At 61.4% G+C, this 54,798-nt stretch carries 56 protein-coding genes and 10 tRNA genes (2 of these 66 running past the window's edge); 53 read left to right on the forward strand and 13 right to left on the reverse strand.

Features of this window, described 5'->3' with window-relative positions; translation table 11 throughout:
- From gltX to GDH07_RS08595, 11 genes are all read left to right on the forward strand, one after another.
- Positions 1-533 carry the final stretch of a glutamate--tRNA ligase gene (gene gltX, locus GDH07_RS08545; protein WP_152897133.1) on the forward strand. The gene continues 949 nt to the left of window position 1, outside the view, so 533 of the gene's 1,482 nt are visible here — the last part of the coding sequence; its start codon lies beyond the left edge, outside the window; the stop codon is at positions 531-533.
- Positions 534-813: 280 nt separating this feature from the next.
- Positions 814-889, forward strand: a tRNA-Ala gene (locus GDH07_RS08550).
- Between the two features lie 79 nt (positions 890-968).
- A tRNA-Glu gene (locus GDH07_RS08555) sits at positions 969-1,044 on the forward strand.
- Positions 1,045-1,097: 53 nt separating this feature from the next.
- Positions 1,098-1,173: transfer RNA gene (locus GDH07_RS08560), tRNA-Ala, on the forward strand.
- A gap of 79 nt (positions 1,174-1,252) precedes the next feature.
- Positions 1,253-1,328, forward strand: a tRNA-Glu gene (locus GDH07_RS08565).
- Between the two features lie 53 nt (positions 1,329-1,381).
- Positions 1,382-1,457, forward strand: a tRNA-Ala gene (locus GDH07_RS08570).
- 78 nt (positions 1,458-1,535) lie between these two features.
- A tRNA-Glu gene (locus GDH07_RS08575) sits at positions 1,536-1,611 on the forward strand.
- A gap of 183 nt (positions 1,612-1,794) precedes the next feature.
- The gene (locus tag GDH07_RS08580) at positions 1,795-2,334 is read left to right on the forward strand and encodes a TetR/AcrR family transcriptional regulator (RefSeq protein ID WP_022643430.1); all 540 of its coding nucleotides are present in this window, start codon (positions 1,795-1,797) and stop codon (positions 2,332-2,334) included.
- A 212-nt stretch (positions 2,335-2,546) separates the two neighbouring features.
- Complete coding sequence (locus GDH07_RS08585; RefSeq protein ID WP_022643431.1) at positions 2,547-2,981, forward strand: acyl-CoA thioesterase; 435 nt, start codon at positions 2,547-2,549, stop codon at positions 2,979-2,981.
- Between the two features lie 126 nt (positions 2,982-3,107).
- Positions 3,108-4,067 carry a tRNA dihydrouridine synthase gene (locus GDH07_RS08590; RefSeq protein WP_022643432.1) on the forward strand — a complete coding sequence of 320 codons (960 nt, stop codon included), beginning with the start codon at positions 3,108-3,110 and terminating at the stop codon, positions 4,065-4,067.
- 114 nt (positions 4,068-4,181) lie between these two features.
- A complete protein-coding gene (locus GDH07_RS08595; protein WP_022643433.1) occupies positions 4,182-4,628 on the forward strand; it encodes an Hsp20 family protein in 447 nt (148 codons plus the stop codon).
- Positions 4,629-4,676: 48 nt separating this feature from the next.
- Here GDH07_RS08595 and GDH07_RS08600 read toward each other — a convergent pair whose 3' ends face one another.
- The gene (locus GDH07_RS08600; RefSeq protein WP_022643436.1) at positions 4,677-7,955 is read right to left on the reverse strand and encodes an EAL domain-containing protein; all 3,279 of its coding nucleotides are present in this window, start codon (positions 7,953-7,955) and stop codon (positions 4,677-4,679) included.
- An 85-nt stretch (positions 7,956-8,040) separates the two neighbouring features.
- Positions 8,041-8,931, reverse strand: a complete 891-nt coding sequence (locus tag GDH07_RS08605; protein ID WP_022643434.1) for a LysR family transcriptional regulator — start codon at positions 8,929-8,931, stop codon at positions 8,041-8,043.
- A gap of 152 nt (positions 8,932-9,083) precedes the next feature.
- Between GDH07_RS08605 and leuC the strand changes: the two genes are divergently transcribed.
- The 7 genes from leuC to GDH07_RS08640 all read left to right on the forward strand — a co-directional run bounded on the left by leuC (position 9,084) and on the right by GDH07_RS08640 (position 18,280).
- Complete coding sequence (gene leuC, locus GDH07_RS08610) at positions 9,084-10,511, forward strand: 3-isopropylmalate dehydratase large subunit (RefSeq protein WP_053138894.1); 1,428 nt, start codon at positions 9,084-9,086, stop codon at positions 10,509-10,511.
- Positions 10,512-10,522: 11 nt separating this feature from the next.
- On the forward strand, positions 10,523-11,167 hold the full coding sequence (leuD, locus tag GDH07_RS08615) for a 3-isopropylmalate dehydratase small subunit (RefSeq protein ID WP_022643438.1): 645 nt from the start codon (positions 10,523-10,525) through the stop codon (positions 11,165-11,167).
- A gap of 78 nt (positions 11,168-11,245) precedes the next feature.
- A complete protein-coding gene (locus tag GDH07_RS08620; RefSeq protein WP_053138891.1) occupies positions 11,246-12,010 on the forward strand; it encodes a class I SAM-dependent methyltransferase in 765 nt (254 codons plus the stop codon).
- 51 nt (positions 12,011-12,061) lie between these two features.
- Complete coding sequence (leuB, locus tag GDH07_RS08625; RefSeq protein WP_022643440.1) at positions 12,062-13,144, forward strand: 3-isopropylmalate dehydrogenase; 1,083 nt, start codon at positions 12,062-12,064, stop codon at positions 13,142-13,144.
- Between the two features lie 54 nt (positions 13,145-13,198).
- Entirely contained in the window at positions 13,199-14,311 is a 1,113-nt protein-coding gene (gene asd / locus GDH07_RS08630; RefSeq protein WP_053138885.1) for an aspartate-semialdehyde dehydrogenase, read from the forward strand.
- 147 nt (positions 14,312-14,458) lie between these two features.
- Entirely contained in the window at positions 14,459-15,469 is a 1,011-nt protein-coding gene (locus GDH07_RS08635) for an aspartate-semialdehyde dehydrogenase (protein ID WP_152897134.1), read from the forward strand.
- A gap of 204 nt (positions 15,470-15,673) precedes the next feature.
- A complete protein-coding gene (locus GDH07_RS08640) occupies positions 15,674-18,280 on the forward strand; it encodes a FimV/HubP family polar landmark protein (protein WP_152897135.1) in 2,607 nt (868 codons plus the stop codon).
- 67 nt (positions 18,281-18,347) lie between these two features.
- Here the strand turns inward: GDH07_RS08640 and GDH07_RS08645 are convergent, their stop codons facing one another.
- The gene (locus tag GDH07_RS08645) at positions 18,348-19,007 is read right to left on the reverse strand and encodes a M24 family metallopeptidase (RefSeq protein WP_152897136.1); all 660 of its coding nucleotides are present in this window, start codon (positions 19,005-19,007) and stop codon (positions 18,348-18,350) included.
- 196 nt (positions 19,008-19,203) lie between these two features.
- Between GDH07_RS08645 and truA the strand changes: the two genes are divergently transcribed.
- From truA to GDH07_RS08705, 12 genes are all read left to right on the forward strand, one after another.
- A complete protein-coding gene (gene truA, locus GDH07_RS08650) occupies positions 19,204-20,028 on the forward strand; it encodes a tRNA pseudouridine(38-40) synthase TruA (protein ID WP_178124033.1) in 825 nt (274 codons plus the stop codon).
- 63 nt (positions 20,029-20,091) lie between these two features.
- Entirely contained in the window at positions 20,092-20,724 is a 633-nt protein-coding gene (locus tag GDH07_RS08655) for a phosphoribosylanthranilate isomerase (protein ID WP_152897138.1), read from the forward strand.
- Between the two features lie 259 nt (positions 20,725-20,983).
- A complete protein-coding gene (accD, locus tag GDH07_RS08660; RefSeq protein WP_022643446.1) occupies positions 20,984-21,904 on the forward strand; it encodes an acetyl-CoA carboxylase, carboxyltransferase subunit beta in 921 nt (306 codons plus the stop codon).
- Entirely contained in the window at positions 21,901-23,208 is a 1,308-nt protein-coding gene (gene folC, locus GDH07_RS08665; protein WP_152897139.1) for a bifunctional tetrahydrofolate synthase/dihydrofolate synthase, read from the forward strand. Before accD ends, folC begins: the two co-directional genes overlap by 4 nt.
- A complete protein-coding gene (locus GDH07_RS08670; protein WP_031321372.1) occupies positions 23,192-23,842 on the forward strand; it encodes an SPOR domain-containing protein in 651 nt (216 codons plus the stop codon). Before folC ends, GDH07_RS08670 begins: the two co-directional genes overlap by 17 nt.
- 84 nt (positions 23,843-23,926) lie before the next feature.
- Positions 23,927-24,484 carry a CvpA family protein gene (locus GDH07_RS08675; protein ID WP_022643449.1) on the forward strand — a complete coding sequence of 186 codons (558 nt, stop codon included), beginning with the start codon at positions 23,927-23,929 and terminating at the stop codon, positions 24,482-24,484.
- 41 nt (positions 24,485-24,525) lie between these two features.
- Entirely contained in the window at positions 24,526-26,031 is a 1,506-nt protein-coding gene (purF, locus tag GDH07_RS08680; RefSeq protein WP_031321374.1) for an amidophosphoribosyltransferase, read from the forward strand.
- A gap of 36 nt (positions 26,032-26,067) precedes the next feature.
- On the forward strand, positions 26,068-27,279 hold the full coding sequence (locus tag GDH07_RS08685) for an O-succinylhomoserine sulfhydrylase (protein ID WP_022643451.1): 1,212 nt from the start codon (positions 26,068-26,070) through the stop codon (positions 27,277-27,279).
- A 5-nt stretch (positions 27,280-27,284) separates the two neighbouring features.
- The gene (locus GDH07_RS08690; protein WP_053138390.1) at positions 27,285-28,052 is read left to right on the forward strand and encodes an SDR family oxidoreductase; all 768 of its coding nucleotides are present in this window, start codon (positions 27,285-27,287) and stop codon (positions 28,050-28,052) included.
- Between the two features lie 157 nt (positions 28,053-28,209).
- Positions 28,210-28,285 (forward strand) — tRNA-Val (locus GDH07_RS08695).
- Between the two features lie 59 nt (positions 28,286-28,344).
- A tRNA-Asp gene (locus tag GDH07_RS08700) sits at positions 28,345-28,421 on the forward strand.
- Between the two features lie 98 nt (positions 28,422-28,519).
- Positions 28,520-28,596, forward strand: a tRNA-Asp gene (locus tag GDH07_RS08705).
- 165 nt (positions 28,597-28,761) lie between these two features.
- Here the strand turns inward: GDH07_RS08705 and GDH07_RS08710 are convergent.
- Complete coding sequence (locus tag GDH07_RS08710; protein WP_152897140.1) at positions 28,762-30,045, reverse strand: NAD(P)/FAD-dependent oxidoreductase; 1,284 nt, start codon at positions 30,043-30,045, stop codon at positions 28,762-28,764.
- Between the two features lie 188 nt (positions 30,046-30,233).
- Between GDH07_RS08710 and GDH07_RS08715 the strand changes: the two genes are divergently transcribed.
- Positions 30,234-30,310, forward strand: a tRNA-Val gene (locus GDH07_RS08715).
- A 121-nt stretch (positions 30,311-30,431) separates the two neighbouring features.
- Positions 30,432-30,716 (forward strand): hypothetical protein, encoded by a 285-nt coding sequence (locus tag GDH07_RS08720; protein ID WP_152897141.1) that lies wholly within the window; start codon positions 30,432-30,434, stop codon positions 30,714-30,716.
- 806 nt (positions 30,717-31,522) lie between these two features.
- On the opposite strand, the gene prfH is transcribed toward GDH07_RS08720, so the two are convergent.
- On the reverse strand, positions 31,523-32,140 hold the full coding sequence (gene prfH, locus GDH07_RS08725; protein WP_152897142.1) for a peptide chain release factor H: 618 nt from the start codon (positions 32,138-32,140) through the stop codon (positions 31,523-31,525).
- A complete protein-coding gene (locus tag GDH07_RS08730; RefSeq protein WP_152897143.1) occupies positions 32,140-33,273 on the reverse strand; it encodes an RNA ligase RtcB family protein in 1,134 nt (377 codons plus the stop codon). Before GDH07_RS08730 ends, prfH begins: the two co-directional genes overlap by 1 nt.
- A 275-nt stretch (positions 33,274-33,548) precedes the next feature.
- On the opposite strand from GDH07_RS08730, the gene GDH07_RS08735 reads away from it, so the two are divergent.
- The 6 genes from GDH07_RS08735 (at position 33,549) to GDH07_RS08760 (ending at position 37,945) form a co-directional block, all read left to right on the forward strand.
- Entirely contained in the window at positions 33,549-33,869 is a 321-nt protein-coding gene (locus tag GDH07_RS08735) for a helix-turn-helix domain-containing protein (RefSeq protein ID WP_152897144.1), read from the forward strand.
- An 88-nt stretch (positions 33,870-33,957) separates the two neighbouring features.
- Positions 33,958-34,308 (forward strand): hypothetical protein, encoded by a 351-nt coding sequence (locus tag GDH07_RS08740; RefSeq protein WP_053138143.1) that lies wholly within the window; start codon positions 33,958-33,960, stop codon positions 34,306-34,308.
- A gap of 334 nt (positions 34,309-34,642) precedes the next feature.
- Complete coding sequence (locus GDH07_RS08745) at positions 34,643-35,272, forward strand: lytic polysaccharide monooxygenase auxiliary activity family 9 protein (RefSeq protein WP_031321399.1); 630 nt, start codon at positions 34,643-34,645, stop codon at positions 35,270-35,272.
- A gap of 45 nt (positions 35,273-35,317) precedes the next feature.
- Positions 35,318-36,784 carry a carbohydrate-binding protein gene (locus GDH07_RS08750; RefSeq protein ID WP_152897145.1) on the forward strand — a complete coding sequence of 489 codons (1,467 nt, stop codon included), beginning with the start codon at positions 35,318-35,320 and terminating at the stop codon, positions 36,782-36,784.
- A gap of 175 nt (positions 36,785-36,959) precedes the next feature.
- Positions 36,960-37,421 carry a DUF2214 family protein gene (locus GDH07_RS08755; protein ID WP_152897374.1) on the forward strand — a complete coding sequence of 154 codons (462 nt, stop codon included), beginning with the start codon at positions 36,960-36,962 and terminating at the stop codon, positions 37,419-37,421.
- A 92-nt stretch (positions 37,422-37,513) separates the two neighbouring features.
- A complete protein-coding gene (locus GDH07_RS08760; RefSeq protein WP_152897146.1) occupies positions 37,514-37,945 on the forward strand; it encodes a bleomycin resistance protein in 432 nt (143 codons plus the stop codon).
- Between the two features lie 234 nt (positions 37,946-38,179).
- Here the strand turns inward: GDH07_RS08760 and csrA are convergent, their stop codons facing one another.
- Positions 38,180-38,374, reverse strand: coding sequence for a carbon storage regulator CsrA (gene csrA / locus GDH07_RS08765; RefSeq protein WP_007920550.1), 195 nt, complete (start codon positions 38,372-38,374; stop codon positions 38,180-38,182).
- 267 nt (positions 38,375-38,641) lie between these two features.
- Between csrA and GDH07_RS08770 the strand changes: the two genes are divergently transcribed.
- Complete coding sequence (locus GDH07_RS08770) at positions 38,642-39,004, forward strand: SPOR domain-containing protein (protein ID WP_425502100.1); 363 nt, start codon at positions 38,642-38,644, stop codon at positions 39,002-39,004.
- Between the two features lie 50 nt (positions 39,005-39,054).
- Here the strand turns inward: GDH07_RS08770 and GDH07_RS08775 are convergent, their stop codons facing one another.
- The 3 genes from GDH07_RS08775 to GDH07_RS08785 form a co-directional block, all read right to left on the reverse strand.
- A complete protein-coding gene (locus GDH07_RS08775; RefSeq protein WP_152897148.1) occupies positions 39,055-39,744 on the reverse strand; it encodes an endonuclease in 690 nt (229 codons plus the stop codon).
- 4 nt (positions 39,745-39,748) lie between these two features.
- A complete protein-coding gene (locus GDH07_RS08780; RefSeq protein ID WP_053138153.1) occupies positions 39,749-40,018 on the reverse strand; it encodes a DUF1654 domain-containing protein in 270 nt (89 codons plus the stop codon).
- 201 nt (positions 40,019-40,219) lie between these two features.
- Positions 40,220-41,308, reverse strand: coding sequence for an asparaginase (locus GDH07_RS08785; protein ID WP_053138156.1), 1,089 nt, complete (start codon positions 41,306-41,308; stop codon positions 40,220-40,222).
- Between the two features lie 339 nt (positions 41,309-41,647).
- Between GDH07_RS08785 and GDH07_RS08790 the strand changes: the two genes are divergently transcribed.
- From GDH07_RS08790 to GDH07_RS08825, 8 genes are all read left to right on the forward strand, one after another.
- On the forward strand, positions 41,648-42,106 hold the full coding sequence (locus GDH07_RS08790) for a hypothetical protein (RefSeq protein ID WP_152897149.1): 459 nt from the start codon (positions 41,648-41,650) through the stop codon (positions 42,104-42,106).
- 270 nt (positions 42,107-42,376) lie between these two features.
- A complete protein-coding gene (locus tag GDH07_RS08795; RefSeq protein ID WP_022643528.1) occupies positions 42,377-43,333 on the forward strand; it encodes a sugar ABC transporter substrate-binding protein in 957 nt (318 codons plus the stop codon).
- Between the two features lie 55 nt (positions 43,334-43,388).
- Entirely contained in the window at positions 43,389-44,942 is a 1,554-nt protein-coding gene (locus tag GDH07_RS08800; RefSeq protein WP_103326118.1) for a sugar ABC transporter ATP-binding protein, read from the forward strand.
- Positions 44,939-45,916 (forward strand): ABC transporter permease, encoded by a 978-nt coding sequence (locus GDH07_RS08805; RefSeq protein ID WP_022643530.1) that lies wholly within the window; start codon positions 44,939-44,941, stop codon positions 45,914-45,916. The genes GDH07_RS08800 and GDH07_RS08805 overlap by 4 nt, the downstream gene beginning before the upstream one ends.
- A gap of 3 nt (positions 45,917-45,919) precedes the next feature.
- The gene (locus GDH07_RS08810) at positions 45,920-46,939 is read left to right on the forward strand and encodes a LacI family DNA-binding transcriptional regulator (RefSeq protein WP_152897150.1); all 1,020 of its coding nucleotides are present in this window, start codon (positions 45,920-45,922) and stop codon (positions 46,937-46,939) included.
- A 24-nt stretch (positions 46,940-46,963) separates the two neighbouring features.
- On the forward strand, positions 46,964-47,881 hold the full coding sequence (rbsK, locus tag GDH07_RS08815) for a ribokinase (RefSeq protein ID WP_053138166.1): 918 nt from the start codon (positions 46,964-46,966) through the stop codon (positions 47,879-47,881).
- Positions 47,878-48,282, forward strand: coding sequence for a D-ribose pyranase (gene rbsD, locus GDH07_RS08820; RefSeq protein WP_022643533.1), 405 nt, complete (start codon positions 47,878-47,880; stop codon positions 48,280-48,282). The genes rbsK and rbsD overlap by 4 nt, the downstream gene beginning before the upstream one ends.
- 41 nt (positions 48,283-48,323) lie before the next feature.
- Entirely contained in the window at positions 48,324-49,352 is a 1,029-nt protein-coding gene (locus GDH07_RS08825) for a nucleoside hydrolase (protein ID WP_022643534.1), read from the forward strand.
- Positions 49,353-49,385: 33 nt separating this feature from the next.
- Here the strand turns inward: GDH07_RS08825 and GDH07_RS08830 are convergent, their stop codons facing one another.
- Entirely contained in the window at positions 49,386-49,577 is a 192-nt protein-coding gene (locus GDH07_RS08830; protein WP_031321411.1) for a hypothetical protein, read from the reverse strand.
- Between the two features lie 138 nt (positions 49,578-49,715).
- On the opposite strand from GDH07_RS08830, the gene GDH07_RS08835 reads away from it, so the two are divergent.
- A complete protein-coding gene (locus tag GDH07_RS08835) occupies positions 49,716-50,021 on the forward strand; it encodes a hypothetical protein (RefSeq protein WP_343038198.1) in 306 nt (101 codons plus the stop codon).
- Between the two features lie 161 nt (positions 50,022-50,182).
- Complete coding sequence (locus GDH07_RS08840) at positions 50,183-50,497, forward strand: I78 family peptidase inhibitor (protein ID WP_022643537.1); 315 nt, start codon at positions 50,183-50,185, stop codon at positions 50,495-50,497.
- A 68-nt stretch (positions 50,498-50,565) separates the two neighbouring features.
- Here GDH07_RS08840 and GDH07_RS08845 read toward each other — a convergent pair whose 3' ends face one another.
- Both GDH07_RS08845 and GDH07_RS08850 read right to left on the reverse strand, forming a co-directional pair.
- Complete coding sequence (locus GDH07_RS08845; RefSeq protein WP_003179963.1) at positions 50,566-50,778, reverse strand: cold-shock protein; 213 nt, start codon at positions 50,776-50,778, stop codon at positions 50,566-50,568.
- Positions 50,779-51,075: 297 nt separating this feature from the next.
- The gene (locus GDH07_RS08850; protein WP_085599449.1) at positions 51,076-51,375 is read right to left on the reverse strand and encodes a hypothetical protein; all 300 of its coding nucleotides are present in this window, start codon (positions 51,373-51,375) and stop codon (positions 51,076-51,078) included.
- A 378-nt stretch (positions 51,376-51,753) separates the two neighbouring features.
- On the opposite strand from GDH07_RS08850, the gene thrS reads away from it, so the two are divergent.
- The 4 genes in view from thrS to rplT are tightly spaced (at most 60 nt apart) and all read left to right on the forward strand, a layout consistent with a single transcriptional unit that may run on beyond the window.
- Positions 51,754-53,676 (forward strand): threonine--tRNA ligase, encoded by a 1,923-nt coding sequence (gene thrS / locus GDH07_RS08855; protein WP_022643539.1) that lies wholly within the window; start codon positions 51,754-51,756, stop codon positions 53,674-53,676.
- Positions 53,676-54,227 (forward strand): translation initiation factor IF-3, encoded by a 552-nt coding sequence (infC, locus tag GDH07_RS08860; protein WP_172681693.1) that lies wholly within the window; start codon positions 53,676-53,678, stop codon positions 54,225-54,227. The genes thrS and infC overlap by 1 nt, the downstream gene beginning before the upstream one ends.
- Before the next feature lie 60 nt (positions 54,228-54,287).
- The gene (gene rpmI, locus GDH07_RS08865; protein WP_002553160.1) at positions 54,288-54,482 is read left to right on the forward strand and encodes a 50S ribosomal protein L35; all 195 of its coding nucleotides are present in this window, start codon (positions 54,288-54,290) and stop codon (positions 54,480-54,482) included.
- Between the two features lie 30 nt (positions 54,483-54,512).
- Positions 54,513-54,798, forward strand: partial view of a 50S ribosomal protein L20 gene (rplT, locus tag GDH07_RS08870; protein ID WP_016963673.1) — the 5' portion only. The gene runs 71 nt beyond the window's last position; the window shows 286 of its 357 coding nt (coding positions 1-286); its start codon is at positions 54,513-54,515; its stop codon lies off the right edge, out of view.

Raw genomic sequence — 54,798 nt, forward strand, 5'->3', positions numbered from 1 at the left:
AACTGTCCTGGCTCAACGGTCAGTGGCTGCGTGACCTGCCGGTGGAGGAGTTCGCCACTCGCGTGCAGAAGTGGGCGTTCAACAGCGACTACATGATGAAGATCGCCCCCCATGTCCAGGGTCGGGTCGAAACCTTCAGCCAGATCGCGCCGCTGGCCGGTTTCTTCTTCGCTGGTGGAGTCACTCCGGATGCCAAGCTGTTCGAATCCAAGAAGCTGTCGGGCGATCAGGTGCGCCAGCTGATGCAGCTGATCCTGTGGAAGCTCGAAAGCCTGCGCCAGTGGGAAAAGGACAGCATCACCGCGACTATCCAGGCCGTGGTCGAATCCCTGGAGCTGAAGCTGCGCGATGCCATGCCGCTGATGTTCGCCGCCATCACCGGCCAGGCCAGTTCGGTGTCGGTGCTCGATGCCATGGAAATCCTTGGTCCGGACCTGACTCGCTTCCGTCTGCGCCAGGCTATCGACCTGCTCGGTGGCGTGTCGAAGAAAGAGAACAAGGAGTGGGAAAAACTGCTGGGCGCCATCGCCTGAGACGGCGTGGTGCCGCAGTAGTGCTGCCAGGAGCGGCGAGCTTTTCGACTACGCTTGAATCTCTGGCGTCAGGCGAATTGGTTGCCGCGACCGGCAATTCTCCAGGCTTGGCTCGACTCTTTTGCGGGAGTCGGCACAAGTCGGGAAGGGCGCAAAAGCCCGGTTTTTCAGGGCGGGCCGGTAAGTGATTGTTATCCCGGCAAATTTTTTTGCAAAAAGCTGAAAAAAAATTGACAGCTTTGCGAACGCCCCTTAAGATTCGCCCCGTCCTCACCGACGAGGGGCTATAGCTCAGCTGGGAGAGCGCTTGCATGGCATGCAAGAGGTCGACGGTTCGATCCCGTCTAGCTCCACCAATTTACAGTTCAAGGTCTGGCCACACCGGCCTTGAATCGATCGGTACTCAGCGCCGGTCAGTTGTATAGAAGGGTTTGCGTCCCCTTCGTCTAGTGGCCTAGGACACCGCCCTTTCACGGCGGTAACAGGGGTTCGAGTCCCCTAGGGGACGCCAGTTTTACACAAGCGATGCTGCAAGATGTCGCTGCGCCGCGAGGCGAAAAATCCGGGGCTATAGCTCAGCTGGGAGAGCGCTTGCATGGCATGCAAGAGGTCGACGGTTCGATCCCGTCTAGCTCCACCAATTTACAGTTCAAGGTCTGGCCACGCCGGCCTTGAATCGATCGGTACTCAGCACCGATCAGTTGTATAGAAGGGTTTGCGTCCCCTTCGTCTAGTGGCCTAGGACACCGCCCTTTCACGGCGGTAACAGGGGTTCGAGTCCCCTAGGGGACGCCAGTTTTACACAAGCGATGTTGCAAGATGTCGCTGCGCCGCGAGGCGAAAAATCCGGGGCTATAGCTCAGCTGGGAGAGCGCTTGCATGGCATGCAAGAGGTCGACGGTTCGATCCCGTCTAGCTCCACCAATTTACAGTTCAAGGTCTGGCCACACCGGCCTTGAATCGATCGGTACTCAGCGCCGGTCAGTTGTATAGAAGGTTTGTGTCCCCTTCGTCTAGTGGCCTAGGACACCGCCCTTTCACGGCGGTAACAGGGGTTCGAGTCCCCTAGGGGACGCCAGGTTTGCCCGCTTTGCGGGATTTCAAGGGTCATTCGATTATTGAATGACCCTTTTGTTTTTCTGGCGTCCGGCAATTTCTCTCTCTTCTTTTCCCAGCTTGCCCCTCTGACCGACGGTCACGCTAGCGACTTGCGGAAAATTATTATGGGAATAATATTTTTTCGTGATATTCGGAGGCAACGATGAACGATAAAAAAGCTCAGACCCGGGAGCGCATTCTCCAGGCCGCCAGTTCCGCGTTGATCCAGCGTGGTCCGGCCGAGCCGAGCGTGGGTGAGGTGATGGGGGCGGCCGGGCTCACGGTCGGTGGTTTCTACGCGCACTTCGAGAGCAAGGACGCGCTGATGCTGGAGGCCTTCACCCAGTTGCTCGCGCACCGGCGTGGCCTGCTCGATGAAATGGACAGCAACCTGAGCGGTGTGGAGCGTCGGGCGTTGACCGCCGCCTTCTACCTGTCGCGCAAGCATCGCGACTCCACCGAGCTGGCCTGCCCGATCCCCGCCTCGGTAGGGGAGTTGGGACGTCTGCCGGAGAGCTTCCGCAAGGCCCTGAACGAACACATGGAGTTGATGGTGGCGCAACTGGCCGAGACTCCCGAGGACACGGACAAGGCCCTGGCGGACATGGCCTTGATGATCGGCGGCCTGTCCTTGGCGCGTGCCCTGGGACCTGGGGAGTTGTCCGATCGCCTGCTGCGCGCTGCCAAGTCCGCCGTGCTCTGACCCGGAACCGTGGCGAGCCCTGTCGCCACCTGGTCATTCACATCGCGAATGATCATCCAATCAAGGTTCGATACGCCCCGCGAGCCCCGATTCGCCAAGCCCTCGAGATAGCAAAGCCTCGAGCCAGAGCGAGCCGGTCCCGGGATGGGTGCGCCAATCGGGCTGGCCATCCGTTACACTGCATCGGTCAAAAAACTGACCGGGAGTCGGGCATGAGTTGGGATCTGGCAACGCCGTTCGTCATCGATCTGCAGGTGGCGGCCGAAGATATCGATGGCTTGGGACACGCCAACAATGCGGTCTACGTTACTTGGCTGGAGCGTTGTGCCTGGCGTCATTCCCAGCGCCTGGGGCTGGACCTGGCTGAATATCGCCGCCTGGACCGGGCCATGGCCGTGGTGCGACATGAAATCGACTACCTGGCCGCCGCCTACGAGGGCGACGAGCTGCAATTGGCCACCTGGATCGTCGATTGGGACCAGCGCTTGAAGATGACCCGGCGTTTCCAGCTGGTGCGCCCGAGCGATGGCGCGACCCTGCTGCGGGCCCAGACCACCTTCGTCTGCATCGAGCTGTCCAGCGGCAAGCCCAAGCGCATGCCCGCCGAGTTCCTCGACGGCTATGGGCCGGCCCTGCAATCCTGCTGAATCTCTAGTCGTTGCGTGGAGTGCTTGGCCCCGTTCGCCGGCAGTTGCTAACGGCAAGGTACTGCCAGCGTTTGAAACCCAGTAAACTGGCGCCCGTTTTTCGCCCGTTTTCGTCGAGTGTGTTTCATGCAAATTGCCCTGGCGCCCATGGAGGGGTTGGTCGACAACATCCTGCGCGATGTACTGACCCGTGTTGGCGGGATCGACTGGTGTGTCACCGAGTTCATCCGTGTCAACGACCGTCTGCTGACGCCTGCCTATTTCCACAAGCTTGCCCCCGAATTGCTGCAAGGCGCGCAGACTGCGGCCGGGGTGCCGCTGCGCGTGCAACTGCTCGGTTCCGATCCTGTGTGCCTGGCCGAGAACGCCGCGCTGGCCTGCGAGTTGGGGAGCGAGGTCATCGACCTGAACTTCGGTTGCCCGGCCAAGACCGTCAACAAGTCCCGTGGCGGCGCGGTGCTGCTCAAGGAGCCCGAGCTACTCAACCAGATCGTCGAGCATGTACGGCGTGCGGTTCCGGCGCATATCCCGGTCACGGCCAAGATGCGCCTGGGTTTCGATAGCCCGGATGGTGCCCTGGTATGCGCCACCGCGTTGGCCGAAGGTGGCGCCGAGCATATCGTGGTGCATGCGCGGACCAAGGTTGACGGCTACAAGCCTCCGGCCCATTGGGAGTGGATTCCTCGGGTCCAGGAAGTGGTCAAGGTGCCGGTGTTCGCCAACGGTGATATCTGGAGCGTCGAGGACTGGCGGCGCTGCCGGGAAATCAGCGGGGTCGAGGACATCATGCTGGGGCGTGGGCTGGTTTCACGTCCGGACCTGGCTCGGCAGATCGCCGCGGCTCGGGCTGGCGAAGAAGTGGTGCAGATGTCCTGGGCCGAGTTGCTGCCGCTGATCCATGACTTCTGGGCCCAGGTGGTTACGCAATTGACCCCGCGCTCGGCTCCGGGTCGGTTGAAGCAGTGGTTGGCGATGTTGACTCGCAACTACCCCGAGGCGGTCGAGTTGTTCACCGCGCTGCGGCGCGAAACCGAGCTGGACCAGGTCGGCAGGTTGCTGGGTATGCCGTGCAGCGAGGCGGCCTGAAGAAATTTCCATGGCCGCTCTTGAAATGCCTCCGGCGGTCCTTATCTCTTGGGTACGCGATGCCGAACTCGGGTCGCGTAGATAACCACTCGCTGAATATCAGGAGATTTACCCATGAGTACTGCATTTTCCCTGGCCCCATTGTTCCGTTCCTCTGTCGGCTTCGACCGTTTCAACGACCTGTTCGAATCGGCACTGCGTAACGAACCGGGCAGCAGCTACCCACCCTACAACGTTGAAAAGCATGCCGATGACCAGTACCGCATCGTCATCGCCGCCGCCGGCTTCCAGGAGCAAGACCTGGAGCTGCAGGTGGAAAAAGGCGTGTTGACCGTGAGCGGTGGTAAGCGCGATGCCAACGAAGGCGTCACCTACCTGCACCAGGGCATCGCCCAGCGGGCTTTCAAGCTGTCTTTCCGCCTGGCCGACCATATCGAGGTCAAGGCCGCGGCCCTGAACAACGGCCTGCTGAACATCGACTTGCTGCGGGTCGTGCCGGAAGAGGCCAAGCCCAAGCGCATCCCGATCAGCGGCATGCAGCAAGCGGCCCTGCAACACTAAGACCGCAAGCAGAAAAGGGCGCCCGAGTGGCGCCCTTTTTCGTGCCTGTCATTCCAGCAGTTTCTTGAATTCGCCTAGCGGGAGCGGTCGGCTGTGCAGGTAGCCCTGGTACAGGTGGCACTCCAGGCCCCGCAGGAACTCCAGTTGTTGCAGGGTCTCGACGCCTTCGGCGATCACCTTCAATTCCAGGCTGCGGGCCATGGCCACGATGGCCCGGATGATCTCCGCGTCGTTGGGGTCGTGGGTGGCGTCGCGGACGAAGGACTGGTCGATCTTCAACGTGTCCACCGGCAGGCGCTTGAGGTAGGTCAGGGATGAATAGCCCGTGCCGAAATCATCCATGGCGAAGCTGACCCCGAGCTTCTTCAGGCGACGCATCTTGCTGATGGTGTCTTCCAGGTTCTGGATCACGATGCCTTCGGTGATCTCCAGCTTCAGCAGCGAGGAAGGCAGGGCGTAGGCCGCCAGGCTGTGCTCGATCCGTTCGACGAAATCGTTCTGGCGGAACTGCCGGGGGCTTATGTTCACGCACAGGCTGAACTGGTGCGGGTCCACCAGGCCTTCTTCGATCAACTGGCTGAAAGCCAGGCAGGACTCATCGAGGATCCAGGTGCCCACCTCGAGGATCAGCCCGCTGTCTTCGAGCACCTTGATGAACTCGGTCGGCGACTGCGCCCCCAGTTCCGGGTGCTGCCAGCGCACCAGCGCCTCGGCGCCGACGATGCGATTGTCGCGGGCGTCCACCTGGGGCTGGAAGTGCACGCTGAATTCGCCCCGGGACAGGGCCAGGCGCAGGTCGGTTTCCATACGCAGGCGTTCGCTGGCGGCCTTCTGCATGGTGTTGTGGTACATCTGCGTGGTGTTGCGCCCCGAGTCCTTGGCGCGATACAGGGCGATATCGGCACGCTTGAGCAGGTCGGTGGGGGTCGAGCCGTGATCGGGAATCAGCGCCACGCCGATACTGGGCGTGACCTGCAGGCGCTGGCCGTCGAGGAACATCGGCTCCGACAGCAGTTCGCGCAAGGTCCCCGCCAGTTGCCGGACCTGTTCGCTGACGTCGTTGCGCGAGCCTTCCAGGCCGCTGAGCAGGACCACGAATTCGTCGCCGCCCAGGCGCGCCACCGTGTCCTCCATGCGTACGCTGGCCTCCAGCCGAGCGGTGATGATCTTCAGGACCGTGTCACCCACCGGATGCCCTAGGGAATCGTTGATGTGCTTGAAGTGGTCCAGATCTAGGAACAGCAGGGCGCCGCGCAGGTTGTGCCGCTTGAGCAGGGCGATCTGCTGGCTCAGGCGGTCCATCAGCAGGGCGCGGTTGGGCAGGTTGGTCAGAGGGTCGTGGTAGGCCAGGTGGCGGATCTGCGCCTGGGCGTTCTTCAGCAAGCTGACGTCCCGGGCGGTCAGCAGCAGGCAAGGGGTTTCATTGAGGGTGATGGGCTCCACTGAAACCTCGAGGGTGAAGATTTCCCCGCGCTTGTTGCGCCCGAGCATCTCCATATGGTGCACCCGACCCTTGAGCTTGAGTTCGGCCAGCAACGTGGCCAGCTGGGCCTCCTCGGCCCAGATCCCGACTTCGTACAGGGTATGGCCCATCACTTCGTCGGTGCGGTAGCCGGTCAGGCGGCAGAAGCCGTCGTTGACCTCCAGGTAGCGTCCGGTATCGCGCTCGGTGATGGTGATGGCGTCGGGGCTTGAGTGGAAGGCCTTGGCGAACTTCTCCTCGCTGGCCTTGAGCGCCGCTTCCGAGCGTTGTTGCTGGGTGATGTCGCGCAGAGTGGTGACGATGCACGGTTGTTTGTCGACGATGATCTGGCGGCTGGAGATGATGCAGGTCAAAGGCTGGCCATCCTTGTGGTTGACCACCACCGCGACATTGTTCAGCGCTTGTTCGCGGATTACCTGTTCGATTCGCCGCAAGCGCGGCGCGGGGTCTTCCCAGAGGCCGATCTGCTCGGCGCTGCGGTTGATCACGTCGTCCAGGGTCCAGCCGAAGGTCTGGGTGAAGCTGGAGTTGATCTCGATGAACTGGCCGGTTTCCAGCAGGGTGACGCAGATCGGATCCGGGCTGACCTGGAACAGGCTGGCGAATTTCTCCTCGGAGGTGATCAGGCGCTGCTCGCGCTCCACCTGTTCGGTGATGTCCAGCAGGGTTCCGGCCATGCGTAGCGGGTTGCCTTGCTCGTCGCGATACAGGCGGGCGCGGCTCTCCAGGTAGCGCGAGCTACCATCGGCCAGTTGCACGCGATAGGTCAGCTGGTAGTTGCCCGCCGGGCCTTCGCGCAGGCTGCGATAGGCGTCGCGCATGGAGTTGCGCTCCTCGGTGGGCACACCCTCGAAGAAGGCATCGAAGGACTCGTGAAACGGCGCTGGCTCCAGGCCATGCAACTGCGCAGCTCGGGCCGAGCCATAGAGCATGCCGCTGGGGATATGCCAGTCCCAGGTGCCCAGTTGCGCGGAGTCCAGGGCCAGGTCCAGGCGCTCTTGGCTATCCTTGAGGGCCTGTTCGGCGCGTTTGCGCTCGCTGGTATCGAGGAAGGTGCTGAGCAGGAAGGCCTTGCCCTCCAGTTCGACCTTCTGTGCGCTGAGGATGCCGTCGTGGATCTGTCCGTTGCTGGCACGCAATTGCACTTCGAGGCTGGCGGCCTGGCCCTTCTTCTGTACGGCCTTGATCAGCTGGGCGCGTTGTTCGGGGTTTACCCACAAGCCGATTTCCAGGGTGGTGCGGCCGATCACATGCTCGGCGGGCCAGCCGAACTGGCTTTCGAAGTACTGGTTGGCTTCGCTGATCAGGCCGTCTTCGAGGCGGGTCAGCAGCACCATGTTGGGGCAGAGGTGGAAGAGGGTGGCAAAACGCTTTTCCGAGCTGCTCAGGGCTTCTTCGCGCTGGCGCTGGTGGGTGATTTCGCGGATCACCCCGATCATCCGGGGCTTGCCGTGCTTGTCAGGCAGCACGCTGCCGTTGATTTCCAGCCAGTGCAGGCTGCCATCGGGCCAGCGGATGCGGTGGTGCATGGCTTGTTCCAGGGGCGCGCCGGCCAGCACCGAGTGGAAGGCGCGTACGGTTCGGGCCCGGTCCTCGATGGGCAGCAGGTCGAGATATTCGAGGTTTTCCGGCAAGGGTTGGCGCGGATCGAAGCCGAACAGCGCCTGGGTGCCCCGGGACCAGCTGATTTGCCCGCTTTCGATATCCCAATACCAGGCTCCCAGCCTCGCGCCGTTGAGCGCGGCGAGCAGTTGTGGCGCACTTTCCCAGCTCTGTTCCGACTCCCTGGGGTCGACGGCGTGGATGCGCGGCATGGGCGGAATACGGTCAGCGGGTTTGGGCATGGTGATCAGGCCTTGTGCTGAGTAGTTCGTTTGGCGCGAGGGCTCATGGCGGGAGGCGACAGGGCACGGGCAAAACCCGGAATACTTATGCCGGGTTCCCTGGCCAATCGACCTGTGCGTCCAATAAGGCCATGAAAGCCCGCGCAGCATTCGACAGCGTCCGTTCGGTATGCAGGATATAGCCTAGCTGGCGGTGTAGTTGTATGCCCGGTAAAGGGATGCGCGCCACTTGTTCGTCGAGCATTGTGCGCGGCAGCACACTCCAGGCCAGGCCGATGGAGACCATCATCTTTATGGTTTCCAGATAGTTAGTGCTCATGGCGATGTTCGGCGTCAGGTCCTGGGCCTGGAACAATCGCTGCACGATGTGGTGGGTAAAGGTGTTGCCGCCGGGAAAAACCGCCGGGTGCAGGGCGATATCCGCCAGACTGACCTGGCCGTTGCTGACCAGCGGGTGTTCCGGGGCGGCGACGAAGTCCAGCGGGTCGTCCCAGACCGCGGTGGCCTTGACCAGGCCGTGGGGCTCGGGAGCCAGGGTGATGACGGCCAGTTCGGCGCGGCCGTGGAGGATTTCCTCATAGGCCACCTCCGAATCGAGGAACTGGATGTCCAGGGCCACCTGTGGGTAGCGCCGGGTATAGGCTCGCAGCAGGGGCGGCAGGCGATGCAGGCCGATGTGATGGCTGGTGGCCAGTGTCAGGCGCCCGCTGACTTCGCCCGTGAGGTTGGTCAGGGCCCGGCGAGTGTCGTCCAGCACGTTGATGATCTGATAGGCCCGGGGCAACAGGGCCCGGCCAGCCTCTGTAAGACCGACTTCACGGCCCAGGCGATCGAACAGTCGCACATTGAGCTGCTGTTCCAGCGCGGCGATGCGCTTGCTGATGGCCGGTTGGGTCAAGTGCAGGCGCTCGCCCGCTCCAGAGAAGCTACCGGTTTCGGCGATGGCGATGAAGGCATTGAGATTGGCCTGGTCCATCTTGCATTCCTATTGGTTATCCAAATCATGAAAAATATGAATTTGAGTTATTTAATCTAACGCCATAGCATCAGCCTCACAAGCCAAGTGGTTATTGATCGATGCTCGATCAGGGCCCGGGGCATAGAAACAAGCTGATGAGGAAAGGTCCGATGGCTGGCAAGACGCTCTACGACAAGCTCTGGGAAATGCACGAGGTGAAGCGCCGTGACGATGGTTCGTCGCTCATCTACATCGATCGTCACATTCTTCACGAGGTGACCTCGCCGCAGGCCTTCGAAGGCTTGCGCCTGGCTGCCCGCCAGCCATGGCGCATCGATGCCAACATCGCCACCCCGGACCACAACGTGCCGACTACCCAGGCCGAGCGCAAAGGTGGCCTCGACGCCATCGCCGACGAAGTGTCGCGTATCCAGGTCAAGACCCTGGATGAGAACTGCGACGATTTCGGCATCCTCGAATTCAAGATGAACGATATCCGCCAGGGCATCGTCCATGTGGTCGGTCCGGAGCAGGGGGCCACCTTGCCGGGCATGACCGTGGTCTGTGGCGACTCGCACACCTCGACCCACGGCGCCTTCGGCGCGTTGGCCCACGGTATCGGCACTTCCGAGGTGGAGCACGTGCTCGCCACTCAGTGCCTGGTGGCCAAGAAGATGAAGAACATGCAGGTGCGCGTCGAGGGCCGGTTGCCCTTCGGCGTGACCGCCAAGGACATCGTGCTCGCGGTGATCGGCAGGATCGGCACTGCTGGCGGCAACGGCCACGCCCTGGAGTTCGCCGGCAGCGCCATTCGCGATCTGTCCATGGAAGGCCGCATGACCATTTGCAACATGTCCATCGAGGCGGGCGCCCGCGTCGGCATGGTGGCCTGCGATGAAAAGACCATCGACTACGTGAAGGGTCGCCCGTTCTCGCCGCAAGGCAGCGACTGGGATAAGGCCGTGGAGGCCTGGAGCGACCTGGTATCCGATGCCGACGCGCATTTCGACACCGTCATCGAGCTGCGTGCCGAGGACATCAAGCCGCAGGTCAGCTGGGGCACTTCCCCGGAGATGGTGCTCGCGGTGGACCAGAACGTACCGGATCCGAGCACCGAAGCCGATGCGGTCAAGCGCGATTCCATCGTCCGGGCGTTGAAGTACATGGGCTTGAACGCCAACCAGGCGATCACCGATATCCAGCTGGATCGGGTATTCATCGGTTCCTGCACCAACTCGCGCATCGAAGACTTGCGCGCCGCCGCCGCCGTGGCCAAGGGGCGCAAGGTCGCCTCCACCGTGAAGCAGGCGCTGGTGGTACCAGGCTCGGGCCTGGTGAAGGCCCAGGCCGAGCAGGAAGGCCTGGACAAGATCTTCCTCGAAGCCGGCTTCGAATGGCGTGAGCCGGGCTGCTCCATGTGCCTGGCGATGAACCCGGACCGCCTGGAGAGTGGTGAACATTGCGCGTCCACTTCCAACCGCAACTTCGAAGGCCGCCAGGGCGCCGGCGGGCGTACCCACCTGGTGAGCCCGGCCATGGCCGCGGCTGCTGCGGTGACCGGTCGTTTCATCGATGTACGTGAATTGATGCAGGCCTGAGGAGACCAAAGATGAAAGCATTCACCCAGCACACAGGCCTCGTCGCACCGCTCGACCGTGCCAACGTCGACACCGACCAGATCATTCCCAAGCAATTCCTCAAGTCGATCAAGCGTACCGGCTTCGGCCCGAACCTGTTCGACGAGTGGCGCTACCTCGATGTGGGTCAGCCCAACCAGGACAATTCCAAGCGTCCGGTGAACCAGGACTTCGTGCTCAACTTCCCACGCTACCAGGGCGCCAGCGTGCTGCTGGCCCGTGAGAACTTCGGCTGCGGCTCTTCCCGCGAGCATGCGCCGTGGGCGCTGGACGAGTACGGCTTCCGTACCGTGATCGCGCCGAGCTTCGCCGACATCTTCTTCAACAACAGCTTCAAGAACGGCTTGTTGCCGATCATCCTCAAGGATGAAGAAGTCGACGAACTGTTCCAGCAGAGCGAAGCCACCGAGGGTTACCAGCTGACCGTCGATCTCGCTGCGCAGACCGTGACCCGCCCGGACGGCAAGCAGTACAGCTTCGAGGTGGACGCGTTCCGCAAGCACTGCCTGCTCAATGGCCTGGACGACATCGGCCTGACCCTGCAGGACGCCGACGCCATCCGCAGTTTCGAGGTCGGCTACAAGCAGCGCCAGCCCTGGTTGTTCCGCGACGCCTGAGTGCCCTTGGTCCGGCCCTTGCCGTTTGTTGCAGGGTCGGTCAGTGAGCACCGTTCTCTACGCCCCAAGGAGCCAAGCATGACCAGCAATGCCCATACCCAGGTGGTACAGCAGCAATTCGGCGGACAAGCCGTGGCCTACCTCAACAGCGCGGTGCATGCCCAGGGTGCCGAATTCGCGTTGCTACAGGCCGAGGTAGCGGGCAAGAACGAGGCCCGGGTGCTGGACCTGGGCTGTGGTGCCGGGCACGTCAGCTTCCATGTGGCGCCGTTGGTCGCGCAGGTAGTGGCCTATGACCTTTCGCAGCAGATGCTGGATGTGGTGGCAGCGGCGGCCCGGGAGCGTAGCCTGGAGAACATCCGCACGGTAGCGGGCGCCGCGGAGCGCCTGCCGTTCGCCGATGGCGAGTTCGACTTCGTCTTCAGTCGCTATTCGGCCCACCACTGGAGCGACCTGGGCCTGGCCCTGCGCGAGGTGCGCCGGGTCCTGAAGCCTGGCGGCGTGGCGGCGTTCATCGATGTCCTGTCACCTGGCAGTCCATTGCTGGATACCTACCTGCAGAGCGTCGAAGTGCTGCGCGACACCAGCCATGTCCGCGACTATTCGGCCGGGGAATGGCTGCACCAGATCAACGAGGCCGGTTTGCAGGCCCGCAGCAGCGCCCGGCAGCGCCTGCGCCTGGAATACGCCTCCTGGGTCGAGCGCATGCGCACCCCGGAGCCGCTGAGGGTGGCTATTCGCCAGTTGCAGCAGGCGATGGGCAATGAAGTGCGCGAATATTTTCAGATTGAGGCCGATGGTTCGTTCAGTACAGATGTACTGGTACTGTGGGCCGAACGATAGAATTTTTCCGGGTGCGCCCAAGGGCGTGCCGACAGAACGAACGAGGAATGCATGAGCAAGCAGATTCTGATTCTCCCTGGTGACGGTATTGGCCCGGAAATCATGGCCGAAGCGGTCAAGGTCCTGGAATTGGCCAATGACAAGTACGGCCTGGGTTTCGAGCTGAGCCACGATGTGATCGGCGGCGCGGCCATCGACAAGCATGGCGTGCCCCTGGCCGACGAGACCCTGGACCGGGCCCGTGCCGCCGATGCGGTGCTGCTGGGTGCGGTGGGCGGTCCGAAGTGGGACAAGATCGAGCGCGACATCCGTCCGGAGCGCGGGCTGTTGAAGATTCGCGCGCAACTGGGGCTGTTCGGCAACCTGCGGCCGGCGATCCTCTATCCGCAACTGGCCGATGCCTCGAGCCTGAAACCGGAAATCGTCTCCGGCCTGGACATCCTCATCGTCCGCGAACTGACCGGCGGTATCTACTTCGGTGCTCCTCGCGGCACCCGCGAGCTGGAGAGCGGCGAGCGCCAGTCCTATGACACCTTGCCCTACAGCGAGAGCGAGATCCGCCGGATCGCCCGGGTCGGCTTCGACATGGCGCGGGTGCGCGGCAAGAAGCTCTGCTCGGTGGACAAGGCCAACGTCCTGGCGTCCAGCCAGCTGTGGCGTGAAGTGGTCGAGCAGGTGGCCAAGGACTATCCGGACGTCGAGCTCAGCCACATGTACGTCGACAACGCGGCCATGCAGCTGGTGCGCGCGCCCAAGCAGTTCGACGTGATCGTCACCGACAACATGTTTGGCGATATTCTCTCCGACGAGGCCTCGATGCTCACCGGTTCCATCGGCATGCTGCCTTCGGCGTCCCTGGACGCCAACAACAAGGGCATGTACGAGCCTTGCCACGGTTCGGCGCCGGATATCGCCGGGCAGGGCATCGCCAACCCGCTGGCGACCATCCTCTCGGTGTCGATGATGCTGCGCTACAGCTTCAACCTGACCGCAGCGGCGGACGCCATCGAGCAAGCCGTCAGCCGAGTGCTGGACCAGGGCTTGCGTACCGGTGACATCTGGTCGGCCGGTTGCACCCGGGTCGGTACGCAGGAAATGGGCGATGCAGTAGTCGCGGCGCTGCGGAATCTGTAATCTTTCGGGCCCACTGCACTGACAGTGGCCCACTTTTGTATAGGTGTAGTTGCGATGAAACGTGTAGGTCTGATCGGTTGGCGCGGTATGGTCGGTTCCGTGCTCATGCAGCGGATGCTTGAAGAGCAGGACTTCGATCTTATTGAACCGGTGTTTTTCACCACTTCCAATGTCGGTGGCCAGGGTCCGTCGGTAGGCAAGGATATTGCCCCGCTCAAGGACGCCTACAGCATTGAAGAGCTGAAAACCCTCGACGTGATTCTGACCTGCCAGGGTGGCGACTACACCAGCGAAGTCTTCCCCAAGCTGCGAGAAGCCGGCTGGCAGGGTTACTGGATCGACGCTGCTTCCAGCCTGCGCATGCAGGACGACGCAGTGATCATCCTCGATCCGGTGAACCGCAAGGTCATCGACCAGCAACTGGATGCCGGGACCAAGAACTACGTCGGCGGCAACTGCACCGTCAGCCTGATGCTGATGGGCCTGGGTGGCCTGTTCGAAGCCGGCCTGGTGGAGTGGATGAGCGCCATGACCTACCAGGCGGCCTCCGGCGCCGGCGCGCAGAACATGCGTGAGCTGATCAAGCAGATGGGCGCCACCCATGCTGCGGTCGCCGATGACCTGGCCAACCCGGCCAGCGCCATCCTCGATATCGACCGCAAGGTGGCCGAGGCCATGCGCAGCGATGCCTATCCAACCGAGAACTTCGGCGTACCGCTGGCCGGCAGCCTGATTCCGTGGATCGACAAGGAGCTGCCCAACGGCCAGAGCCGCGAAGAGTGGAAGGCCCAGGCCGAGACCAACAAGATCCTCGGTCGCTTCAAGAACCCGATTCCGGTGGACGGTATCTGCGTACGTATCGGCGCCATGCGCTGCCACAGCCAGGCGCTGACCATCAAGCTCAACAAGGACGTGCCGATCGCCGATATCGAAGGGCTGATCAGCCAGCACAACCCCTGGGTCAAGCTGGTGCCGAACCAGCGTGAGATCAGCATGCAGGAGCTGAGCCCGACCAAGGTCACCGGTACCCTGAACATTCCGGTGGGCCGTCTGCGCAAGCTGAACATGGGCTCGCAGTTCCTCGGCGCCTTCACTGTGGGTGACCAACTGCTGTGGGGCGCGGCCGAGCCGCTGCGCCGCATGCTGCGGATCCTGCTGGAGCGCTGATTCTTCTGCATCGCCGCGAAAAACCCGCGTTCCCTCAAAGGGCGCGGGTTTTTTCATGGGCCGCAAGTTGTGGTCGCTCCGGCGAATTGCCTCGTCCCCGCGTGCCGGGTAAAGTGCCGCTCCCCCCGTTTTGCCTGAGGTAGCACCATGACTCCGTCCTTTGATATTGCCGTGATCGGTGCCACCGGTACCGTCGGCGAAACCCTGGTGCAGATTCTCGAAGAGCGTGATTTTCCGGTCGGCAACCTCTACTTGCTGGCCAGCAGCGAGTCGGCAGGACATTCGGTGCCGTTTCGCGGCAAGAACCTGCGTGTACGCGAGGTCGACGAGTTTGACTTCGGCAAGGCCCAGCTGGCGTTCTTCGCCGCAGGTCCGGCCGTGACCCTGAGTTTTGCGCCGCGGGCGACGGCGGCCAATTGCGCGGTGATCGATCTTTCCGGGGCCTTGCCCTCGGCGCAGGCCCCCAGCGTGGTGCCCGAAGTCAATGCCAAGGTGCTGGCCGGCCTGGGTAAACCGGTGCAACTGAGCAGTCCCAGTGCCTCGGCCACGGCGCTGGCGGTCGCGCTGGCGCCATTGCAGGATCTGCTGGAAATCCAGCGGGTGGGCCTGAGCGCCAGCCTGGCGGTTTCCAGCCAGGGCCGCGAGGCGGTCAGCGAACTGGCCCGGCAGACCGCCGAACTGTTGAATGCACGTCCCCTGGAACCGCGTTTCTTCGACCGGCAGATGGCCTTCAACCTGCTGGCCCAGGTCGGCACGCCGGATGCCCAGGGCCATACCCTGCTGGAAAAACGCCTGGTCAGGGAGCTGCGCGAGGTGCTGGGGCTACCTTTGCTGAAGATTTCTGTCACATGCATTCAAGCGCCGGTGTTTTTTGGCGATAGCTATAGCGTGACTCTGCAGTCGGCTGCCGATATCGACCTTGCGGCGGTGAATGCCGCGCTGGAAGCGGCGCCTGGCCTGGAGCTGGTGGACGCTGGCGACTATCCGACGGCCGTCGGTGACGCCGTGGGCCAGGATGTGGTCTACGTTGGGCGAGTTCGCAGCGGGGTCGACGATCCGGCGGAGCTCAACCTGTGGCTGACTTCGGACAACGTCCGCAAAGGTGCGGCGTTGAACGCGGTGCAGCTGGCTGAATTGTTGATAAAAGACCTGCTGTAAAAGATACTTGGCAACAATTTGCAGAATGAATCTAGCTGGGCGCTATGCTTGGCAAGTTGCTGGAGGTGAGTGGCCGTCAGGTGCTCCCGGGGCATGCAGGAATTAATCGCGCGTCGTGGCCATCCTGGCCCCGCGCAATGCCTTATGGCAGCCGCTACAAAACCTTCTCGCTAGCCGAGGAAAGTTCAAACAAAGGATGAGGCTATGGTTCAAGTTCGCAAACTGGTGTTAGCAATAGCGGCCGCCTCGGCGCTGTCCTCCGGTATGGCGCAGGCGCTTGGGCTTGGGGAGCTGACCCTGAAGTCGAGTCTGAACCAGCCTCTGGTAGCAGAAATCGAATTGCTTGATGTAAAGGACCTCACTGCCGCCGAAGTGGTGCCAAGCCTGGCCCCGGCAGATGAGTTCGCCAAGGCCGGCGTCGATCGCCAGGCCTTTCTCAACGACCTGAGCTTTACCCCTGTTCTCAATCCCGGCGGCAAGAGTGTGCTGCGGGTAACGTCCAGCCGCCCGCTGTCCGAGCCGATGGTCAAGTTCCTGGTGCAGGTGATGTGGCCCAACGGTCGCCTGTTGCGCGACTACAGCGTCCTGCTGGACCCTTCCAAGTTCTCTCCTGAGGCCGCGCAAGCTGCCCAGGGCGCACCGGTTTCCGGTCCTGCGGTGAATGCTCCGGTCACGGCGGCCAGCAAGATCAGCAAGCCTGAGCAATACACCACCTCGGCCCGTGACACCCTCTGGGAAATCGCGGCCAGGAACCGTAATGGCGCGTCGATCCAGCAGACCATGCTGGCGATCCAGGCGCTGAATCCGGATGCCTTCATCGACGGCAATATCAACCGCTTGAAAACCGGCAAGGTGTTGCGCCTGCCGGATGTGGTCCAGAGCACCGCGTTGCCGCAGCCCAAGGCGATCGCCGAAGTGGCCGCGCAAAATGCTGCCTGGCGCCAGGGGCGGCGTGGCGGAGCTCGTGGTCAGCAACAAGTGGACGCGACCCGCCGTGCGGGTGCCGACAAGACGCCCAAGCAGGCCAATACCCGGGACAACCTGAGCCTGGTCTCCGCCGAGAGTGGCAAGACCCGCGGCAAGGGCGCCGCAGGCGACAGCAAGGCGCTGAGCAACAAGCTGGCGGTCACCCAGGAAAGCCTGGATTCGACTCGGCGCGACAATGCCGAGTTGAAAGATCGCATGGCGGATCTGCAGAGCCAGCTGGACAAGCTGCAGCGCTTGATCGAGTTGAAGAACAACCAGTTGGCCAAGTTGCAGGCCGAGGGTGCGGCTCCGGCGGCGCCTGCAGCGCAGCCGGCGCCAGCCATGCCGGCGGAACTGGTAAGCAAGCCCGAGGCTCCGGCCCCGGTGGCTCCAGTGGCTCCAGTGGCGCCAGCCAGCGAGCCCGCAGCTGCACCTGAGGCGCAGGCAGCCACGGCCGACGAAGACAAGTATGGCGATCTGTTGACCAATCCGATCCTCTTGGGCCTTATCGCCGGTAGCGTGGTGGCGGCCCTGTTGCTGTTGCTGCTGTTGCTGGCGCGTCGCCGCAAGGCCCAGCAGGAGGCGGAGAAGCACCTGCGCATGGCCCGGGCATTGTCCGAGGAGAACAATTTTTCCGAAGAGATGGATCTGCCGGAAAGCAGCTTCGAAGGTCTTGAAGTGCCGCCGCCGAGCGTCAAGCTGGCTCCAGCTCCAGCTCCAGCTCCAGCTCCAGCTCCAGCTCCGGTAGCGGAGCCGATCGTGGCACCAGCCGCGCCGCAGGAACGGGCGACCGATGTCCTGGGCCAGGCGCAGAACCATATCGACGGCGGCCGCCTGAACCAGGCAGCGGCGATTCTCGAAGAAGCGGTCAAGATGGAGCCACAGCGCAGTGAGCTGCGCCTGAAGCTGATGGAAGTCTATGCCCGCCAGGGCGATCGCAGTGCCTTCGTCACCGAAGAGCGCCAACTGGTGGCCAATGGCGATAACCATGCGCAGGTCGAGCAGCTCAAGAGCCGTTATCCGGCCATGGTCGCAGTGGCGGCCGCGGCAGGCCTGGCTACCGCAGCCGCAGCGGCGGAACTGGATGCCGAGTACGTCAAGGAATTGCTCCAGGATGAGCCGCCGGCAGTTGAGCCAAAAGCCCCGGTGGAAGGCCTGGATGAAGATTTCGACCTGAGCCTGGATGACCTGGAGGCCGCTTCGCCGGCAGCGGTGGTGGCGCCAGAGCCCACGCCCGAGCCTGAAGTCGAGCTGGAGGATTTTCCGCTCGATGACGATCTGAGTTTCGGTTCGGTGCTCGAGCAGCAGATTGCACCCGAGGAGAACCTGGACGACCTGGGAGATTTCGATCTCGACCTGGGCGCGGATCTGCCTGCGGCCACCCAGAGCGATGACGATTTCCTGCTGAGCCTGGAGGACGATCTCAAGGACCTGCCGGCTGGCGAAGTGCCTACAGTGACCGAGTCGGCCCTGGATGACCTTGACCTGTCGGCGGATTTTGACTTGTCCCTGGCAGATGAGATGACCGCGGACGAACCCAAGGATGCCTTCAGTTCCGAGCTGGACGACGTCAATGCCGAGCTCGAGCGACTCGCCCAGACTCTCGATCAGCCGGAAGCGGGGAGCCCGACCTTCACTGCCGAGGATGCCGCGGCGGCACCTGAGGATACTGAGTTCGACTTCCTCGCCGGTAGCGATGAAGTGGCGACCAAGCTCGATCTGGCCCAGGCCTACATCGACATGGGCGACAACGACGGAGCCCGGGATATTCTTGGTGAAGTGCTGAGCGAAGGTAACGAAGGGCAGAAGAGCGAGGCGCAGGAAATGCTCGCCCGGCTGGCTTGATTCGACCTGAAGCTTGAGTGCAACGGCAGCCCATGAGGCTGCCGTTTTTGTTGGTGCTGCGCGGGACTCAGGCCAGCAGGTCCTCGTAGAACGCGCCGAAAGGGCGGGTAGGGTGGGCGATCTGGATTTCCAGGATCCACAGGCCGACCTGCGGGCAGGCGGCGAAATCCCCCAGGTCGCCGGCACGGTAGATGGCGTGGGGGAAGTCGCTGACGCGATGCCCCTTGATGTCCAGGTTCAGCAGCCAGCCCATGGCATGGGCCTGTTCCTCGGCATATCGATACAGTTCGGGGCCTGCCACCCGATGGGTTTTCCAGTGCTCGTACACCAGGTCGAACAGGCTTTTGGCGGCAGCGGCGCAGGCATGCATTTCGGCGTCGTCACCGACGACGAAGGTCGCTCCACAGTCGCCCTCATGGCGATCCCAGACCACTCCCAGGTCAATGAAGAACAGATCGTGTTCTCCCAGCCGCGGATCGCCCTCGGAGCGTTGCTTGAAGGTCTTGAGGGTATTGCTGCCAAAGCGGATCAGCAGCGGATGCCAGATCCGCTCCATGCCCAGTTCCTGCAATACCTCAAGGCCCATTTCCCTGGCTGCGGACTCCAGCATGCCCGGCTCGATCCGGCGGGCCATCTCGGCCACGGCCTCCCAGGTCATGCGCTTGGCGTGGAGCATGCCTTCCAGGCTGTAGGCCAGGCCGACGGCCTCTTTGTTGGCTGCGTTCATTCATCAGGTCCCGATCAGGTTTTTGTTATCAATCGCTATATAGCTTGATATATAACGCTTGATAGATGATCGCTGCAATCTGCAACTAAACCCCCGTGGCGCATGGCGTCCGCTTGCTCTGGCCTTATAATGGGCGCCTTTGCGCATATCAGCAGGCTGTAAGTTCTTGGCAAATATAGATAACGCGGCCGCCGAAATGGCGGCCGCAGGCTTTTCCCGGATCGCCCTGGGCGTCGAATACAAAGGCTCGCGCTATCACGGCTGGCAGCGCCAGTCGTCCGGCGTCCCCAGTGTCCAGGAGACCCTGGAGAAGGCCCTGTCCAGGGTCGCGGACTCCCCGATAACCCTGACTTGCGCTGGGCGTACCGATGCCGGGGTGCATGCCAGCGGCCAGGTGGTGCACTTCGACACCCAGGTCGTGCGTCCGATGAAGGCCTGGGTCATGGGGGCCAATATCAACTTGCCCCATGACATCAGCGTCAGCTGGGCCCGGGAGATGCCGGCGCATTTCCATGCACGTTTCAAGGCGATCGCCCGGCGCTATCGCTACGTCATCTACAACGACCAGATCCGCCCGGCCCACCTCAACGAAGAAATCACCTGGAATCATCGGCCACTGGACACCGAGCGGATGGCCGAGGCTGCTGCCTACCTGGTGGGCACTCACGACTTCAGTGCTTTCCGGGCCGGGCAATGCCAGGCGAAGTCGCCGATCAAGGAGATCCATCACCTGCAGGTCATCCGCTGCGGCAAGATGATCGTCCTGGATATTCGCGCCAGCGCGTTCCTGCATCACATGGTGCGCAATATCGCTGGGGTATTGATGACCATTGGGGCCGGCGAACGCCCGGTGGAGTGGGCCAGGGAGGTCCTGGAAAGCCGGGTGCGCCGAGCTGGCGGCGTTACCGCCCATCCTTTCGGGCTGTATCTGGTACAGGTCGAATACCGGGATGAGTTCCAGTTGCCCGAGCGCTACATCGGGCCGCATTTCCTCACCGGATTCCCGGAATTTGGCGGCTGACGCCCGGAAAAGCATTTGCTACCATCCGGGACTTTCCGGATTTACCCCAGGGGTTCACACGATATGTCGGCCGTTCGCAGCAAGATTTGTGGGATTACCCGCATAGAAGATGCGCTGGCGGCGGTGGCGGCGGGGGCCGATGCCATTGGCCTGGTGTTCTACGCCAAGAGCCCGCGGGCGGTGAATGTGCAGCAGGCGCGGGCAATCATCGCCGCCCTGCCGCCGTTCGTGACCACGGTCGGGTTGTTCGTCAATGCCAGCCGCTGCGAGCTGGGGGAAATCCTCGACGCCGTGCCGCTGGACCTCTTGCAGTTCCATGGCGATGAATCGGCTGCTGCCTGCGAGGGCTACCATCGCCCCTATATCAAGGCGCTACGGGTCAAGGCGGGTGATGACATCGCTGCGGCCTGCCAGGCCTTTCCTGGGGCCAGCGGGATTCTCCTGGATACCTATGTCGAAGGCGTGCCCGGGGGAACCGGAGAGGCCTTCGACTGGTCCCTGGTTCCGCAGGGGCTGAGCAAGCCGATCATCCTCGCCGGTGGCCTGTCGGCCGATAACGTCGCCCTGGCCATTGCCCAGGTGCGTCCTTATGCGGTGGATGTCAGCGGCGGGGTGGAGCAGAGCAAGGGCATCAAGGATCCAGCGAGAATCCAGGCGTTTATGCAGGCTGTACGTCGCAGCAGTGAGTCGATGTGACGGCTGGCAGTCTGCCGCCGTCCATAAGACCACTGTACAAAACAGGCAGGCGCCGCCGTGAGGCGGAGTCGTAATCGAGTGGCAACCGCTCTATCGCGGGTTGTCGGGATGGCGCAGGAGAGGTTCGCTGCGGGCAGGTCGAGCCAAGTGCTGACCGCGGTAGCGAGCCGATCATCGCCGCATACATGAATTTGGCTCAAGGGCATACGCGGGGTCGCGAACCACAGCGTTCGCGCCGCCGGTACTGGAGAAAGAAAGCATGAGCAACTGGTTAGTAGACAAACTGATCCCTTCGATCATGCGTTCCGAGGTGAAGAAGAGCTCGGTGCCCGAAGGTCTTTGGCACAAGTGCCCGTCCTGCGAGGCCGTGCTCTATCGTCCGGAGCTGGAAAAGACCCTGGATGTTTGCCCCAAGTGCAACCACCACATGCGGATCGGCGCACGTGCCCGCATCGATATCTTCCTTGATGCTGAAGGCCGCGCCGAACTGGGTGCCGACCTGGAGCCAGTGGACCGCCTGAAGTTTCGCGACGGCAAGAAGTACAAGGATCGCCTGAGCGCAGCCCAGAAGCAGACCGGCGAGAAAGACGCGCTGGTTTCCATGAGCGGTACGCTGCTGGGAATGCCAGTGGTGGTTTCGGCTTTCGAATTCTCCTTCATGGGCGGTTCCATGGGGGCCATCGTCGGCGAGCGTTTCGTGCGTGCGGCCAACTACGCCCTGGAAAACCGCTGCCCGATGATCTGCTTCTCCGCCTCCGGTGGTGCGCGGATGCAGGAGGCGCTGATCTCCCTGATGCAGATGGCCAAGACCTCCGCAGTGTTGGCGCGCTTGCGTGAAGAAGGCCTGCCGTTCATCTCCGTGCTGACCGACCCGGTCTACGGCGGTGTATCCGCCAGCTTGGCGATGCTGGGTGATGTAATCGTCGGTGAACCCAAGGCGCTGGTAGGTTTCGCCGGCCCTCGAGTGATCGAGCAGACCGTGCGCGAGAAGCTGCCTGAAGGCTTCCAGCGCAGCGAGTTCCTGCTGGAGCACGGTGCGATCGACATGATCATTTCCCGTCAGGAACTGCGCCCACGCCTGGGCAACCTGCTGGCCCAGCTGATGGGGTTGCCGACGCCGGAGTTCGTGGCTGCACCGGTCGAGCCGATCGTGGTTCCCCCGGCTCCTGCAAGCCTATGACCCAACGTACCCTGGGCGAGTGGCTCGCCTACCTCGAGCAGTTGCATCCTTCGGCCATCGACATGGGGCTGGAGCGCTCGCAGCAGGTAGTGTCCCGGATGGGGCTGGGCAAGCCGGCGCCCCGGGTGATAACCGTTACCGGTACCAACGGCAAGGGTTCCACCTGTGCCTTCATCGCTTCCCTGCTGCGGGCCCAGGGCCTGCAGGTCGGGGTCTACAGTTCGCCGCACCTGTTGCGCTACAACGAGCGGGTGCAGGTCAATGGCATCGAGGCCACGGATCAGCAGCTGTGCGAGGCCTTCGCTGCGGTGGAGGCCGGGCGTGGCGATGTCTCCCTGACCTATTTCGAAATGGGCACCCTGGCGGCGTTCTGGCTGTTCCAGCACGCGGCCCTGGATGCCGTGGTGCTTGAGGTGGGCCTGGGAGGGCGCCTGGATGCGGTCAACCTGGTGGATGCCGATATCGCCCTGGTGACCAGCATCGGTGTCGATCATGTGGAGTATCTCGGGGACTCCCGCGAGTCCGTGGCCTTTGAAAAGGCCGGGATCTTCCGTCCTGGCGCCCCGGCGTTGTGCGGCGACCTCGAGCCGCCGCAGCCTTTGCTGGACAAGGCGCGAGAGCTGGATTGTGCGTTTTTCCTCCGTGGCCGGGATTTCGATCTGGGAATCACCGATACCCATTGGCAATGGCGCGGCCTGGATAACCAGGGCAATCCGGTGCAATTGCGTGACCTGCCGCTACTCGACCTGCCCATGGAAAACGCGGCACTGGCGCTGCAGGCCTATCTGCTGACCGGGTTGCCCTGGCAGCCTGAGCGGATCGCCAGCGCGTTGCAGCAGACCCGGGTGACCGGGCGCCTGGATCGTCGCCGGATCAACTGGCAGGGCAAATCCCTCAACCTGTTGCTGGATGTCGGGCACAACCCCCATGCGGCGCAGTACCTGGCCGAGCGCCTGGCGCGCCGGCCGGTGGCTGGCCGGCGCCTGGCGGTGTTCGGACTGTTGGCCGACAAGGACCTGGCGGGCGTGGTGGCCTGCCTGCAGGCGTCGATCCAGCACTGGGCCGTAGCTCCACTGGACTCGCCCCGGGCGCGTCCGGCCGAGGAGCTGCAGGCGGCGCTGGAGAACCTTGGCGCTCCCGTGGCGTCTTATGCCAGCGTGGCGGCGGCGCTGGAGGCGCAATGCGCACAGGCCACCGCCGATGACGAAATACTGCTGTTCGGGTCTTTTTATTGTGTTGCCGAGGCCCTTGAGTGGCTTGCCCGGCGCGCCACGGAGGAAGCTGCACATGGCTATGCTGGATAACGTCTACAAGCAGCGGATGGTCGGGGCGTTGGTGCTGGTGGCACTGGCAGTGATCTTCTTGCCGATGCTGTTCTCGCGAGAAGACGAGCAGCGCCACGTGGTGGTCGAGGCGCCTGCTGCGCCGCAGCCATCGGCGTTGCCCCAGGTCCAGGTCGAGCCGGTGGTGGTCCCGGAGCCGCAGCCATTGCCGCAAGGTTCCGTGCCTGCCGATGATCCGGTGGTGCAGCAGGCGGCCCCTGCGGCGCCGATCGCCCCCAGTGTGCCAGCGACTCCGGCTCCGGTAGTGGTCAACAAGCCGGCCCCGACGCCCAAGCCCGCGCCAGTGCCGGCGCCAGCGCAGCCGGTGGTGAGCGCCAAGCCCGATACCAGCCAGAGCCGTGTCGATGCCAATGGCTTGTCCGTCAGCTGGTCGGTGCAACTGGCCAGCCTGTCGAGCCGGGAAAGCGCGGAAAACCTGCAAAAGACCCTGCGTAGCCAAGGCTATAACGCTTATATCCGTTCGGCCGAAGGCAAGAACCGGGTATTCGTCGGGCCGCTGATCGAGCGTGCCGAAGCGGATCGCCTGCGTGACCTGTTGGGCCGCCAGCAGAACCTCAAGGGCTTCGTGGTGCGCTTCCAGCCAGAGCGCGGTTGATTTGTACGGCACAGTGAATCGCAGCTTACCGACAGCCAAGCGCTCTGTTAAAATGCGCCGCCTTATCCGTCTGTAGGCTGCACTGTGCCATTTACCCTGGTTGACTGGGCGATCGTTGCAATAATCGCCATTTCCGCTTTGATCAGCTTGAGCCGTGGTTTCGTCAAAGAAGCCTTGTCGTTGCTTACCTGGATCATCGCAGGAGTCGTCGCCTGGATGTTCGGTGGCTCACTGTCCGAGTACCTCGGCGCTTATATCGAAACTCCTTCGGCTCGCGTGATCGCGGGCTGCGCAATCATGTTTGTCGCCACCTTGCTGGTGGGCGCAATGGTCAACTATCTCATCGGCGAATTGATTCGCGTCACCGGCCTGTCCGGCACCGATCGATTCCTCGGCATGGCCTTCGGCGCGGCGCGTGGCGCGTTGCTGGTGGTCGTGGCGGTCGGGCTCCTGAGCCTGGGGCCGGTTCAGCAGGATTCCTGGTGGCAGCAGTCGCGACTGGTGCCACAATTTCTATTGGTTGCAGATTGGTCCAAGAACCTCATATTGGGGTGGAGCAGTCAGTGGCTGGCCAGCGGTATCAGCGTACCCGCTGAAATACCGTTCAAGGAGCACCTCTTACCGGCCCAGGCGCCTCAGTAAGATGAGCTCAGTTCAGTTCCATTAAGTAGGGGTTGCGTCGCATGTGTGGCATCGTCGGTATCGTCGGTAAGTCGAACGTTAATCAGGCGCTGTATGACGCGCTAACCGTCCTCCAACACCGCGGCCAGGACGCGGCCGGTATCGTGACCAGTCATGATGGCCGGTTGTTCCTGCGCAAGGACAATGGCCTGGTCCGTGACGTGTTCCAGCAGCGCCACATGCAGCGCCTGGTCGGCCACATGGGCATCGGCCACGTGCGTTACCCGACCGCCGGTAGCTCCACTTCGGCCGAGGCCCAGCCGTTCTACGTCAACTCGCCTTACGGCATCACTTTGGCGCACAACGGCAACCTGACCAACGTCGAGCAGTTGGCCAAGGAGATCTACGAGTCCGACCTGCGTCACGTCAACACCAGTTCCGATTCCGAAGTGCTGCTCAACGTTTTCGCCCACGAGCTGGCCCAGCGCGGCAAGCTGCAGCCCACCGAGGAAGATGTATTCGCCGCCGTGACCGACGTGCACAACCGTTGTGTGGGTGGTTATGCGGTGGTGGCGATGATCACCGGCTACGGCATCGTCGGTTTCCGCGATCCCCATGGCATCCGTCCGATCGTGTTCGGCCAGCGCCATACTGACGAGGGCGTGGAGTACATGATCGCCTCCGAAAGCGTGTCCCTGGATGTGCTGGGCTTCACCCTGATCCGCGACCTCGCGCCGGGCGAGGCGGTCTACATCACTGAGGAAGGCAAGCTCTACACCCGCCAGTGCGCCACCAATCCGCAGCTCACCCCGTGCATCTTCGAGCATGTATACCTGGCCCGTCCTGATTCGATCATCGATGGCGTCTCGGTATACAAGGCGCGCCTGCGCATGGGTGAGAAGCTGGCCGAGAAGATCCTGCGCGAGCGTCCCGAGCACGATATCGACGTGGTGATCCCGATTCCGGACACCAGCCGCACCGCGGCACTGGAACTGGCCAATCACCTGGGCGTGAAGTTCCGCGAAGGTTTCGTGAAGAACCGCTATATCGGCCGGACCTTCATCATGCCGGGCCAGGCCGCCCGCAAGAAGTCGGTACGCCAGAAGCTCAATGCCATCGAGCTGGAATTCCGCGGCAAGAACGTGATGCTGGTGGACGATTCCATCGTGCGTGGCACCACCTGCAAGCAGATCATCCAGATGGCCCGTGAGGCCGGTGCGAAGAATGTCTACTTCTGCTCCGCCGCCCCGGCCGTGCGTTATCCGAACGTGTACGGCATCGATATGCCGAGCGCCCACGAGCTGATCGCCCACAATCGTTCCACCCAGGATGTGGCCGACCTGATCGGTGCCGATTGGCTGATCTATCAGGACCTGCCGGACCTGATCGAGGCGGTCGGTGGTGGCAAGATCAAGATCGAAAGCTTCGACTGCGCAGTGTTCGACGGCAAGTACGTTACTGGTGATGTCGACGAGGCCTATCTGAACAAGATCGAGAATGCCCGTAACGATGCCTCCAAGGCCAAGACCCAGGCGGTCAGCGCGATCATCGATCTGTACAACAACTGATCCAGAGCATTCACGAAGAGATTAGGAGTAGGCGGCATGAGTCAGGATTGGGATGCCGGTCGGCTGGATAGCGACCTTGAAGGCGTAGCGTTCGATACCCTGGCGGTGCGCGCTGGTCAGCACCGTTCGCCGGAGAGCGAGCATGGTGATCCGATGTTCTTCACCTCCAGCTATGTGTTCCGCACGGCCGCCGATGCGGCCGCGCGTTTCGCTGGCGAGGTGCCGGGCAACGTCTATTCGCGCTACACCAACCCTACGGTGCGTTCTTTCGAGGAGCGCATCGCGGCCCTCGAGGGGGCGGAGCAGGCGGTGGCTACCGCGACTGGCATGGCAGCGATCCTCTCGGTGGTCATGAGCCTGTGCAGCGCCGGTGACCACGTATTGGTTTCGCGCAGCGTGTTCGGCTCCACCATCAGCCTGTTCGAGAAGTACTTCAAGCGTTTCGGCGTCGAAGTCGACTACGTGCCCCTGGCGGACCTGTCCGGCTGGGATGCGGCGATCAAGAGCAATACCCGATTGCTGTTCGTCGAGTCGCCCTCCAATCCTCTGGCCGAACTGGTGGATATCGCCGCACTGGCTGAGGTGGCCCATGCCAAGGGGGCGATGCTGGTGGTGGACAACTGCTTCTGCACCCCGGCGTTGCAGCAGCCGCTCAAGCTTGGTGCGGACGTGGTGGTGCATTCAGCCACCAAGTTCATCGATGGCCAGGGTCGCTGCATGGGCGGTGTGGTGGCCGGGCGCAGCGAACAGATGAAAGAAGTGGTGGGTTTCCTGCGTACCGCGGGGCCGACCCTGAGTCCGTTCAATGCCTGGGTCTTCCTCAAGGGGCTGGAGACCCTCAGCCTGCGCATGCGTGCCCATTGCGCCAATGCCCAGGCCCTGGCCGAATGGCTGGAACGCCAGGAAGGGATCGAGAAGGTGCATTACGCCGGGCTCGCCAGTCATCCGCAGCATGAATTGGCCAAGCGCCAGCAACGTGGTTTCGGCGCGGTGGTGAGTTTCGAGGTCAAGGGGGGCAAGGAGGGCGCCTGGCGCTTCATCGATGCCACTCGCCTGGTCTCGATCACCGCCAACCTGGGTGACAGCAAGACCACCATTACCCATCCAAGCACCACCTCCCACGGGCGCCTGGCGCCGCAGGAACGTGAGGCTGCGGGTATTCGCGACAGCCTGATCCGTATTGCGGTCGGCCTGGAAGACGTTGCCGACCTGCAAGCCGACCTGGCTCGCGGCCTGGCAGCCTTGTGATCGAGTTGTCGACGCCCCCGGGGGCGGGCAATGGTCGTGTTGCGCTGGTTACCGGCGCGGCACGGGGTATCGGCCTGGGCATCGCCGCCTGGCTGATCAGCGAAGGCTGGCAGGTGGTCCTCACCGACCTGGATCGCGAGCGCGGCTCCAAGGTGGCCAAGGTGCTGGGCGACAACGCCTGGTTCATCACCATGGATGTGGCCGATGAGGAGCAGGTGGCTGAAGCGGTCGCCGAGGTGCTGGGGCAGTTCGGGCGTCTCGATGCCCTGGTTTGCAATGCTGCCGTGGCCGATCCGCACAATATGACCCTGGAAAGCCTCGACCTGGGCCATTGGAATCGGGTGTTGGCGGTGAATCTTGGCGGGCCGATGCTGCTGGCCAAGCACTGCGCGCCCTATCTGCGGGCCCACGGCGGTGCGATCGTCAACCTTGCCTCTACCCGTGCCCGCCAATCGGAGCCGGACAGCGAAGCCTATGCTGCGAGCAAGGGGGGCTTGTTGGCCCTGACCCATGCTCTGGCGATCAGCCTCGGGCCGGAGATTCGCGTCAATGCGGTAAGCCCGGGCTGGATCGATGCTCGTGACCCGGCCGTGCGGCGCGCGGAGCCATTGTCCGATGCCGACCATGCCCAGCATCCGGCAGGTCGGGTGGGCACCGTTGAAGATGTGGCGGCGATGGTGGCCTGGCTGCTTTCACGCAGTTCGGGATTCGTCACCGGCCAGGAGTTCGTGGTGGACGGTGGCATGTCCAAGAAGATGATTTACCAGGATTGAATTCTTTCGTGGGCAAGGAGCGGAGCGCTTGCCAATCGCTGGGGATTTTTCCTGGGGCTTGAAGCGTGTCGTTTACAGCTCTTTTGAAAAAAACTTCAATCCTGCTATTGACTTAGCTTCGATACGTGCGTAAATTTCGCGGCCTCAGCGAAGCAAAGGGTGATTAGCTCAGCCGGGAGAGCATCTGCCTTACAAGCAGAGGGTCGGCGGTTCGATCCCGTCATCACCCACCACTTCCTGAGTGCCTTTCGAAAGAAAGGCGGAAGCTTCCAAGGAAGCCTCCAACCGACGCGCAGCGGTAGTTCAGTCGGTTAGAATACCGGCCTGTCACGCCGGGGGTCGCGGGTTCGAGTCCCGTCCGCTGCGCCATATTTTCCAGATCAGGTTTTCTTGGTTTGAGATTGAAAGCCTTAGGGCCTCGATCAGACGATTTAAAAGTTTCACCTGGATGTAAGTCCAAGCGATACGCAGCGGTAGTTCAGTCGGTTAGAATACCGGCCTGTCACGCCGGGGGTCGCGGGTTCGAGTCCCGTCCGCTGCGCCATATATGCTTCAAGGACCACTGAACGCCTTGATGCAGCGAAACAGCAAAGACCCTGGTCGCAAGACCGGGGTTTTTGTTTTTCGCCTCTGTGGTTTCTGTCGTTATGATTCGCCCACAAAAAAACCGCCTGTCTGGCGGTTTTTTTGTCGGTGATGAAAAGCCACGTCAGAAGCCGAGCTTGTCCCGCAGGCTGTAATACCAGGCCCCCAGGGCGCTGAATGGGACGCGCAGTGCGTGCCCGCCAGGGAAGGGGTAGTGGGGCAGGTTGGCGAAGGCGTCGAAGCGCTCTGCCTGGCCTCTCAGGGCCTCTGCCAGGACCTTGCCGGCCAGATGGGTATAGGTCACGCCATGGCCGCTGCAGCCCTGGGAGTAATAGATGTTGTCCCCCAGGCGGCCAACTTGCGGCAAGCGCGACAACGTCAGTAGGAAGTTGCCGGTCCAGGCATAGTCGATCTTCACATCCTTGAGCTGCGGGAAAGCCTTGAGCATTTTCGGGCGGATGATCGCCTCGATGTTCGCTGGATCCCGGGCGCCATATACCACGCCGCCGCCGAAGATCAGTCGCTTGTCGCCGGAGAGTCGATAGTAATCGAGCAGGTAATTGCAGTCTTCGACGCAATAGTCCTGGGGCAGCAGGCTGGCTGCCAGTTCGTCGCCCAGGGGCTCGGTGGTGACCACCTGGGTGCCGCAAGGCATGGACTTGGCTGCGAGCTCCGGAATCAGGTTGCCCAGGTAGGCGTTGCCGGCAACGATGACGAACTTGGCGCGGACCCTGCCCTGGGGGGTGTGCACCACGGGAGAGGCTCCACGCTCGATGCGCACTGCCGGGGATTGTTCGTGGATGACACCGCCCAGGGACTCGACGGCGGCCGCTTCGCCCAATGCCAGGTTCAGTGGGTGGATGTGGCCGCCGCTCATGTCGAGCATGCCGCCCAGGTACTGGTCGCTGGCCACGACTTCGCGAATCCGGCGCTCATCCAGCAGTTCCAGTTGAGTGTGGCCGTAACGCTCCCACAGGCGCTTCTGTGACTCCAGGTGAGCCATCTGCTTGCCCGTCAGGGCTGCGAACACGCCACCGTCCTTCAAGTCGCACTGGATTTTGTGCTTGGCGATGCGCTCGCGAATGATCTTGCCGCCCTCGAATGCCATCTGTCCCAGCAGTTGCGCTTGCTTGGGGCCGACACTGCGCTCGATCACATCGATGTCGCGGCTGTAGCTGTTGACGATTTGGCCGCCGTTGCGTCCGGATGCGCCGAAGCCGACCCTGGCCGCCTCCAGCACGGTGACGCGAAAGCCGCTCTCCAGGAGGAAGAGGGCGCTGGACAGGCCGGTGTAACCCGCACCGATCACGCAGACGTCGGTTTCCATCTCGCCTTGCAGTTGGGGGCGTTCCGGGGCGACGTTGGCTGAAGCGGCGTAATAGGACTGTGGGTATGGAATGTGCGCCATCCTGCGACCTCTTGTGTTTAATATATTTTACGAGTGCGGCGATGCTACCTGAGTTGCAAATGGGCTGCCAGAGCAGAAGAAAAACTTCTTCGCCCTCGGGAAATTAAAAAATTCGCATATTCATAGGCTTAGCTGAAAAAAAAGGTGTTGACACCCCTCCGGAATTCCGTAGAATGCCGCCTCACAGCAGGCACGTAGCTCAGTTGGTTAGAGCACCACCTTGACATGGTGGGGGTCGTTGGTTCGAGTCCAATCGCGCCTACCAAACAAAATCCGCTCTGCTGGGCGGTCTGAAAAAGGGTTCACCGAAAGGTGAGCCCTTTTTTCGTTATGGGGCTTTTTCACGATCCTTGCCAAATCCCTCCGATCTTCCCGGTGCCCGCTGCATGCGGGGTCCTGCCAGCGCTGAGCTGATGCTTGGTGTTGCTCTGATGACGCCTCAGGTTCCTTTTATTCCTCGTTACCTGGCCGCTTGTGCACGTGACGCGATGGAGCGTGTAGCCACTTGGTCGATGCTGGTGCGGCTGGCACATGCATTTTGCTGCGCGAATATGAAAGGTGGCGAACAAGCCGCGAAAATAAAACAGCGGAGGCTGTATCGCTGGTGGTCATTTCTGCCCGTGTTTTTTCCCGAGTACAGCAAAAAAATTATAACCCTGTGTTTTTTCTGATAAAAAACTTGGCGGCGCGGTTCTTCTGATAGATGAAAGATGGCTTTCGATGAGCGTATTCCTGGGATCTTTGCCGTTAGCTAGGCTACGAGTGCAGAGGGTTCCAGGGCGGCAGTAGGCCAGACACATGCGTTAATTATCATCATCAGATGTCGAGGTCAGCGTTGGTCGTCGCTCAAGTCCAGGGTTGATCATTGTGAGTTGGCACAGCCAGTTTGCTGATAGCTCAAATTGTCCGGAGTCCGAAGCGATCATAAGGTGCCTTCAATCACGCAGAGGGCTGCGCTTGGACTGGATGCCGGCAGGAGCGCCAGGCATCGGTCCAATGGTTCTCTGTTTTTACCAATCGCTGGTATTCAGTGTGCGGGATGCCCCCTTGGTGTCCCGTTTTTTCGTCGGCTGCAAACCCGGTCGATTCTTGTGTGCCGATCTTGTTGGTCGAGTGTTTGCACAGTCTCAGGGCGTAATCCAGCTGATGTCGCTCAGGTCCGTGTGCAGCAGGTTCTCTAGGCGCCCTGGTGGTCGCCGTATTGCGCCCGGGGGCGCTAGATTTGCGGCTCCGGCAGCAGGCTGGAGCGCCTCAGCCTATTCATTGGGGATGAGTTGCAGCCGTATCCGGGGCGAGCCAACTTGATGATGAACGCGTCGATGGATTGCCTGTCGGTGCTGGGTGCTGGGTGCTGGGTGCTGGGTGCTGGGTGCTGGTGTGAGGGGCTGTGGCCTTACTGCTGGCAGCCTGCGGTTGCACGGTGAGGAGCTGGCCTCGCTCCCGGGGCGCGCGGTGCTGCGAGCCCCGGGGCAAGGTTTCAGTTCTGGGTGGTGAAGGATATGCCGTTGAAGGTGCGCACCGGATTGCCGCGTTCCACCTGGTGGTGGGCGTCGCGGCGATCCTGGCGCAGCTGCTCCTGGTCTTGCTGTTGCCGGGCTTCCAGGCGCTGCTGGATCAACAGGCGCGCCAGGCGCTTGTTGTCATGCTGGCTGCGCTCGGATTGCACCTTCACGCTGATGCCGGTAGCCAGGTGCGTGGCACGCACGGCGGAGTCCGTGGTGTTCACATGCTGGCCGCCGGGACCTGAGGCACGCATGGCTTCGAATCGGATCTCGCTGTCCTGGGCACCCTGGGGCGGACTGAACAGCTGGCCGGCGAAATACCAGTTCTTGCGCTTGTGGCCGGGCCGCGAAGGGCTCTTGCAGCTCCACAGCAGGGTGCCGGTCCAGCGCCGGGCAAGCTCCTCGGCCTGCTCGCCGTCGAGGCTGGTCAGGACCGACTTGCAGTGGTTGCCGCCATACCCGGCAACCTGCTCCACGATATCGATACGCACGCCCAGGATCTGGGCCTCGCGATACAGTTGGCGCAAGGCCTTGCTCACGGCGATTTCACACTCCACCGGGCCCTGGGCGGAGGAGAGTTGCAGCAACAACATCAGCAGCACCCCCGGCGCTTGTAGGTCAGTACCGGCTTGAGCCGAGCGATGATCTTCACCAGTCCGGCATCTCGCAGGCTACCTACTACGCTATCGATGCTCTTGTAGGCCTCGGGGGCCTCCTCGTACATCAGGCCGCGGTCTTCGCAGATCACCCGGCTGCCCAGTTGAGTGCGCTTGAGCTGCTCGAAACTGAAACGTGCATCCAGGCGGCCCTTGCAGTCGCTGCGCAGCCATTTGCGCCCGGCCCCATGGGCCAGGGAATAGAGGCTGGCGGTTGCCGGGATGGGTTGTACCAGGTAGCTGTAGTCGCCCCGGGAGCCCGGGATGACCACCGGTCCCACGTCAGAAGGCGTGGCCCCTTTGCGATGCAGCCAGCCACTGACTCCGTCGACGTTGGCCGGCGATACCAGGTTGTGGTTGATGTCCAGTACGGTATGTCCCTTGGCCCGCAGGTTGCAAAGCAGCCGCTCGGCAATCAGTCGGCGATTGGCTTCGGCGAAGCGCAAGGCCTCATTGTGCTGCTGCAGATACTGGGCGCCGGCGACGCTGTCGACTTCCAGAGGCTGATGCCCATGCTGGTCCACATGGCGGCGCAGAATGGCTTCCCCCAGGCCCCGGGAGCCGCTGTGCACCAGCAGGAGCAGGGCCTTGGAGTTCAGCTCCAGTGCTTGCAGGGCCTCGGTGTCGTACACCTGGTCGAGCTGCTGCAGCTCGGCGAAGTGGTTGCCACCCCCAATGGTGCCCAGGGAGTGCTCGTGGCCAGTCACCGGTAGGCCCAATTGCTCACGTTCTTCATCCCACTGCTCGTCCAGCGGAAGGTCGATGTTGCCGATCTTCTTTTCCAGCTTGTCGAGGTTCGGGCGAATGCTGGAAATATCGGTTTGCCACAGCGCCATGCCGCAGCCGATGTCGTTGCCCACCAGGGCTGGGTAGATCACCTCGGTGGAGAAAAATGCCGCGCCTACCGGATAGCCTCGGCCGGGATGCAAGTCGGGCATGCCGACGACCTGGCGCATGCCGGGCAGTTGGGCGGTGGTGTGCAGTTGCTGGAGCGCTTTGTCTTCGATCCAGGTGGTGTCGGAGGCGATCAGAGAGACGCCGTTCGACAAATGACGGATGCAAGTGTCCATGTCCAATTCCTGATTGGAAAAAATATTCAGGTAATGGCAGGACGAAGCGGGATTAAGCGAAGGCGCTAACGAATAGCGGATGCAGCGTTTAAACCAGGCACGTCCTGCAAGGGGTGATCAGCTGTTCCATGATGAGTCTCCTTGTCAAAAGTGTGGGAAGGGGCGCGAAGGTTAATCGTTTGTCCCGTGGCTGGCAATGGGCCATTTTTCAGAATGGGCACCTTCGCCAATGGCCGTGGTCGTAACAACCATCACATTGTCGAATGAGGATGGTTATGCAGACCTTCGGTGAGCGCTTGAAAGAACAGCGCAAGGCGCTGGGGCTTTCCCAGCAGGAGTTCGGGGCTATCGGTGGAGTCGAGGCCAATGCCCAGGGGCGCTATGAGAGCGGTGAACGGGTACCCAAGTCGGATTACTTGATGGCGATAGGACGCCATGGGGTAGATCTGCTCTACGTATTGACCGGCGAGCCTTCACGCCTGCCCGAGGGCAGCCTGAGCGCCGATGAAAGCAGCGTCATCCAGAACTACCGCCATCTTGGCGACGACGACCAGGAGGCTATTGCCCAGCTGGCGTCGTCCCTGGCCGAATGCTGAAGCCTGGTGCGTGTTTTTTCTCGGCCCTGGACGGCTTTTTTCCAGCGCCTGGGCGATACTCTCGCGTTTTCACGGACCAGGAGGCAGCATGCGGGTTTTGATGGCGGTAACGGTGGCGGCCCTGTTGGCCGGCTGCGCGAGCTCTAACATGGATGATGCGCGGGCCAAGGCCCCCGCCAAGACCTTGAGCTCGGCCAAGGCCGATCAGTTGGTGGCGCAGTGTGTGCAGTTCGCCTGGCAGGATGAGGCGGTATTCGGTGTCGATGCCGCAGCCTATCTGGAGTCGGGCAAGGGCGGTGGCTATACGGTGTATAGCCGGTCCGCCGAATCCTTCGTGGATATCAAGGCGGAGGCGGCGGCGACCACCGTCCGCTTCTACGCCGTTGAAGACAATTTCGTCTCCAAGCGCCGCCTGGCGGCTTTGGCCACCTGCTTGTAGTTTTCCCTGGCGCAGCCTTCAGCGCGTTTCCTGCAAACCCGGCCCTGGCCGGGTTTTGTCGTTTCTGGAGCTTGGATTTTTCGGGCTTAGTTTCAAGTTCTTCTCTGGAATAAATCGGGGGAAGTCATTTTTACTCCAGAAAAGCGTGTAATACATTGACTCTTCAAATTGTCAGCGCAAATAAGGAAATCCAGGGTTTAATGGGCTTTGCGCTGTTTTTTGCAAATTGTCTGAAGTGGTTACTTGTCGAGCGCATGAAAAAAGTAGGAAAAAGTGCGCTAAGTTAAAGGTGCTCGCCAAGAGCGAGTTTTAATTAATCAATGGAGTGAAAGAAATGAATAAGCCACAAACTCAACTTAAACATGGTCGTGTCGTATCTCCTTCCAGCCGCGGTGCGGTCGCGGTGGATCTGGGTCTCCTGGGCACCTGGCAGGTCAACGAAATGGAAGGCGGAAAGAACTTGCCGGCCCTGGGCGCCGGACCGTTCCCGGCCCCTTACGGCAGCGACGAACCCAGTGTCGCACCGCCTGCAGATGGCCATATCCTCAGCGGTGGCAAGACCGATGCGCGTGATTGCGTCAACTTCACCGACGAAGAAATGTCGAAGAAACTCAATCGTCCATTCAGCTGGCCGCTGGTGAACGTGGAGCCTGGGCAAGTATTCCGGGTGCAGTGGGTTTACAGCGCTCCACACGTTACCCGTGGGTATAGCTGGTTCATCACCAAAGATGGCTGGGATCCGAAACAACGGATCAGCCGTGCGCAACTTGAGCCCAAGGCTTTTTACCAGGATTTCTATACTCAAGTTCCGTATCACGCACATGGCCCGGAATTGAAAGCCAAGACCGAACATGAAGTCGTGCTGCCCAAGAACAAGAAGGGGCACCATGTTGTAGTTCTGGCCTGGATTGTGGCCAATACCGGTAACGCTTTCTATCAGGCCTTCGATCTGGACTTCAAGTAAGTTGCAGTGGAAGAAACTCTTTTAATAGTTCTGAAGGAATAGAACATGGATAAAATCGACTTTTCCTTGATCAAGAGTCAGGCCGCCGATGCCGCATCGCTGATGCCCAGCCTCGCCGGCAAGAAGATCCTCATGGGCTTCTGGCACAACTGGGCCGCTGGCGCCGCCGATGGTTACCAGCGCGGGCAGTTCGCCAACCTGAGCCTGCTGGATGTACCCAAGGAGTACAACGTGGTGGCGGTGGCCTTCATGAAAGGCAACGGCATTCCCACTTTCAAGCCCTACAACCTGTCTGACGCCGAGTTCCGGCGTCAGGTGGGCGTACTCAACAGCCAGGGGCGGGCAGTGTTGATTTCCCTGGGTGGCGCCGATGCGCATATCGAGTTGCACAAGGGCAACGAGCAGCCTTTGGCCAACGAGATCATCCGCCTGGTCGAAACCTATGGCTTCGATGGCCTGGACATCGACCTGGAGCAGAGCGCCATCGACTTCGCCGATAACAAGAGCGTGCTGCCAGCGGCATTGAAACTGGTAAAGGATCATTACGCCGGCCAGGGCAAGCACTTCATCATCAGCATGGCGCCGGAGTTCCCGTACCTGACCAGCAGTGGCAAGTACCTGCCGTACTTGCAGGCGCTGGAGGGCTACTACGACTTCATCGCCCCGCAGTACTACAACCAGGGCGGTGATGGCCTGTGGGTAGCGGAGGCCAACGGTGGTCGTGGGGCCTGGCTTGCCCAGAGCAACGACCAGGTGAAGGAGGACTTCCTGTTCTACCTCACCGACAGCCTGGCTTCCGGCACTCGTGGCTTCACTCGCATCCCGGCGGACAAGCTGGCGATCGGCCTGCCGAGCAACGTCGATGCCGCGGCTACCGGGTACGTCATCGATCCGGCGGCGTTGACCAATGCCTTCAAGCGCTTGCAGAAGGCTGGCCATGCCATCAAGGGGCTGATGACCTGGTCGGTGAACTGGGATGCCGGCACCAGCCGGCAGGGAACGCACTACAACTGGGAGTTCTGCAATCGCTACGCGCCGCTGATCCATGGCGATGGCGGTGAACCGGAGCGCCCACCGGCACCTGGCAACCTGGCGGTATCGGGCCGTAGCCGCAACAGCATCAGCCTGGGCTGGAGCGTGGTCGGCGGCGAACGTCCGGTGGAGTTCTATTCCCTGTATCGCGACGGTCGGCCAGTGGCCAAGACGCCTGCTCCAGGCGTCGAGGACCAGGGCCTGCAACCAGATACCGAGTACAGCTACTTCGTCACTGCCACCGATATCCAGGGGCAGGAGTCGTTACCCAGTCGCAGCGTGACAGCCAGGACTGCCGGTGGCGAGGTAGACCCGGGCTTCCCGCAGTGGCGCGTCAGCCAGCACTACCGCAAGGAAGACGGTGTGAGCTTTGAGGGCAATCGCTACCTGTGCCTTCAGGAGCACACCTCCAACCCGGCGTGGACGCCTTCGGTGGCTTTCACCTTGTGGCGCAAGGTATTGCTGGAGCGCCATGCTTGAGCATGGCGGGTCATTGCTGGATTGGATGGCCAGGCGACCCAGGTGCGGATCTTGCGATCCGTGCCTGGGTCGTTTTTCTTGTCTTGCACATTTCCCGGAGGCGGCGGATGCCGCGCCCATGGACTATTAATTGAGCTGCCCGGATTTCTCGATCAACCAGATGGAGGTGAGCGCGATGCTGATGCAGTGGATGTTGGCGGCTGTGCACTTGCTGGCGTTTGCCGGCGCTTTCGCGGCGGTGCTGGCCCGTGCCGCAGCCTTGGGGCGCCTGGTCCGTGGCGAGTCCAGCTACCGGTCGGTGTTGCTGGTCGACAATGCTTGGGGGCTGACCGCGCTGGTGCTGCTGGTGACCGGCTTGTTGCGGGCTTTCGGCGGTAACGGCAAGGGCATCGACTACTATCTGCAGCAGCCGTTGTTCCATCTGAAAATGGCCTTGTTCATCGGCATCCTGCTGCTGGAGGTTTTTCCCATGTTGACCCTGGTCCGCTGGCGTATCGCCCTGGCACGCGGGACGCAGCCGGATATCGCCCGGGCTTCTTCGTTCGTCCGGACCAGCCAGTTGCAGGCGCTGTTGCTGATGCTGCTGGTGGTCGCGGCCAGCGGTATGGCGCGGGGAGTAGGGCTGGCGCAGCTGTAGGCTGGAACTTTGTAATCAATGGTAAGCGCTACTGCATTGGCCTGGGCTTGGGAGTAGTCTCGCGGCTCGATCAATGAGCGATGGATGCCGCGATGACCCCAGGGTTTCAGATGAACAAGCTGGTCCCGGAACTGCTGGTCACGAACCTGGACCGCAGCCTGGAATTTTATTGCACCATCCTGGGTTTCAGGGTCGAGTACCAGCGACCGGAGTCCGGCTTTGCCTTTCTCGATTTCAACGGTGCCCAGCTGATGCTGGAGGAGGACGACCAGGAGTCATCTCCCTGGCGTGTAGAGCCCTTGGAGGCACCTTTCGGACGCGGGATGAACCTGTCGATCGAGTGCCCGGACATTCGCGTCTTGGCGCAGGCCCTGGCTCACGCCGGCATCATGCTGCGCCGGGATATCCAGGAGTGTTGGTATCGGCAAGATGATCGCCTTTGCGGACAGTCGAACCTGCTGGTGCTCGACCCGGATGGCTACCTGCTGCGTTTCACCCAGGCGCTGGGTTTCAGGCCGGCCTAGTCCTGGTCTGGGGCGACGCCTGCAGAGCGGGGCGTCGCGTATCGGGAGTCAGGGATGGAGTGTGAGTCGGGGAGGAGAGTCGTCAGTGATGAGGGGTGGTCTGGTGCCTGGAAGTCTGTGGTGCTTGCCGCCCTGTCGGGGCATGCAGCGGGGTTGCGGGAAAAAGCTCAAGGCGAACAAGGTATACGCCGCGCCAATCGTAGCGCGCGGGCCGAAGACTGATGCTCATGGGGCTCAAGGGGTTTCGCGTTTGTCCGGTGCGGTGAGGCCCGCCTGGATACGTTGGTAGATTTCTTCACGGTGGACCGCGACGTCTTTTGGCGCATTGATGCCGATGCGGACTTGCTGGCCGCTGACGCCGAGGATGGTGATCGTAATGTCGTCACCGATGTTGATGCTTTCACCGACTTTGCGGGTGAGTATCAGCATGATCTTCTCCTTGATAGCTTGGTAGGGCACCAGATTGAAACAGTGCAGAGGTCGGTCTTAGGTATAGATTAGTGCGAAGTTCCACTAAGTGGGTGCCTCTTTCTGACGCGCAGAAGATCTATAAATTCCCAAGGCGCAACTATACAGATGCAATAAAATTCATTCTTCCTGTTTCGGCTCGATTTTGTGACGAGGTCTCTCGAGCCTTGGGTGGTAAAATCGCCGAGTCAGATTTTCTAGGGGTAGGTTGTGCGCACGATAGCGATGATGTTAGCCGCATTGGCGGTAGTGGGTTTGGCCGGTTGTGGCGAAGGCAAGCGAGCCGAGGTGAGCAAGAATGTCGCGGCTGTGGAGCAGGGGCCGCCGGCGGTGGCCGCCACTTCTGCGCAATGGGATGTGCTGGTGGGTAGCGAGCTGCCCCAGGCGGTGAGCGACCTCACCGGCTGGTTGATCGAGCACGGGATCATCTCCAGCGTGGTGACGGTGGACGGCAAGCAGCGAGTGCTGGTCGGACCTTTTGCATCCCAGGCCGAAGCCGAGGCGAAGAAGACCGAAGTGGTCGAGAAGCTGGTCAAGGCGAAGAAGCGCGATATCGATGTCACGGTGATCGAGCATCAGAGCGCGCAGTAGGCCGGGTTTCCTTCCTGGAGTATCGCCCGCGTCCTGCGGGCGATTGCAGGTCAGCCGCAGGCCTTGAGGTTGACCGTTCCGACGAATTCGTTGCCGCGTCCCATCACGCACGCCACGCTCTGGTTGCGTTGGCGCTCCCAGTCCTGCACCGGATAGGTCTTGTTCCAGGCTTCGAAAAGTTGCCGGTCCTGCTTTGACAGGCGCAAGCCGTATTGCTTGCTCATATAGAAGTAGGTGCGGGCGATCATGCCGCGGATCGACGGCCTGGGCATGACCTTCTTGGCCTTGAAGTCCACCTGGGTCAGGCAGGAGCCGTATTGGCCTGACTGCTCCGGTAGCCAGCCGAAGCTGAAGTTGCTGCGATCGCCATTCACCTCACCGATGCTCGGTACCAGATTGTGCAGGTCGGCTTCGGCTCGCTGGTAGACGGTGTCGTTGCGCGAACAATTCTTGCGGCCGCCTTGCTGCCAGCACTGGCGCTGATGGCCGATCTGCCAGGCCGGCACTATGTGTTCCCACTCGATGCGCTCGGCGCGCTTGGCATTCTTGCGGGGTACGTAGCCACAGGCGGCCAGGTTCACTCGATTGCCCTTGTACTTGCAGCCGCAATAGAACTCGGTGGACTGGGGGGCGTAGAGTTTCCAGGCAACCTTCTTGGCCTCACTGAAAGTGCGGGGGGCGTCGGCCTGGACGGTGGAGCTAAGGAGCAACAGCAGTACAGCGAAACAACGAACGATCATCAGCTCAATCTTCCTTCGGTACGACCCAGAAAATCTGCACGCCACCATCGTCGCGATAGGCGAGGGTGACGTTGTCGTTTTCGGCGATCTCTTCCAGCAGGCGCTCCCATTCGTCCTGGGGTTCATCGGCGAGGCGGAAGATCAAGGCGGCTTTGGCTTTTTGAGCGGTAGGAGAGTTGATGATCTTTTGGATGCGTACACCCAGGCGTTCGTAGGAGCTGAGGGGTGTTTGGGATGAGGCCACGGAACAATCCTTATTAAGCTGTACGTGCATACAGTATTTAACTGTAGGGCATTTCGCAACTGCTTAAAATTCAAGAAGTTCCTCTGACAACGCTTTGCGCGTTTGTCTCATACATGCTGGAAATTTTTTAAGGCGGGACAAGAAGCAGCGTGATCTGGAATCAAGGACCACTCGCCCGGGCGGGCGAGTGGAGGCAAGCCTGCTCGACCGGGGCCGGTCGAGCAGCGGGAATCAGTATTCCCAGAACATGCGTTGCAGTTCCTTGCTGTCCTGGGTCTTGGTCAGGGCGACCATGGCCAGGATGCGGGCTTTCTGCGGGTTCAGGTCGTGAGCCACGACCCAGTCGTTCTTGTCGTCAGGCTGTTCGGCGTTACGCAGTACGAAACCACCAGCATTGACGTGGGAAGAACGGATGATCTGCACGCCGTTCTTGCGCAGTTCCTGCAGGGCCGGTACCACGCGGGAAGATACCGAGCCGTTGCCGGTGCCAGCGTGGATGATGGCCTTGGCGCCGCTCTGGGCCAGGGCCTTGTAGGCGGTGTCGCTGACGTTGCCGTAGCCGTAGGCGATTTCTACGTCAGGCAGGCTCTTGATGTTCTTGATGTCGAATTCCGAGTCCATGGTGTGGCGCTTGGCTGGCAGGCGGAACCAGTAGGACTTGCCTTCCACCACCATGCCCAGCGGGCCCCATGGGCTCTTGAAGGCTTCGGTCTTGATGTTGATCATCTTGCTGACGTCGCGACCGGACTGGATCTCGTCGTTCATGGTCACCAGTACGCCTTTGCCCCGGGAGCTTTTGTTGCCGGCCACGGATACGGCGTTGTACAGGTTGAGCATGCCGTCCGCGGACATGGCTGTGCCTGGGCGCATGGAGCCGACTACGACGATTGGCTTGTCGGTTTTTTCCACCAGGTTGAGGAAGTAGGCAGTCTCTTCCAGGGTGTCGGTACCGTGGGTGATGACGATACCGTCCACGTCCTTGCTGTCGGCCAGCTCGGCTACGCGGCGACCCAGTTGCAGCAGGTTTTCATTGGTGATGCTTTCCGAGGCGATCTGCATCACTTGCTCGCCACGTACGTTGGCCACTTGGCTCAACTCGGGGATGCCGGCGATCAGTTGTTCGATGCCGACCTTGGCTGCCTGGTAGGTGGCGCTGTTGGCCGCGCTGGCGCCGGCGCCGGCAATGGTGCCGCCGGTGGCGAGGATCACCACGTTGGAGAGCTTCTGTTGGGTTTCGGCTTCCTTGGCCTGCAGGGCTGCGGGCAGGAGCATGAGCAGGGCCAAAGCGCCCGGAACGAAGGTTTTGAAGGCAGATTTCATTGTTTTCTCTCTAGTAGTGAGACGGTGCTGGTGCAGGTTCATCTAGAAACACCTCGGCTGCAGATCTGTATGCGGCGGGGCATCGCGGGTTGAGCAGGATCTGTACCAGCGCTACCTTGGCCGGATAAGTATTTTAAGTTACTGATTTATATCAATTTTATTTCTGTTTTTGGCGGGCCTCGGCAGGCTTGTGTCCGGGTTTCCGAACGTTTCGGAGTATGGCGTTCGGCAATCCGAAAGCGACAGTCGTCAGCCGCAGGCGGGCTTTTCGCTCATGAATTAAAGATTGTTCTGACGCGGTCGATGAGTCTTTTAGGATTTTTTTAACCAGGAGTTCATATGTCGCTGTCAGTCGGATTTCCAGGGCCGGGGGCCATTCTGATCAATGGCAAGTCGCCCGCGACCATCAATGCGTTGAGCGATGCCAGTGCCGAGGGCGCTCCGGCAGCGCTGGGTACTGAAGACTCGGGTACTTTGCGCGTCGGCTCGACCAAGCAGGCGGAAAAAGCCGAGGGCGGCGATGCGGGCGGCGAGGGTGACAATCACAGCATCGTCGTCAAGATGCTGCTCAAGCGCATGCAGGAGCTGCAAGAGCAGCTCAAGCAGCAGCAACAGCAACTGGCCGCTGCCCAGGCCGCCAGCTATCCGACACCCGAGGCCAAGCAGACTGCGGTCATGGCCATCCAGGGGCAGGTAGCGCAAACCAACGCCGCACTGGCTGAAGTTTCGGGCAACCTGGTGCGCGAGCTGGCCAAGGAATCAGGCTCCTCCGGCAAGTTGGTGAATACCTCCGCTTGATCAGTATCCGCCCAGTGCCAAGCGCTGGGCGGCTGCTTCCTCTTGGCCATCGGCGCAGCTGTGCGCCGATGGCACCTTCGCGTAGTAATCAGCGTTGACAAACCCCGGTCGGGTTCGCATAGTTCGCCTTACGCAAACGTTTGCGCGGACTTCCGGCAAGGATAATCGACTATCTTTTCCGCACCTCCAGGCCGTTGAGCGATACCCGGCACCTGGTTGCGCATGTCATCCAAGCGTTGCCCACAATAATCATAAGATCGGAGTGAACCCATGAAGCTGCCCTTTGCTGGACGTCTGCTTGCCGCCGCTGTCCTGGCCGCCACCTGCTCAGCGCTTCCCCTCTCTTCGGCCTATGCCGATACCCCGCAGAAACCCAAGGTCGCCCTGGTCATGAAATCCCTGGCCAACGAGTTTTTCCTGACCATGGAAGACGGTGCCAAGGCCTACCAGAAAGAACACCCGTCCGACTTCGACCTGGTGTCCAACGGCATCAAGGATGAAACCGATACCGCCAACCAGATCCGCATCGTCGAGCAGATGATCGTCTCCAAGGTCAATGCCCTGGTGATCGCGCCCGCCGACTCCAAGGCGATGGTGCCGGTGATCAAGAAGGCAGTGGATGCCGGGATCACGGTGATCAACATCGACAACCAGCTCGACCCTGGCGTGCTCAAGAGCAAGAACATCAGCGTACCGTTCGTAGGTCCCGACAACCGCAAGGGCGCCCGCCTGGTGGGCGAGTACCTGGCCAAGCAGCTCAAGGCCGGGGACGAAGTGGCGATCATCGAAGGGGTCTCCACCACTACCAATGCCCAGCAGCGTACCGCTGGCTTCAAGGACGCCATGGAGGCCGCGCAGATCAAGGTGGTATCCCTGCAGTCCGGTGACTGGGAAATCGACGCGGGCAACCGTGTCGCCGCGGCGATGCTCAGCGAATACCCGAACCTCAAGGCGCTGCTGGCCGGTAACGACAGCATGGCCGTCGGCGCGGTATCCGCGGTGCGCGCAGCAGGCAAGGCCGGCAAGGTGCAGGTGGTCGGCTACGACAACATCAACGCTATCAAGCCGATGCTCAAGGATGGCCGGGTCCTGGCCACCGCCGACCAGTTCGCCGCCAAGCAGGCTGTGTTCGGCATCGAGGCTGCGCTGAAGATCCTCAAGGGCGAGAAGGTCGACAGCGGCGCCAACGGCGTGATCGAAACTCCGGTCGAACTGGTCACCAAGTAGTCCTCCCGGCGGTACAACGGCGCCCATCCGGCGGATGGGCGCATGGAGAGTCTTTATGTCTGTTTCCGCTGCGAACGCTGTCCTTTCGGTCAGCGCTATCGGCAAGACCTATGCGCAACCGGTACTGACCGGCATCGACCTGACGCTGCTGCGTGGTGAAGTGCTGGCGCTGACCGGCGAGAACGGCGCCGGCAAGAGCACCCTGTCGAAGATCATCGGTGGCCTGGTCAGCCCCACCACCGGCCATATGCGTTTCAATGGCCAGGATTATCGTCCGGGCAGTCGTACCCAGGCCGAGGAACTGGGCATCCGCATGGTCATGCAGGAGCTCAACCTGCTGCCGACCCTGTCGGTAGCCGAGAACCTGTTCCTCCACAACTTGCCCAGCCAGGGTGGCTGGATCAGTCGCAAGCAACTGCGCAAGGCGGCGATCGAGGCCATGGCCCAGGTCGGCCTCGACGCCATCGATCCCGACACCCTGGTGGGTGAACTGGGGATCGGCCACCAGCAGATGGTGGAGATCGCTCGCAACCTGATTGGCGACTGCCATGTGCTGATCCTCGATGAGCCGACTGCGATGCTCACCGCCCGGGAGGTGGAAATGCTCTTCGAGCAGATCACCCGGCTGCAGGCCCGTGGCGTATCGATCATCTATATCTCCCATCGCCTGGAAGAGCTGGCCCGGGTGGCCCAGCGCATCGCCGTGCTGCGCGACGGTTGCCTGGTCTGTGTCGAGCCGATGGCCGATTACAACAGCGAGCAGCTGGTGAACCTGATGGTGGGGCGCGAGCTGGGCGAACATATCGACCTGGGTGAGCGCAACATCGGCGCGCCGGCACTCACCGTCAGCCACCTCAGTCGTGCGGACAAGGTCCGCGATGTGTCCTTCCAGGTGCGCAGCGGCGAGATCTTCGGTATCTCCGGATTGATCGGGGCAGGGCGCACCGAGTTGTTGCGCCTGATCTTCGGCGCCGACGTCGCCGACAGCGGCAGCATTGCCCTGGGCGCTCCGGCGCGGACGGTGAGCATCCGCTCCCCGGTGGACGCGGTGGCCAACGGCATTGCCCTGATCACCGAGGATCGCAAGGGCGAGGGCCTGCTACTGACCCAGTCCATCAGCGCGAATATCGCCCTGGGCAACATGCCGGCGATTTCCAGTGGCGGCCTGGTCAAGGCCGAGGATGAAGAACAGCTGGCGCGCCGGCAGATCGATGCGATGCGGATCCGCAGTTCCAGTCCGGCGCAGTTGGTGTCCGAACTCTCCGGCGGCAACCAGCAGAAAGTGGTGATCGGCCGTTGGCTTGAGCGCGACTGTTCGGTGCTGCTGTTCGATGAGCCGACCCGGGGGATCGACGTCGGTGCCAAGTTCGATATCTATGGTTTGCTGGGTGAGCTGACGCGCCAGGGCAAGGCCCTGGTGGTGGTTTCCAGTGACCTGCGGGAGCTGATGCTGATTTGCGATCGCATCGGCGTGCTGTCGGCCGGGCGTCTGATCGACACCTTCGAGCGTGACAGCTGGACCCAGGATGAATTGCTTGCCGCCGCGTTCGCCGGCTATCAAAAACGAGATGCGTTGCTCAATGAAGCGGCGCCTAGGAATGCATCATGAAAACTGCACCTGCAAGCGGCAAGCGCGGCGGCCAATATTATGGCCTCGGTACCTACCTGGGGCTGGCGGGGGCCCTGCTGGGGATGATCGTCCTGTTCTCCGTGCTCAGCAGCCATTTCCTGTCCTACGACACCTTCAGCACCCTGGCCAACCAGATTCCGGACCTGATGGTGCTGGCGGTGGGCATGACCTTCGTCCTGATCATCGGTGGCATCGACCTGTCCGTCGGTTCGGTGCTGGCTCTGGCGGCCTCCGCCGTCAGCGTGGCGATCCTCGGCTGGGGCTGGAGCGTGGTGCCGGCGGCCTTGCTGGGCATGGCCGCTGCCGCGCTGGCCGGCACCATCACCGGCTCGATCACCGTGGCCTGGCGCATCCCGTCGTTCATCGTGTCCCTGGGCGTGCTGGAAATGGCCCGGGGCGTGGCGTATCAGATGACCGGTTCGCGCACGGCCTATATCGGCGATGCCTTCGCCTGGCTGTCGAATCCGATTGCCTTTGGCATTTCGCCGTCGTTTATCATTGCCCTGCTGATCATCTTCCTGGCCCAGGCGGTGCTGACCCGTACCGTGTTCGGCCGCTACCTGATCGGCATCGGCACCAACGAAGAGGCAGTGCGCCTGGCGGGAATCAATCCCAAGCCCTACAAGATCCTCGTGTTCAGCCTGATGGGGCTGCTGGCGGGCATCGCCGCGCTGTTCCAGATTTCCCGCCTTGAGGCGGCTGACCCGAACGCAGGCTCCGGCCTGGAGCTGCAGGTCATCGCTGCGGTGGTGATCGGCGGCACCAGCCTGATGGGTGGACGCGGCTCGGTGATCAGCACCTTCTTCGGCGTCCTGATCATTTCCGTGCTGGCTGCAGGTCTTGCGCAAATCGGCGCAACCGAACCGACCAAGCGCATCATCACCGGCGCGGTCATTGTGATTGCCGTGGTGCTCGATACCTATCGCAGCCAGCGCGCCAACCGGCGGGTTTGATTCATGGCAACAATCAAGGATGTGGCGGCGCTGGCGGGAATTTCCTATACCACGGTGTCCCATGTACTGAACAAGACACGGCCGGTCAGCGAAGAAGTGCGACTCAAGGTCGAAGCGGCGATCCAGCGCCTGGACTACGTGCCCAGCGCGGTGGCTCGTTCGCTCAAGGCCAAGACCACCGCCACCATCGGTTTGCTGGTGCCCAACAGTCTCAATCCGTACTTCGCCGAATTGGCGCGGGGTATCGAGGATTACTGCGAGCGCAACGGCTATTGCGTGATCCTCTGCAACTCCGACGACGATCCGGACAAGCAGCGCAACTACCTGCGGGTGCTGCTGGAGAAACGCATCGACGGGCTGATCGTGACCTCCGTCGGTGGCGACAGCGGCTTGGCCCAAGGGCTGGTTGGGGTGCGTACGCCCATGGTGATCGTCGACCGTGGCCTGGAGGGCGTGGATGCCGACCTGGTGCGCATCGACCACCAGTACGGTGCCTACCTGGCGACCCGGCATTTGCTGGAGCTGGGGCATCGCGACATCGCCTGTGTAGGCGGCCCGGCCAATACCAGCGTGACCCAGATGCGCCTGGCGGGCTTTCACCAGGCGTTGCGCGAGGCGGGAGTCGAGGTGCCGGCACAACGCATCCTGGAGAGCGACTTCAGCAGCACCGGGGGTTACTTGGCGGCGGCGCAACTGCTGGACGGGAATCCGCCGAGCGCGATCTTCGCTACCAACGACATGATGGGCATCGGCGTGTTGCGTGCTGCGGCGGAGCGCAATATCCGCGTGCCCGGCGAGCTGTCGGTAATCGGTTTCGACGACATCTTGTTGAGCCGTTATGTCTATCCGGCGCTGACCACTGTGGGCCAGTCGATCCTGCAGTTGGGCGAGACCGCGGCGGAGCTGTTGCTGCGCCGTATCGCCACGCGGGACCTGCCGCTGGACCAGCGCATCGTCACGCCGAGCATCGTCTTGCGGGAATCGACCGCGCCCGTTGCTGGCGCGTTTGTGCAATACCGCTGAACCTTATTGATTGAGTATCGATGTATGCCAGCAAAAGTAGTGGTAGTGGGTAGCCTCAACATGGACCTGGTGACCCGGGCCGAGCGCCTGCCTCGGGGTGGCGAGACGCTGGCGGGCAAGTCCTTTGCCACGGTGTCCGGCGGCAAGGGTGCCAACCAGGCGGTGGCGGCAGCCAGGCTGGGTGCGGAAGTAGCCATGGTCGGCTGCGTTGGCGACGATGCCTATGGCGTGCAGTTGCGTGATGCGTTGCTCGCCGAGGGCATCGATTGCCAGGCCGTGAGCGTGGTCGAGGGTTCCAGTGGCGTGGCCCTGATCGTGGTGGATGACAGCAGCCAGAACGCCATCGTCATCGTTGCCGGTGGCAACGGCCAACTTGTGCCCGAGAAAGTAGCGGCCGTGGACGCGGTATTGCAGCAGGCCGAGGTGATCATTTGCCAGCTCGAGGTGCCACTGGCCACGGTGGGCTACAGCCTCCAGCGTGGTCGTGAGCTGGGCAAGACGGTGATTCTCAATCCGGCGCCAGCCAGTGGACCTTTGCCGGAGCAGTGGTACGCCTCGATCGACTACCTGATTCCCAACGAAAGCGAGGCCGGCGCACTCAGCGGCGTGGTCGTCGATTCGCTGGAAAGCGCCGAGCAGGCGGCCAACCGCTTGCTCGCCGCTGGTGCCGGCAAGGTCATCATCACCTTGGGTGCCCAGGGTTCATTGTTCGCCGATGGCAGCCGCTTCGAGCATTTCCCGGCGCCCAAGGTGCAGGCCCTCGATACCACGGCGGCGGGGGACACCTTCGTCGGTGGCTTCGCTGCCGCGTTGGCGGCCGGCAAGAGCGAGGCCGAGGCCATCCGTTTCGGCCAGGTGGCGGCGGCCCTGTCGGTGACTCGTGCCGGCGCTCAGCCTTCCATTCCCACTCAGTCCGACGTTCAGGCGTTCATTCCCTCATGAAAAAGACCCCTTTGCTCAACATCGCCCTGTCGCGCCTCATCGCTTCCCTGGGGCATGGCGATATCGTGGTGATCGGCGATGCCGGTTTGCCGGTGCCGCCCGGAGTCGAGTTGATCGATCTGGCGCTGACCCATGGCGTTCCCGACTTTCTCGCTACCCTCAAGGTGCTGCTCAGCGAGATGCAGGTGGAGCGCCACGTGCTGGCCGAGGAGATCCTGCTCAAGCGGCCGACGCCGCTACCGGCCCTCGACGCCTTGGCCGCGGCCGGCGAGCTGGGGCAGCGCCAGCTCCTGAGTCATGAAGAGTTCAAGGTGCTCAGCCGCCAGGCCCGTGCCGTGGTCCGCACCGGTGAATGCCAGCCGTACTGCAACATCGCCCTGATCGCCGGAGTGACTTTCTAGTTCGCCAACCGGTTTTTCCCACTTTGCACAAGGAGTGCGCTATGCGCCGCTATGCTCAGCTGTTCCACCACTGGTTCCGGAGTCTACTGCTCTTGTCTCTACTCACTGCTACCGGCGCCCAGGCGGCGGAGAAGATCGATCTGATCATCGATACCGACCCGGGGGCCGACGATGTGGTGGCCTTGTTGTTCGCCCTGGCGTCGCCCGAGGAACTGCATGTTCGCGCCTTGACCACCGTGGCCGGCAACGTGCGCCTGGACAAGACCTCGCGCAATGCGCGCCTGGCGCGTGAGTGGGCCGGGCGCGAGGAGGTTCCGGTGTACGCTGGTGCCCCTGCGCCTTTGCTGCGCACGCCCATCTATGCCGAAAACATCCATGGCAAGGAAGGTATCTCCGGGGTCACGGTGCATGAGCCCAAGGCTCCCCTGGCCAAGGGCAGTGCGATCAACTACCTGATCGACACGCTGCGGGCGGCCAAGCCCCACAGCATCACCATCGCCATGCTCGGTCCTCAGACCAACCTGGCGCTGGCGTTGATCCAGGCTCCCGACATCACCCAGGGCATCAAGGAGGTGGTGGTCATGGGTGGTGCGCACTTCAACGGTGGCAATATCACTCCGGTGGCGGAGTTCAACCTGTACGCCGATCCCCAGGCTGCCGAAGTGGTGCTCAAGAGTGGCGTCAAGCTGACCTACCTGCCGCTGGATGTCACCCACAAGATCCTCACCAGCGATGCGCGCCTGCAGAAGATCGCGGCGTTGAACAACAATGCCAGCAAGGTGGTGGGCGATATTCTCAACGAGTACGTCAAGGGCGATATGGAGCACTACGGCATTCCAGGTGGTCCGGTGCACGATGCGACCGTGATCGCCTACCTGCTCAAGCCTGAGCTGTTCACCGGGCGCCAGGCCAACATGGTCGTCGACAGTCGCGAAGGGCCTACCTTCGGCCAGACCATCGTGGACTGGTATGACGGCCTGAAGCAGCCGAAGAATGTGTTCTGGGTCGAGAACGGCAACGCCCAGGGCTTTTTCGATCTGCTCACCGAGCGCCTGGCTCGCCTGAAATAAGCATCGCCCCCGCAGGCGCCTGCCTGCGGGGTTCTACTCCCGGCGGCTTGTCGGGTACTTCTCGAATACCTGGTTCATGAACGCCTGGGCCGACTCCGCCCCCAGCTCCCTGACCAACAGGTCGACGCCGATGATCGCCAGTTCTTCCGGGCTTGCGGGGCTATAGGAGCATTGGCCTTGGGGCCATCTGGCCTTGATGTCGGCGTCGATGTTGACGATGGGCATGACGGTCTCGCTGGTTCTGTGGAAGTGGGCTGGCAAGGTCGCAGAGTTAAGCATGTCGCCCTGGTTTACGCACTGCGACTTAGGCATCAGGCGAGGGGTGTGCGACACTGCGGCTTTTCCGCGTTCAAGGAAGCCTGTGTGCAAATCGATCTGAACCAGCCTGATGCCCTGACTCCGCAAACGGTGCGCCAATTGCTGGCTTCGGCCAGCGACAAGGTCCACACCCAGTTGCGTGTGAGCAAGAGCGGTATCGCCTATATTTCCTCGGGAGTGGTGGGCGGGGCTCAGATCGATAACGTGCTGTTTCGCCTGGAGACCTGGGCTGCTGGCTCCGGTTACGTAGGGGAGGTGGCCGCTAGCGATGAGGCCTGGGTGATGCAGGTTCTCAATGCGCTCAAGCAGAACTGGCCGAAGCCGGCATTCGACTACATCGATATCTACTGAGCGTCATTCATATTCAGTGACGATTGTCCGCTGAAACCGGCAGGTTGGCTGAGGCAGACTTGCCCGCCCCGTTCCATGGGGCAAAATGCCATTTCGTTTTGCAACCAAACTCGAAATCGACTGTCGCACGATCTCTGTATATTTTTGAAAAAGGAGGCTTCATGCCTTGGAAGTTCGCTTCATTCGCAACCTTGTTGGCCGTCGCAGTCCTGGGTGGCTGCAGTACCGGCGGGTCGACCAAGGAACCCGTGGCCGCCGCCGAGGCTGGGCATACTCGTTGTGAAGCAACCGCCGCCGAATTCGCCATCGGCAAGAAGGCCTCTGCGGAGCTGCTCGAGCAAGCCCGAACCCGCGCTGGTGCGCAGTACGCGCGCTTCCTCAAGCCCAACGACATGATTACGCTGGAGTACCGCTCCGATCGCCTGAACCTCAATACCGACGCCGATCTGGTGGTCACTCGGGTCAATTGCGGTTAAGGCTGCAGGTTTACCCGCCCACAAAAAACCCCGTCACATGGACGGGGTTTTTTTAGCTCGCTGAGAAATTACTCAGGACGAACTTGTGCAGCTTGCATACCCTTTTGGCCTTTCTCAGCCACGAAGGAAACGGTCTGGCCTTCTTTCAGGCTTTTGAAACCGTCGGATTCGATAGCTTTGAAGTGTACGAACAGGTCGTCACCGCCACCTTGAGGAGTGATGAAACCGAAGCCTTTTTCATCGTTGAACCATTTTACGGTGCCGGTTTGGCGATTAGACATGGTGTATCTCCAAGAAACATATATTTTCAGTAGTGCTGTGTTGCTCAGGCCAACTGGGCACACCGGGCTATCATAGTCGAAATGTTCGGCTTGGGAGCCCCCTGCAGAGGCTGTTTACCTGGTGCTTTGGTGAGTTTTTCTGCTTGGATTGGCTGCAGGCCCCGGTTTAAGGGGCTCCCGTGGGAAAACAAGCGGTGATAAAAAAACCGTAAAAGCTGCATTTCAGTGCAGGAAGGCCGCGTTTCAGCCTGCTTGGCTAGCGTCGATGCGGCCGTTCTCGCTCCTGGCAGTGTCGGGTTACTTGGTCACCCGGCACGCGGCAATGGCATCGAGTGCCCTGGTGCGCAGGTCGGCACTGGGTTGCTTGGTCTTGCTCATCAGCTCCTTGATTTCCTCGGTAGTGAACTTTTCATTCAGCTTTTCGGCACCACAGGCGCAATGCTGCTCGGCGCTTTTGGCATCGATGCTCTGGCTGGCTGCTGCGGTGCAGTCCTTCATGTAGTCCGCACGGGCACCGGCTGGCCAGGCGGCCTGGGCGCTCAGGGGCAGCAGCAGGGCGAACGGAGCGGCTAGGGCAAGCAGGTTAGTGAGGCGCATGGGTCGATTTCTCCTGAAGTCGGTAGCAAAGACGACGATTCTCGGGGTATTTGAGGGCTGGCGTACATGCCAAGTTCACTTTCTTCAATAAAAGACCGGAAACTGCAAATTGCGAAGTTTGCCGCACGATGATTGTGATTTTTCTGTGCTAGCATGCCGGGCTTGGGTGTTTTCAGGCTTAGGATGTTTCACTTTCCCTCGCGGTCGATACCTTTTTTTGATTTGAATTCCAGTCACTCTGGTTCGTCCCTGGCAGGCCGAAAGGTCTCTGCCACTGTGAGGCAGGCTTTCCCGTGGGAAAGGCAGGGCGGATCTTGTACTGGCTCATCCCAACCCACGTGACCTTTGGTAGGGGTCACCACTAGGAGAGGAGGCGCCATGCCCACTATTACTCTTCCCGATGGCAGTCAACGTTCGTTCGACAAGGCCGTGTCCGTAGCTGAAGTCGCCGCCTCGATCGGCGCCGGCCTGGCCAAGGCCACCCTGGCAGGCAAGGTCGATGGCAAGCTGGTCGATGCTTGCGACCTGATCGAACACGATGCCACTTTGCAGATCATCACCCCCAAAGATGAAGAGGGACTGGAGATCATCCGTCACTCGTGCGCCCACTTGATCGGCCACGCGGTGAAGCAGCTGTATCCGACCGCCAAGATGGTGATCGGCCCGGTGATCGACGAAGGCTTCTATTACGATATCGCCTACGAGCGTCCTTTCACTCCGGACGACCTGGCCGCCATCGAGCAGCGCATGCACCAGCTGATCGACAAGGACTACGATGTCATCAAGAAGATGACCCCGCGCGCGCAAGTCATCGACGTGTTCCAGAACCGTGGCGAAGACTACAAGTTGCGCCTGGTGGAAGACATGCCCAACGAAACCGCCATGGGCCTGTACTATCACGAAGAATATGTCGACATGTGCCGCGGTCCGCACGTGCCGAACACGCGTTTCCTCAAGGCTTTCAAGCTGACCAAGCTGTCTGGTGCCTACTGGCGTGGTGATGCCAAGAATGAGCAGTTGCAGCGCGTCTATGGCACCGCCTGGGCCGACAAGAAGCAATTGGCTGCCTACATCCAGCGTATCGAAGAGGCCGAAAAGCGCGACCATCGCAAGATCGGCAAGCAACTGGACCTGTTCCACCTGCAGGAAGAAGCGCCAGGCATGGTGTTCTGGCACGCCAACGGCTGGACCATCTACCAGGTGCTCGAGCAGTACATGCGCAATATACAGCGCGAAAACGGCTATCTCGAGATCAAGACCCCGCAAGTCGTCGACCGTATCCTTTGGGAGCGTTCCGGTCACTGGTCAAACTACGCCGAGAACATGTTCACCACGTCCTCGGAAAGTCGTGACTACGCGGTCAAGCCGATGAACTGCCCATGCCACGTACAGGTGTTCAACCAGGGCCTGAAGTCCTACCGTGACCTGCCACTGCGTCTGGCCGAGTTCGGTGCCTGCCACCGTAACGAGCCGTCTGGCGCCCTGCACGGCATCATGCGCGTGCGTGGTTTCGTCCAGGACGATGCGCACATTTTCTGCACCGAAGAACAGGTGAAGAAAGAAGCCGCTGACTTCATCAAGCTGACTTTGGACGTCTACAAGGACTTCGGCTTCAGCGACATCGCGATGAAACTGTCAACTCGTCCGGCCAAGCGCGTGGGTTCCGAAGAGCTGTGGGATCGCGCCGAGGGTGCCTTGGCCGATGCCTTGAACGAGTCCGGCCTGGAGTGGGAATACCAACCGGGAGAGGGCGCGTTCTACGGTCCGAAGATCGAGTTCACCCTGCGTGACTGCCTGGGCCGTAACTGGCAGTGTGGTACTCTGCAGTACGATCCAAACCTTCCAGAGCGTCTGGATGCCAGCTATATCGCCGAAGATAACAGCCGTGTTCGCCCGGTTATGTTGCATCGAGCGATCCTGGGTTCGTTCGAGCGTTTCATCGGCATGCTGATCGAGCATTACGCAGGTGTGTTCCCGGCTTGGCTGGCGCCAACCCAGGCGGTGATCATGAATATCACCGACAAACAGGCCGATTTCGCCCTCGAGGTGGAAAAAACACTCAACCAAAGCGGATTTCGTGCCAAGTCCGACTTGAGAAATGAAAAGATCGGCTTTAAAATCCGCGAGCATACTTTGCTCAAGGTTCCCTATCTCTTGGTTATTGGAGATCGGGAGGTCGAGATGCAGACTGTCGCTGTGCGTACCCGTGAAGGTGAAGACCTGGGCTCGATGCCTGTCGCCCAATTCTCGGCGTTGCTCGCACAAGCGGTTTCCCGGCGTGGTCGCCAAGATTCGGAGTAATTACTATTAAGCGTGATATGAGACAAGATAAACGAGCTGCACCGAAGGCCCCGATCAACGAGAATATCTCGGCACGCGAGGTTCGGTTAATTGGCGCTGACGGCGAGCAGATTGGCATCGTCTCGATTGATGAAGCGCTCCGTATAGCTGAAGAAGCCAAACTGGATCTGGTGGAAATTTCCGCCGACGCAGTCCCGCCTGTTTGCCGGGTGATGGACTACGGCAAGTCGATCTTCGAAAAGAAGAAACAGCTTGCTGCCGCGAAGAAGAACCAGAAGCAGATTCAGGTTAAAGAAATCAAGTTTCGTCCAGGGACGGAGGAAGGGGATTACCAGGTAAAACTACGCAACCTGGTACGTTTCCTGAGTGACGGGGACAGGGCCAAGGTTTCCTTGCGATTCCGCGGCCGTGAGATGGCCCACCAGGAGCTGGGGATGGAACTCCTCAAGCGGGTTGAAACTGACCTGCAAGAGTACGGTTCGGTCGAACAGCATCCTAAGATGGAAGGACGCCAGCTGATCATGGTCATCGCCCCGAAAAAGAAGAAGTAATCAACAGGGCACGGCAGGCCTTCTGATTATGTTTATCAATTGAATGCGGAGTATCCGAACATGCCAAAGATGAAAACCAAAAGCGGTGCTGCTAAGCGGTTTCTGAAAACTGCTAACGGTATCAAGCACAAGCACGCTTTCAAGAGCCACATCCTGACCAAAATGTCGACCAAGCGTAAGCGTCAACTGCGCGGTAGCAGCTTGCTGCATCCGTCTGACGTGGCAAAAGTCGAGCGCATGCTGCGCCTTCGTTAATTTTTGGATCAAGAATAGAGGAAGTAACTCATGGCTCGTGTAAAGCGTGGCGTCATTGCCCGTAAGCGTCACAAGAAAATTCTGAAACTTGCTAAAGGTTACTACGGTGCTCGCTCGCGCGTATTCCGTGTTGCCAAGCAAGCGGTAATCAAGGCAGGCCAATACGCCTACCGTGACCGTCGTCAGAAAAAACGTCAGTTCCGCGCTCTGTGGATCGCTCGTATCAACGCTGGTGCTCGTACCAACGGTCTGTCCTACAGCCGTCTGATCGCCGGTCTGAAAAAGGCGTCCATCGAGATCGACCGTAAGGTTCTGG

It is taken from the genome of Pseudomonas piscis (genome assembly GCF_009380155.1).
GTDB classification, from domain to species: Bacteria; Pseudomonadota; Gammaproteobacteria; order Pseudomonadales; family Pseudomonadaceae; genus Aquipseudomonas; species Aquipseudomonas piscis.

Coding starts and splice junctions, on each gene's coding strand:
- GDH07_RS08580 (WP_022643430.1), top strand. CDS start 1,795: ATGAACGATAAAAAAGCTCAGACCCGGGAGCGCATTCTCCAGGCCGCC.
- GDH07_RS08585 (WP_022643431.1), top strand. CDS start 2,547: ATGAGTTGGGATCTGGCAACGCCGTTCGTCATCGATCTGCAGGTGGCG.
- GDH07_RS08590 (WP_022643432.1), top strand. CDS start 3,108: ATGCAAATTGCCCTGGCGCCCATGGAGGGGTTGGTCGACAACATCCTG.
- GDH07_RS08595 (WP_022643433.1), top strand. CDS start 4,182: ATGAGTACTGCATTTTCCCTGGCCCCATTGTTCCGTTCCTCTGTCGGC.
- GDH07_RS08600 (WP_022643436.1), bottom strand. CDS start 7,955: ATGCCCAAACCCGCTGACCGTATTCCGCCCATGCCGCGCATCCACGCC.
- GDH07_RS08605 (WP_022643434.1), bottom strand. CDS start 8,931: ATGGACCAGGCCAATCTCAATGCCTTCATCGCCATCGCCGAAACCGGT.
- leuC (WP_053138894.1), top strand. CDS start 9,084: ATGGCTGGCAAGACGCTCTACGACAAGCTCTGGGAAATGCACGAGGTG.
- leuD (WP_022643438.1), top strand. CDS start 10,523: ATGAAAGCATTCACCCAGCACACAGGCCTCGTCGCACCGCTCGACCGT.
- GDH07_RS08620 (WP_053138891.1), top strand. CDS start 11,246: ATGACCAGCAATGCCCATACCCAGGTGGTACAGCAGCAATTCGGCGGA.
- leuB (WP_022643440.1), top strand. CDS start 12,062: ATGAGCAAGCAGATTCTGATTCTCCCTGGTGACGGTATTGGCCCGGAA.
- asd (WP_053138885.1), top strand. CDS start 13,199: ATGAAACGTGTAGGTCTGATCGGTTGGCGCGGTATGGTCGGTTCCGTG.
- GDH07_RS08635 (WP_152897134.1), top strand. CDS start 14,459: ATGACTCCGTCCTTTGATATTGCCGTGATCGGTGCCACCGGTACCGTC.
- GDH07_RS08640 (WP_152897135.1), top strand. CDS start 15,674: ATGGTTCAAGTTCGCAAACTGGTGTTAGCAATAGCGGCCGCCTCGGCG.
- GDH07_RS08645 (WP_152897136.1), bottom strand. CDS start 19,007: ATGAACGCAGCCAACAAAGAGGCCGTCGGCCTGGCCTACAGCCTGGAA.
- truA (WP_178124033.1), top strand. CDS start 19,204: ATGGCGGCCGCAGGCTTTTCCCGGATCGCCCTGGGCGTCGAATACAAA.
- GDH07_RS08655 (WP_152897138.1), top strand. CDS start 20,092: ATGTCGGCCGTTCGCAGCAAGATTTGTGGGATTACCCGCATAGAAGAT.
- accD (WP_022643446.1), top strand. CDS start 20,984: ATGAGCAACTGGTTAGTAGACAAACTGATCCCTTCGATCATGCGTTCC.
- folC (WP_152897139.1), top strand. CDS start 21,901: ATGACCCAACGTACCCTGGGCGAGTGGCTCGCCTACCTCGAGCAGTTG.
- GDH07_RS08670 (WP_031321372.1), top strand. CDS start 23,192: ATGGCTATGCTGGATAACGTCTACAAGCAGCGGATGGTCGGGGCGTTG.
- purF (WP_031321374.1), top strand. CDS start 24,526: ATGTGTGGCATCGTCGGTATCGTCGGTAAGTCGAACGTTAATCAGGCG.
- GDH07_RS08685 (WP_022643451.1), top strand. CDS start 26,068: ATGAGTCAGGATTGGGATGCCGGTCGGCTGGATAGCGACCTTGAAGGC.
- GDH07_RS08710 (WP_152897140.1), bottom strand. CDS start 30,045: ATGGCGCACATTCCATACCCACAGTCCTATTACGCCGCTTCAGCCAAC.
- GDH07_RS08720 (WP_152897141.1), top strand. CDS start 30,432: ATGCGGGGTCCTGCCAGCGCTGAGCTGATGCTTGGTGTTGCTCTGATG.
- prfH (WP_152897142.1), bottom strand. CDS start 32,140: ATGTTGTTGCTGCAACTCTCCTCCGCCCAGGGCCCGGTGGAGTGTGAA.
- GDH07_RS08730 (WP_152897143.1), bottom strand. CDS start 33,273: ATGGACACTTGCATCCGTCATTTGTCGAACGGCGTCTCTCTGATCGCC.
- GDH07_RS08735 (WP_152897144.1), top strand. CDS start 33,549: ATGCAGACCTTCGGTGAGCGCTTGAAAGAACAGCGCAAGGCGCTGGGG.
- GDH07_RS08740 (WP_053138143.1), top strand. CDS start 33,958: ATGCGGGTTTTGATGGCGGTAACGGTGGCGGCCCTGTTGGCCGGCTGC.
- GDH07_RS08745 (WP_031321399.1), top strand. CDS start 34,643: ATGAATAAGCCACAAACTCAACTTAAACATGGTCGTGTCGTATCTCCT.
- GDH07_RS08750 (WP_152897145.1), top strand. CDS start 35,318: ATGGATAAAATCGACTTTTCCTTGATCAAGAGTCAGGCCGCCGATGCC.
- GDH07_RS08755 (WP_152897374.1), top strand. CDS start 36,960: ATGCTGATGCAGTGGATGTTGGCGGCTGTGCACTTGCTGGCGTTTGCC.
- GDH07_RS08760 (WP_152897146.1), top strand. CDS start 37,514: ATGACCCCAGGGTTTCAGATGAACAAGCTGGTCCCGGAACTGCTGGTC.
- csrA (WP_007920550.1), bottom strand. CDS start 38,374: ATGCTGATACTCACCCGCAAAGTCGGTGAAAGCATCAACATCGGTGAC.
- GDH07_RS08770 (WP_425502100.1), top strand. CDS start 38,642: ATGTTAGCCGCATTGGCGGTAGTGGGTTTGGCCGGTTGTGGCGAAGGC.
- GDH07_RS08775 (WP_152897148.1), bottom strand. CDS start 39,744: ATGATCGTTCGTTGTTTCGCTGTACTGCTGTTGCTCCTTAGCTCCACC.
- GDH07_RS08780 (WP_053138153.1), bottom strand. CDS start 40,018: ATGCACGTACAGCTTAATAAGGATTGTTCCGTGGCCTCATCCCAAACA.
- GDH07_RS08785 (WP_053138156.1), bottom strand. CDS start 41,308: ATGAAATCTGCCTTCAAAACCTTCGTTCCGGGCGCTTTGGCCCTGCTC.
- GDH07_RS08790 (WP_152897149.1), top strand. CDS start 41,648: ATGTCGCTGTCAGTCGGATTTCCAGGGCCGGGGGCCATTCTGATCAAT.
- GDH07_RS08795 (WP_022643528.1), top strand. CDS start 42,377: ATGAAGCTGCCCTTTGCTGGACGTCTGCTTGCCGCCGCTGTCCTGGCC.
- GDH07_RS08800 (WP_103326118.1), top strand. CDS start 43,389: ATGTCTGTTTCCGCTGCGAACGCTGTCCTTTCGGTCAGCGCTATCGGC.
- GDH07_RS08805 (WP_022643530.1), top strand. CDS start 44,939: ATGAAAACTGCACCTGCAAGCGGCAAGCGCGGCGGCCAATATTATGGC.
- GDH07_RS08810 (WP_152897150.1), top strand. CDS start 45,920: ATGGCAACAATCAAGGATGTGGCGGCGCTGGCGGGAATTTCCTATACC.
- rbsK (WP_053138166.1), top strand. CDS start 46,964: ATGCCAGCAAAAGTAGTGGTAGTGGGTAGCCTCAACATGGACCTGGTG.
- rbsD (WP_022643533.1), top strand. CDS start 47,878: ATGAAAAAGACCCCTTTGCTCAACATCGCCCTGTCGCGCCTCATCGCT.
- GDH07_RS08825 (WP_022643534.1), top strand. CDS start 48,324: ATGCGCCGCTATGCTCAGCTGTTCCACCACTGGTTCCGGAGTCTACTG.
- GDH07_RS08830 (WP_031321411.1), bottom strand. CDS start 49,577: ATGCCCATCGTCAACATCGACGCCGACATCAAGGCCAGATGGCCCCAA.
- GDH07_RS08840 (WP_022643537.1), top strand. CDS start 50,183: ATGCCTTGGAAGTTCGCTTCATTCGCAACCTTGTTGGCCGTCGCAGTC.
- GDH07_RS08845 (WP_003179963.1), bottom strand. CDS start 50,778: ATGTCTAATCGCCAAACCGGCACCGTAAAATGGTTCAACGATGAAAAA.
- GDH07_RS08850 (WP_085599449.1), bottom strand. CDS start 51,375: ATGCGCCTCACTAACCTGCTTGCCCTAGCCGCTCCGTTCGCCCTGCTG.
- thrS (WP_022643539.1), top strand. CDS start 51,754: ATGCCCACTATTACTCTTCCCGATGGCAGTCAACGTTCGTTCGACAAG.
- rpmI (WP_002553160.1), top strand. CDS start 54,288: ATGCCAAAGATGAAAACCAAAAGCGGTGCTGCTAAGCGGTTTCTGAAA.